This window comes from Dyadobacter luticola (assembly GCF_005860805.1).
Classification (GTDB): domain Bacteria; phylum Bacteroidota; class Bacteroidia; order Cytophagales; family Spirosomataceae; genus Dyadobacter; species Dyadobacter luticola.
This window is the reverse complement of record NZ_VCEJ01000005.1, coordinates 115344-173014: the sequence shown is the minus strand read 5'-3', so window position 1 is coordinate 173014 and position 57671 is coordinate 115344. Positions and strand designations below refer to the sequence as shown.

The 57671-nt window shown below is 48.0% G+C and carries 45 protein-coding genes and 1 tRNA gene (2 of these 46 cut by a window edge); 17 read left to right on the top strand and 29 right to left on the bottom strand.

Annotated features, from left to right (window positions below; genetic code table 11):
- The 3 genes in view from FEN17_RS19750 to FEN17_RS19740 are tightly spaced (at most 45 nt apart) and all read left to right on the top strand, a layout consistent with a single transcriptional unit that may run on beyond the window.
- Positions 1-192, top strand: the 3' portion of a protein-coding gene (locus FEN17_RS19750) for a heavy-metal-associated domain-containing protein (RefSeq protein WP_138367120.1). The gene continues 150 nt to the left of window position 1, outside the view; 192 of the gene's 342 nt are visible here — the last part of the coding sequence; the start codon falls outside the window, past its left edge; its stop codon occupies positions 190-192.
- Positions 193-212: 20 nt separating this feature from the next.
- On the top strand, positions 213-1619 hold the full coding sequence (locus FEN17_RS19745) for a TonB-dependent receptor (RefSeq protein ID WP_229208905.1): 1407 nt from the start codon (positions 213-215) through the stop codon (positions 1617-1619).
- A gap of 45 nt (positions 1620-1664) precedes the next feature.
- Positions 1665-2408, top strand: a complete 744-nt coding sequence (locus FEN17_RS19740; RefSeq protein ID WP_138367119.1) for a class I SAM-dependent methyltransferase — start codon at positions 1665-1667, stop codon at positions 2406-2408.
- 80 nt (positions 2409-2488) lie between these two features.
- On the opposite strand, the gene FEN17_RS19735 is transcribed toward FEN17_RS19740, so the two are convergent.
- Together FEN17_RS19735 and FEN17_RS19730 are read right to left on the bottom strand one after the other, a co-directional pair.
- A complete protein-coding gene (locus tag FEN17_RS19735) occupies positions 2489-3871 on the bottom strand; it encodes an MBL fold metallo-hydrolase (protein ID WP_138367118.1) in 1383 nt (460 codons plus the stop codon).
- 35 nt (positions 3872-3906) lie between these two features.
- The gene (locus tag FEN17_RS19730) at positions 3907-5292 is read right to left on the bottom strand and encodes an MATE family efflux transporter (protein ID WP_138367117.1); all 1386 of its coding nucleotides are present in this window, start codon (positions 5290-5292) and stop codon (positions 3907-3909) included.
- Between the two features lie 292 nt (positions 5293-5584).
- Here FEN17_RS19730 and hflX point away from each other — a divergent pair, with 292 nt between their 5' ends.
- From hflX to FEN17_RS19705, 5 genes are all read left to right on the top strand, one after another.
- Positions 5585-6823 carry a GTPase HflX gene (gene hflX, locus FEN17_RS19725; protein ID WP_138367116.1) on the top strand — a complete coding sequence of 413 codons (1239 nt, stop codon included), beginning with the start codon at positions 5585-5587 and terminating at the stop codon, positions 6821-6823.
- 186 nt (positions 6824-7009) lie between these two features.
- Positions 7010-7081 (top strand) — tRNA-Arg (locus FEN17_RS19720).
- A gap of 179 nt (positions 7082-7260) precedes the next feature.
- Positions 7261-7608: a PadR family transcriptional regulator gene (locus FEN17_RS19715; RefSeq protein ID WP_138367115.1), complete on the top strand. Its 348-nt coding sequence runs from the start codon at positions 7261-7263 to the stop codon at positions 7606-7608.
- A 19-nt stretch (positions 7609-7627) separates the two neighbouring features.
- Entirely contained in the window at positions 7628-10297 is a 2670-nt protein-coding gene (locus FEN17_RS19710; RefSeq protein ID WP_138367114.1) for an FtsX-like permease family protein, read from the top strand.
- A gap of 54 nt (positions 10298-10351) precedes the next feature.
- Positions 10352-11548, top strand: a complete 1197-nt coding sequence (locus FEN17_RS19705) for a L,D-transpeptidase family protein (RefSeq protein ID WP_138367113.1) — start codon at positions 10352-10354, stop codon at positions 11546-11548.
- Here FEN17_RS19705 and FEN17_RS19700 read toward each other — a convergent pair.
- The 3 genes from FEN17_RS19700 to FEN17_RS19690 all read right to left on the bottom strand — a co-directional run bounded on the left by FEN17_RS19700 (position 11506) and on the right by FEN17_RS19690 (position 14507).
- The gene (locus FEN17_RS19700; RefSeq protein ID WP_138367112.1) at positions 11506-12303 is read right to left on the bottom strand and encodes a murein L,D-transpeptidase catalytic domain family protein; all 798 of its coding nucleotides are present in this window, start codon (positions 12301-12303) and stop codon (positions 11506-11508) included. The two genes, FEN17_RS19705 and FEN17_RS19700, sit on opposite strands and share 43 nt — an antisense overlap.
- Positions 12304-12473: 170 nt before the next feature.
- A complete protein-coding gene (locus tag FEN17_RS19695; RefSeq protein ID WP_138367111.1) occupies positions 12474-13331 on the bottom strand; it encodes a prephenate dehydrogenase in 858 nt (285 codons plus the stop codon).
- An 18-nt stretch (positions 13332-13349) separates the two neighbouring features.
- Complete coding sequence (locus FEN17_RS19690) at positions 13350-14507, bottom strand: pyridoxal phosphate-dependent aminotransferase (protein ID WP_138367876.1); 1158 nt, start codon at positions 14505-14507, stop codon at positions 13350-13352.
- A 149-nt stretch (positions 14508-14656) separates the two neighbouring features.
- Here FEN17_RS19690 and modA point away from each other — a divergent pair, with 149 nt between their 5' ends.
- The 5 genes from modA (at position 14657) to FEN17_RS19665 (ending at position 22164) form a co-directional block, all read left to right on the top strand.
- Positions 14657-15403, top strand: a complete 747-nt coding sequence (modA, locus tag FEN17_RS19685; RefSeq protein WP_229208904.1) for a molybdate ABC transporter substrate-binding protein — start codon at positions 14657-14659, stop codon at positions 15401-15403.
- 7 nt (positions 15404-15410) lie between these two features.
- Entirely contained in the window at positions 15411-16085 is a 675-nt protein-coding gene (gene modB, locus FEN17_RS19680) for a molybdate ABC transporter permease subunit (protein ID WP_138367109.1), read from the top strand.
- Positions 16066-16962: a sulfate/molybdate ABC transporter ATP-binding protein gene (locus tag FEN17_RS19675; RefSeq protein ID WP_229208903.1), complete on the top strand. Its 897-nt coding sequence runs from the start codon at positions 16066-16068 to the stop codon at positions 16960-16962. The genes modB and FEN17_RS19675 overlap by 20 nt, the downstream gene beginning before the upstream one ends.
- Before the next feature lie 68 nt (positions 16963-17030).
- Complete coding sequence (locus FEN17_RS19670; RefSeq protein ID WP_138367108.1) at positions 17031-17708, top strand: SGNH/GDSL hydrolase family protein; 678 nt, start codon at positions 17031-17033, stop codon at positions 17706-17708.
- A gap of 181 nt (positions 17709-17889) precedes the next feature.
- Positions 17890-22164 carry an FG-GAP-like repeat-containing protein gene (locus FEN17_RS19665; RefSeq protein ID WP_138367107.1) on the top strand — a complete coding sequence of 1425 codons (4275 nt, stop codon included), beginning with the start codon at positions 17890-17892 and terminating at the stop codon, positions 22162-22164.
- Positions 22165-22228: 64 nt separating this feature from the next.
- On the opposite strand, the gene FEN17_RS19660 is transcribed toward FEN17_RS19665, so the two are convergent.
- From FEN17_RS19660 to FEN17_RS19640, 5 genes are all read right to left on the bottom strand, one after another.
- The gene (locus FEN17_RS19660; RefSeq protein WP_138367106.1) at positions 22229-23128 is read right to left on the bottom strand and encodes a nucleotidyltransferase family protein; all 900 of its coding nucleotides are present in this window, start codon (positions 23126-23128) and stop codon (positions 22229-22231) included.
- 134 nt (positions 23129-23262) lie between these two features.
- Positions 23263-23589 (bottom strand): HesB/IscA family protein, encoded by a 327-nt coding sequence (locus FEN17_RS19655; RefSeq protein WP_138367105.1) that lies wholly within the window; start codon positions 23587-23589, stop codon positions 23263-23265.
- A gap of 84 nt (positions 23590-23673) precedes the next feature.
- On the bottom strand, positions 23674-24609 hold the full coding sequence (locus tag FEN17_RS19650) for a homoserine kinase (RefSeq protein WP_138367104.1): 936 nt from the start codon (positions 24607-24609) through the stop codon (positions 23674-23676).
- Positions 24610-24633: 24 nt separating this feature from the next.
- Positions 24634-27090, bottom strand: a complete 2457-nt coding sequence (gene thrA, locus FEN17_RS19645; RefSeq protein ID WP_138367103.1) for a bifunctional aspartate kinase/homoserine dehydrogenase I — start codon at positions 27088-27090, stop codon at positions 24634-24636.
- Positions 27091-27179: 89 nt separating this feature from the next.
- Positions 27180-27920 (bottom strand): hypothetical protein, encoded by a 741-nt coding sequence (locus FEN17_RS19640; protein WP_138367102.1) that lies wholly within the window; start codon positions 27918-27920, stop codon positions 27180-27182.
- 208 nt (positions 27921-28128) lie between these two features.
- Here FEN17_RS19640 and FEN17_RS19635 point away from each other — a divergent pair, with 208 nt between their 5' ends.
- Positions 28129-28380: a hypothetical protein gene (locus tag FEN17_RS19635; RefSeq protein ID WP_138367101.1), complete on the top strand. Its 252-nt coding sequence runs from the start codon at positions 28129-28131 to the stop codon at positions 28378-28380.
- On the opposite strand, the gene FEN17_RS19630 is transcribed toward FEN17_RS19635, so the two are convergent.
- Positions 28381-31335 carry an FAD-binding and (Fe-S)-binding domain-containing protein gene (locus tag FEN17_RS19630; RefSeq protein WP_138367100.1) on the bottom strand — a complete coding sequence of 985 codons (2955 nt, stop codon included), beginning with the start codon at positions 31333-31335 and terminating at the stop codon, positions 28381-28383. It abuts the gene before it with no gap.
- A gap of 203 nt (positions 31336-31538) precedes the next feature.
- On the opposite strand from FEN17_RS19630, the gene FEN17_RS19625 reads away from it, so the two are divergent.
- Positions 31539-32996, top strand: coding sequence for a TlpA family protein disulfide reductase (locus FEN17_RS19625; protein WP_138367099.1), 1458 nt, complete (start codon positions 31539-31541; stop codon positions 32994-32996).
- A 123-nt stretch (positions 32997-33119) separates the two neighbouring features.
- On the opposite strand, the gene FEN17_RS19620 is transcribed toward FEN17_RS19625, so the two are convergent.
- Together FEN17_RS19620 and FEN17_RS19615 are read right to left on the bottom strand one after the other, a co-directional pair.
- Positions 33120-34376: a sensor histidine kinase gene (locus FEN17_RS19620; RefSeq protein ID WP_138367098.1), complete on the bottom strand. Its 1257-nt coding sequence runs from the start codon at positions 34374-34376 to the stop codon at positions 33120-33122.
- The gene (locus FEN17_RS19615; RefSeq protein WP_138367097.1) at positions 34373-35050 is read right to left on the bottom strand and encodes a response regulator transcription factor; all 678 of its coding nucleotides are present in this window, start codon (positions 35048-35050) and stop codon (positions 34373-34375) included. The genes FEN17_RS19620 and FEN17_RS19615 overlap by 4 nt, the downstream gene beginning before the upstream one ends.
- 167 nt (positions 35051-35217) lie before the next feature.
- On the opposite strand from FEN17_RS19615, the gene FEN17_RS19610 reads away from it, so the two are divergent.
- Together FEN17_RS19610 and FEN17_RS19605 are read left to right on the top strand one after the other, a co-directional pair.
- Positions 35218-36648: a TolC family protein gene (locus FEN17_RS19610; protein WP_138367096.1), complete on the top strand. Its 1431-nt coding sequence runs from the start codon at positions 35218-35220 to the stop codon at positions 36646-36648.
- A gap of 17 nt (positions 36649-36665) precedes the next feature.
- On the top strand, positions 36666-41027 hold the full coding sequence (locus FEN17_RS19605) for an efflux RND transporter permease subunit (RefSeq protein ID WP_138367095.1): 4362 nt from the start codon (positions 36666-36668) through the stop codon (positions 41025-41027).
- Between the two features lie 53 nt (positions 41028-41080).
- Here FEN17_RS19605 and FEN17_RS19600 read toward each other — a convergent pair whose 3' ends face one another.
- From FEN17_RS19600 to FEN17_RS19525, 16 genes are all read right to left on the bottom strand, one after another.
- Positions 41081-41656, bottom strand: coding sequence for a DUF4136 domain-containing protein (locus FEN17_RS19600; RefSeq protein WP_138367094.1), 576 nt, complete (start codon positions 41654-41656; stop codon positions 41081-41083).
- A 126-nt stretch (positions 41657-41782) separates the two neighbouring features.
- The gene (locus FEN17_RS19595; protein WP_138367093.1) at positions 41783-42718 is read right to left on the bottom strand and encodes a glycoside hydrolase family 43 protein; all 936 of its coding nucleotides are present in this window, start codon (positions 42716-42718) and stop codon (positions 41783-41785) included.
- An 84-nt stretch (positions 42719-42802) separates the two neighbouring features.
- The gene (locus tag FEN17_RS19590; protein ID WP_138367092.1) at positions 42803-44170 is read right to left on the bottom strand and encodes a Gfo/Idh/MocA family protein; all 1368 of its coding nucleotides are present in this window, start codon (positions 44168-44170) and stop codon (positions 42803-42805) included.
- A 270-nt stretch (positions 44171-44440) separates the two neighbouring features.
- Positions 44441-45376 (bottom strand): sugar ABC transporter substrate-binding protein, encoded by a 936-nt coding sequence (locus FEN17_RS19585; protein ID WP_138367091.1) that lies wholly within the window; start codon positions 45374-45376, stop codon positions 44441-44443.
- A 56-nt stretch (positions 45377-45432) separates the two neighbouring features.
- Complete coding sequence (locus FEN17_RS19580) at positions 45433-46386, bottom strand: ABC transporter permease (protein ID WP_138367090.1); 954 nt, start codon at positions 46384-46386, stop codon at positions 45433-45435.
- Positions 46387-46410: 24 nt separating this feature from the next.
- Positions 46411-47913, bottom strand: coding sequence for a sugar ABC transporter ATP-binding protein (locus tag FEN17_RS19575; RefSeq protein WP_138367874.1), 1503 nt, complete (start codon positions 47911-47913; stop codon positions 46411-46413).
- Between the two features lie 165 nt (positions 47914-48078).
- The gene (locus FEN17_RS19570; protein ID WP_138367089.1) at positions 48079-49239 is read right to left on the bottom strand and encodes a Gfo/Idh/MocA family protein; all 1161 of its coding nucleotides are present in this window, start codon (positions 49237-49239) and stop codon (positions 48079-48081) included.
- A gap of 58 nt (positions 49240-49297) precedes the next feature.
- Positions 49298-50338 carry a sugar phosphate isomerase/epimerase family protein gene (locus tag FEN17_RS19565; RefSeq protein ID WP_138367088.1) on the bottom strand — a complete coding sequence of 347 codons (1041 nt, stop codon included), beginning with the start codon at positions 50336-50338 and terminating at the stop codon, positions 49298-49300.
- Between the two features lie 21 nt (positions 50339-50359).
- The gene (locus FEN17_RS19560) at positions 50360-51574 is read right to left on the bottom strand and encodes a class I mannose-6-phosphate isomerase (protein WP_138367087.1); all 1215 of its coding nucleotides are present in this window, start codon (positions 51572-51574) and stop codon (positions 50360-50362) included.
- A 46-nt stretch (positions 51575-51620) separates the two neighbouring features.
- Positions 51621-52688: an aldose 1-epimerase family protein gene (locus FEN17_RS19555; protein WP_138367086.1), complete on the bottom strand. Its 1068-nt coding sequence runs from the start codon at positions 52686-52688 to the stop codon at positions 51621-51623.
- A 238-nt stretch (positions 52689-52926) separates the two neighbouring features.
- A complete protein-coding gene (locus FEN17_RS19550; protein ID WP_138367085.1) occupies positions 52927-53730 on the bottom strand; it encodes an alpha/beta fold hydrolase in 804 nt (267 codons plus the stop codon).
- Between the two features lie 6 nt (positions 53731-53736).
- Entirely contained in the window at positions 53737-54564 is an 828-nt protein-coding gene (locus FEN17_RS19545; RefSeq protein WP_138367084.1) for a sugar phosphate isomerase/epimerase family protein, read from the bottom strand.
- Between the two features lie 24 nt (positions 54565-54588).
- The gene (locus tag FEN17_RS19540; protein ID WP_138367083.1) at positions 54589-55656 is read right to left on the bottom strand and encodes a ThuA domain-containing protein; all 1068 of its coding nucleotides are present in this window, start codon (positions 55654-55656) and stop codon (positions 54589-54591) included.
- A 24-nt stretch (positions 55657-55680) separates the two neighbouring features.
- Positions 55681-56532, bottom strand: coding sequence for a sugar phosphate isomerase/epimerase family protein (locus FEN17_RS19535; protein ID WP_138367082.1), 852 nt, complete (start codon positions 56530-56532; stop codon positions 55681-55683).
- Positions 56533-56588: 56 nt separating this feature from the next.
- Positions 56589-57314, bottom strand: coding sequence for a 3-keto-disaccharide hydrolase (locus tag FEN17_RS19530; RefSeq protein WP_229208966.1), 726 nt, complete (start codon positions 57312-57314; stop codon positions 56589-56591).
- 190 nt (positions 57315-57504) lie between these two features.
- On the bottom strand, positions 57505-57671 hold the 3' portion of the coding sequence (locus FEN17_RS19525) for a beta-1,2-mannosidase (RefSeq protein ID WP_138367080.1). The gene runs 979 nt beyond the window's last position; the window shows 167 of its 1146 coding nt (coding positions 980-1146); its start codon lies off the right edge, out of view; its stop codon occupies positions 57505-57507.

Sequence of the window (57671 nt, the reverse complement as noted above, 5' to 3'; positions counted from 1 at the left end):
GGTGTAAAGGAATCGAATCTGGATTTGAAAGATAAAGTCGTGACGGTTAAATACAACCCAAATAAAACGACTCCTGAGGCGATCAAGGCTACGATCATCAATACCGGCTACGATGCGAACGAGCTGATTGCCAATCAGAAAGCGCACGATAAACTGCCGGAATGTTGCAGGAAATCGGCGGCGAAGCATTAAAAAACAAATTACACTTCATCATGACATCATTTCTCCGGGCGGCCTTCGTGATCGCCCTTGCAACTGCATTCACCAAAGTTGCCGCGCAGCACGAGCATCATCCGGCACCTGCCAAAGATTCTGTCGATCATGAAATGCACCAAATGCCTCAAACAAAGGCAGCTGGTGAAGATATGCAGCACATGGATCACGGTAAAAGTCCTGCGCATACCGGCATGCACATGACGCATAGTTTTTCCCTAAGCCTTCCTATGACGCGAAACGGCTCAGGCACAGGCTGGCAGCCGGACGCGACGCCAATGTATGCTTATATGAAGCACGGCAAAAAGTGGAATTACATGCTGCATGGAAGTCTTTTTCTCCGATATACTTCGCAGAACTTCAATAACAAAAACCTGCTGGGAAGTTCTGCGAAAATCAGTGCGCCTAACTGGCTGATGGGCATGGCGCAAAGACAGGTCGGGAAAAATGGTTTGCTAAACATTCGGGCGATGGTTTCACTGGACAGGCTTACCGATGGCGGCGCGGGTTATCCCCTGTTGTTCCAATCCGGCGAGAGCTGGAAAGGCAGCCCGCTGGTCAATCGTCAGCACCCGCACGATCTGGTTTCTGAGCTGTCCGTCGCCTATACCCAAAGGATTAATGATCAAATAGACCTGACGGTTTATGCCGGTTACCCCGGCGAGCCTGCCCTGGGGCCGACCGCTTTTATGCATCGGATGTCGGCATTCAATAATCCGGATGCGGTTTTGGGACATCACTGGCAGGACGCAACCCACATTACTTTTGGCGTTGTGACTGCGGGCGTCAGATATGGAAAATTCAAGCTGGAAGGTTCATCTTTTACGGGTCGCGAGCCTGATGAAAACCGCTTTAATTTTGACAAAATGCGCTTTGATTCATACAGTTACCGCCTGCTGTTCAATCCTTCCGCCAACTGGGCGATGCAGGTTTCAAGGGGTTTTATCAAAAGTCCGGAGCGTTTGCGGCCTGATGAAAATGTGAACCGGACTACGGCTTCCGTGCAACATTCGGCACAGCTGGGTGGAAAAAATAAATGGATTTCCTCCACGCTTGCCTGGGGACTGAACAATTCAGGCGACCATCACAAGGAAAATTCGGTGCTGCTCGAATCCAATTTACAGCTTGACAAATGGTCAGTTTACGGCCGGTATGAGTGGGTCCAGAAAAGTGTTGAGGAACTGGGTCTCAGGTTTATAGACGTGATCGTTGAAGATCCGTTCCGGATATCCCAGTTTTCGCTGGGGTTGAACAGGCAGCTGCTAACATTCAAAAACACCATTTTACAGGCTGGCGGGCAGGTTGGGATTTACGCGATCGACGATCTCCTGAAATCCGAGTATGGCAAAACGCCGCTTTCCGGCCAGGTGTATCTGCGCATAACTCCGGGGCTGATGAAGATGTAGCGACGGGTTTTCACTATTTTTGCGGCTCATTTAACGCACCCGATTTTGGCCTGGTACCATTCTTATTTTAAAGGACTTCCGCAGCGCGCCTGGAAATTGCACCAGGATGAAGAGTACACGGATTATGAGGTTGATTTTCTGGCGGATGTGCTGGAAATCGGGGAAGGAAGCAAAGTCCTGGATGTTTTGTCGGGGTATGGGCGGCATGCGATCCCGCTTTCGGAGACTGGCTGTGCAGTGACCTGCATTGATATTTCGTCAGAATATTGTGAAGAACTGAGCAATGCTGCTGATTCAGAGAATCTGAACATTGATGTGATTTGCGCGGATATACTGGGTTATAACCTGCCGGAAAATGCTTTCGACGCGGCATATTGCTTTGGGAATAGTTTCAGTTTTTTTCCAAGGAAGGAGATGCAGCAGTTTATTAATCAAGTAGCAAATGCTTTAAAACCAGGCGGTTATTTCGCGATTCATACAGAAAATCTGGCGGAAAGTATCTTGCCCAACTTCCAGACGAGAAACTGGATGCCCGTAAAAGATGACATTACGTACCTCGCCGAAAACGATTACCGGCCGGAGGAAGGGTATATTGAAGCGGAGCAGACATTTATTTCGGGCAGTGAAAAAGTCACGCATCAGGTACGCCAGCACATTTACACGCTTTCCGAGATTACTTATATGTTCGAATGTGCAGGCTTGCAGGTGACGGGCACATTTGCAAACCTTGAAGCCGATCCTTTTTCGCTGGGCGACGAGCAGTTGTATTTGATTTCGAAGAAGTTATAGTCAGGGGTTATAGGTAAGCCTTCTGCCATAAAACTATCGCAGATCTGCGCGAGACTAGTTATCTTAAATATTTGCTAAACCTAAGAAACCGGCACCGCAGTCTTCGAAACAGCTCCAAATCCTCCGTCGATATTCACGACATCATCAATGCCGCGTGATTTTAGGATGGAGGCGGCGATCATGGAGCGGTAGCCGCCGGCGCATTGGATGTAGAGGGTTTTGTCTTTTGGAAATTCGGGCATCAGGTCGTTGATGTAGTCGAGGGGCAGGTTTTTGGCTCCTTGAATGTGACCGGTTTCGAATTCTGTGGCTTTTCGGACGTCGATGACTTCCAGTTGACCAGATTTGAATCTCTCTGCAAAAGCCTCTGCACTTACAGATTCGACCTGATCTATTTCTTTGCCAGCCTTTTCCCAGGTTTCGAAACCGCCATTTAAAAAACCGATCGTATGATCATAGCCGACGCGGGCGAGCCTTGTGATGACTTCTTCTTCTTTTCCGGGATCGGTAATAATCAGCAAGTTTTGTTTCAAATCCGGAATTAGCGCCCCGACCCACGGAGCGAAACTGCCATCCATGCCAATGTTGATAGAATTAGGAATAAAGCCTTTTGCAAAGTCTGAGGCCTTTCGCGTATCGAGCAGCAAAGCACCAGAATTATTGGCTTTCGCCTCAAATGCTTCCGCCGAGAGCGCCTGATCGCCGCGTTCCAGCACGTCGTCGATGCTTTCATAACCGTCGCGGTTCATTTTTACATTTTCGGGGAAATATTGCGGGGGCTCGGTCAAACCCTCGGTGACTTCTTTCACAAATTCTTCCTTGGTCATATCCGCTCGTAAAGCGTAATTGAAAAGCTTCTGATTACCCAGCGTATCGGAAGTTTCCTTACTCATATTTTTACCGCAGGCCGAGCCCGCACCGTGCGCCGGATAAACGATCACATTATCAGGCAGCGTCATAATTTTCGACCGTAAACTGTCATATAACATTCCAGCCAGGTCTTCCATTGTCAGGTCACATTTCTGTGCCAGATCAGGCCGGCCGACGTCGCCGATGAACAAAGTATCCCCGCTAAAAAGCGCATTCGGCTTACCATCGGAATCGACCAGCAGATAGCTCGTCGATTCCAATGTATGCCCCGGCGTATGCAGCGCCTTGATTTTAATATTTCCCAACTGAAATTCCTCGCCATCCGTAGCTATGTGCGCCTTAAAACCGGTTTTCGCATTCGGGCCGTAAATGATCTCCGCGCCGGTTTTTTCGGACAAATCCAAATGCCCGGACACAAAATCCGCATGAAAATGGGTTTCAAACACATACTTAATCTTCGCCCCGATCTTCGCCGCCTTCTGAATGTAAGGTTCCACCTCCCGCAAAGGATCAATCACCGCCGCCTCGCCTTCAGAAACAATAAAATAAGCCCCTTGCGCCAGGCAGCCGGTATAAATTTGTTCGATTTTCATGGTTGTAAAGTTAGAAAAGTTGAGGGAATTGCCTCTCACACCTTCACTGCCTTCCACCCGCCAGCCCTGAACCGCCAGATTCCCAGCAACGCCAGTGCCGATTCGGCAATCGGGACGGCGGCAAAAACGCCTATCGGGCCTAGTTCCAGTATTACTGCCAGTAAATATGCTGACGGAATCTGGATTGTCCAGAAACAGATCAGGTTCAGGACCGTCGGCGTTTTGGTATCTCCTGCACCATTCAGCGATTGGATCACCACCATCCCATAGGCGTAAAATCCATAACCCATGCACAGTACACGCAGCGCGGTTTTGCCGGTTTCGACCACTTTTGGAATGCTGCTAAACCAGCTGATAATACTTTCGGCGCCGATGAACATGAATACGGATAAGCCAAGCAGGAAAATCAAATTATAACTGGCACATTTCCAGACGGATGCTTCTGCTCTTTCCGGTTTTCCGGCGCCGAGGTTTTGTCCAACCAATGTTGCTGCGGCATTGGCTAATCCCCAGGCCGGCAGTAAGGTGAACATAATGACCCGGATGGCGATGGTGTAACCTGCCACGACATCGCTGCCGAAGCCTGACAAGATACGCGTCAGGAAAATCCAGCTCGCGGAGCCGATCAGGAATTGTACGGTCCCGCCGGTCGCTACCTTCACGATACTGCGGATGGTTTCGGAATCCGGGCGAAGATCTTCCCAAGCAAGCGCGAGCATTTTGTTTACTTTGGTCAAGGAAAACAACTGATAACCAACGCCTATCGAACGCCCGATGGCCGTGGCTACTGCCGCGCCCGTCACGCCCAGTTCAGGAAAAGGGCCTACGCCGAAAATCAGAAGCGGTCCCAAAACCATGTTGAAACCATTGGCGATCATCAGCGAACGCATGGCAGTAGCCGCCGATCCAGCACCACGCAATGCACCGCTCAGCGAGTAGAGTAAAACCACCACCGGACTGCTCAAAAACTGGATCCTTGCAAAGTTGGATCCGGTTTTAATCACACTGTCATCTGCACCCATCAACCTGAGAATGTCGCTGGCAAATGTTACGCCGATCACCGCGATGACGGACGAAATCAGAAGTGAGATCAAAATGACCTGACCGATCGCGGTCTTGGCCTGGGTGTGATTGCCCTCGCCGATCCGGCGGGCGACAGTTGCCGTAGCCGCAGTGCTCAAACCAATTGCTACTGAGTACATTAAGGTAATCACCGACTCGGTCAGCCCGACGGTCGCGACGGCTTCCGTACTTACTTTTGAAACAAAAAATATGTCGACAACCGCAAAGAGCGATTCCATGACCATTTCGAGGATCATGGGTACTGATAGTAAAAATATGGCACGATTGATGCTGCCTTCGGTAAAACTTTCTTCGGAACCGCGCACGGCCTGACGAAGCAGTGTAAACCACTTTTTCATGGGATATGATATTGAAAATTGTATAAAAGGAAATTGCGCAACCCGTAACTGGATTGCTAAAAAGGAACTAATAAGATGACCCGGAAGGTCGTCGGACTAAGCTTGTAGTCCGAGGTGAGAGAGCAGCATCGGCTTTTGAAATTTCCGCAAATATACAAAAGCAGTCTTTTAAGAATCAAACAAAAAAATGGTTTTATTAAAAGTAAATGTAATTTCACAAATTGGTGCGGTGAACTTTTGAGTTTTCTAAACCGTTGCCACTCTACCATTTTGGTACATTAACAAGCATTGCATGATTGATAAGAAAAAACTGTATTCTACCGCTGCGCAGCCTGAAAAAGCGGTTTTAGTGGCTGTAAGTACCCAAAAACAACCTATTGAAAAAACGAAGGAATACCTCGACGAGCTGGCATTCCTGGCGACTACGCTCGGCGTGGAAACGGTAAAAACATTTACCCAAAACCTTGAACGCGCCGATATACGCACTTATACCGGAAAAGGAAAACTGGACGAAATCCTGACATTCGTCACCGCCGAGCCGGTGGATATGATTATTTATGATGATGATCTTACGCCTTCGCAGGTGCGGAACCTGGAAGCAACATTTAAGGATATCAAGGTCATTGACCGGAGCTTGCTGATCCTGGCGATTTTCGCGATGCGGGCACAAACTGCGCAGGCGAAATTGCAGGTGGAGCTCGCGCAGTACCAATATATGTACCCTCGGTTGACGCGTTTATGGACGCACTTAAGTCGTCAGTCTGGTGCTGGCGTGGGGATGCGCGGACCGGGTGAGACGGAACTTGAAACGGATAGAAGGATCGTAAAAGACCGGATTGCTTTTTTGAAAGAGAAACTTGAAAAAGTTGATAAACAAAGCGTTACACGCCGGAAAGAGCGTGACCGGCTGGTGCGGGTGGCTATCGTCGGTTATACCAATGTAGGCAAATCGACCTTGATGCGCGGACTTTCAAAAGCGGATGTTTTTGCGGAAAACAAACTTTTCGCTACGGTGGATTCTACAGTGCGGAAGGTAAACATGGAAAACATTCCGTTTTTGCTGACCGATACTGTCGGGTTTATCCGGAAATTGCCGACTACATTGATTGAATCTTTCAAATCAACATTGGACGAGGTACGCGAGGCAGATATTCTGATGCACGTCGTAGATATTTCGCACGCGTCGTTTGAGGAGCACTTGGACGTGGTAAATAAAACTTTGGAGGAAATCGGTGCGGCAAATAAACCGACCATACTGGTTTTCAATAAGATTGATTTATACAAACCAGCATTCAATACCACAGACGACGAAGAGAACGAAGATCTTTCAACGCAGGAAAGCACATTGGATCAATTGAAAAAAAGCTACATCGCCGACAAAGCGGATCACGTGGTATTTATTTCGGCCGAGAAAAAGGAAAATATCGAAGAGCTGCGCAACACGCTGTTTTCGCTGGTGAAGGAAAAACATTTCTCTATCTATCCGAATTGGCTTGATCTGGGCTATACGGCAGTGCAAACCGAGGAATAGAGTTGTATTTCAGGCGATTTTTTGCCAGTTTTGCACCCCGATTCGACTGCGTAGTTCAACGGATAGAGCGGATCGCCGCCCGATAGGCGTTTCCTAAACTCTGGATATGGCCGGGGGCGCGTTCGACGGGGTGCCGGTGCGCTTCGATTCTCGTCGCGGTCACAATTAATTATGAATATCCTCTTAGACTGCGTAGTTCAACGGATAGAATAGGAGTTTCCTAAACTCTAGATATGGGTTCGATTCCCGTCGCGGTCACCTGAGCCAGGCTTAATGCCTGGCTTTTTTGTTTGCCTAACTCTCTCCTACCCGGACACGCATGTTCGCTTTTGAACGATCATTTTTACTAAAAACCCTCTAAAAATTCCAAAAATGAAGATTAACAATTTGGCAGGATTATTTTACATACGGAAATAGATGAAATAAATCTGCTTTTTATGAGACGGAGTGATCTTGGGGAATTTGAAGAACTTGTGCTGCTAGCAGTAGCGGCTATGGCACCGAAAGCTTACTCGGTGCTGATTGCGGAAGAGCTGGAAAAAGAGACGGGCTATCCGGTCAGTACGGGGGCAGTGCACGCGGCTTTGCAGCGCCTCGAACAAAAGGGATATCTCAGCTCTTACCTCGGCGAGGCGACCCAGGAGCGCGGCGGCCGGCGAAAGCGGCTTTTTACCATTACTACATTTGGCGGAAAGACATTGAATGAAGTCCGCATGCTGCGTAACAACCTGTGGGACCGCATTGAACCTGACACTCTAGCCAAAATCGGCCTTCATTTTTCCTGAACCATAACCTTCCCCGATCATGAAATATAACAATCCGCTTCCCCCGAAATGGCTGGATAACATTGCCGCCAGAATCTGTGCCCCGCATTTGCGTGAAGAACTTATCGGCGATTTGAACGAGCGTTTTGCCTTACGCTCCGAACGTTTCGGGCGACAAAAGGCGCTTAGATTCTATTTGCGGGAAGTCACCTCCCTACTCCGGCCCTCGATCATGAAAAGAAAACCTTCACAATACGCTTCCACGCCATTTTTCAATGTTGAAATGATCCGGAATTATTTCAAAATCGGCACGCGCGTGCTAAGAAAGAACAAAGGTTACTCTTCCATCCACCTCACTGGCCTCGCAATCGGCCTTTGGGCGTGCATGATGGTGGCGACGGTGGTGATCGACAGCTTGTCGTACGACCGGCAGTGGACGCGCGGAAATGACATTTACCGCATTGTATCAGTAGATAAAAAAGCGGATGGACTGGAAGAGCGTATGTCTTCTTCCAACGCGGCATTGGCGCCAGAGCTTCAAAAACTGTATGGAGAAGTAGAATCCTGGTCAGAATTCTCGACCACCGAGCGGCATTTTAAATTAAATGAAAAAGATACCGACGGCATGAAAACGGAGGTACTAAGAATGGACACTGCGGCCTGGAAAATGCTTAACACTCAGGTGCTGGCAGGAAGTCCCAAACGTTTTACACCTGGCACGAACAACATTATCGTCTCAAAATCTTTTGCGGAAAAGTTCTATCCTGGTCAGGATCTTGTCGGGAAAATCATTTACGATATGCCCGCCTACTCGGCCAAACCCAATACTTATCTGGTGACCGGCCTGATAAAAGATCTGCCTTATAACAGTCATTTGAGGGCAGATGTAATCTGGGTGCGGCAAAACAAGCCTGAAACTTTCTCCCCGGAAGGATTTGCTACGTTTTCCCAAAACTATATCATGCTGAGGCGAGGTACAGATGTAAAGAATTTTACTTCGAAAGTGAATAAGTGGCACCAGAATCTCAGCAAATCCTATGCATCCAAAACGGTAGTATTTCAGCCGATGAAGGACATTTACCTGCATTCGGATTTTGCACTGAATCAGCATGTCCGCGGCGACGCGCAGACGATTTACATTTTCTCCGGCGTGGCGGCGCTGTTACTGTTTATCGCCTGTGTCAACTTTGTGAACCTGAGCACCGCGAGGGCATTTGCGCGGCTAAAAGAAGCCGGGGTAAGGCGGATACTCAGCGGCTCTCGCGGCCAGCTTGTCCTGCAATTTCTCACAGAGACATTGATCCTATTCGGCGCGTCGGTGGTGGTCGCAACATTCTTTTACTATTTCACACTCCAATCCGTGGAGAATTTTCTTGGTCACCGGTTAGTTCAAACATTTATCACCAATCCGGAAATGGCTTTTTATGCATCGCTGATGATTATTCTCACCGCCATTTTCACCGGAATTTATCCCGCCTGGCTTATTTCAGGTTTCAAGCCTGCCAATACTTTGCGTGGTACCATCACTGCCACTTTCGGCCAGAATAGTCTGCGAAAAAGTCTCGTCGTGGTGCAGTTTTCTATTTCAATTGTGGTGTTACTGGCGACGATCGTGGTCTGGAAACAGCTTAATCTGATGAAAAATAAGGATCTGGGCTATGATAAAAGGCATTTACTCAGCATTGATTTTATTTCCTGGGATGGAAAAGCCAGTGCATTTAAAAATGCCTTGTTAGAAAATCCAGCGGTTGTCAGCGCATCTATCACACATTGGCTTCCTGGGCAGGGCGGCGGTTTTATGACGCGCGAAATACCAGATCCAGCAGGCGGAAAAGGACGTGTAAAAGTCTGGTACATTGCCGGAGATTTAGATTTACCAAAAACGATGGGCCTGAAACTGGCGGACGGACGCTTGTTCAGCAGCCAGTTATCCTCAGACGCAATCAATGCGGATTCATTGCAAAAAGCGGATTTCATGAAATTTGAAGAGGCTGCTATGCTGCAACCTTCCATCCTGACCCGATCCGCCGCCAAGAAATTGGGTATCAAACATTTGAACGAGCGCATCAAGGAAGCGAACACGGTACCGATCGGCATTATCAAGGATTTTCACAACGAATCCTTGTACGAGCCCGTTAAACCGACATTGATCGTGGCGCACCGCTCACCGGAATATGGCGGAATGCTGATCCGGGTAGTACCGGGAACTGAAAAGCAGGTGACTAACACCCTTCACCAGCTTTGGAAACAGTTTTTTCCTTCCAAACTGCTGGAAATCGGTAACATCGAAGACACATTGAACAAGCAGTACGAAGCGGAAAACCGGATGCATCAACTTTTCCTATTTTTCAGCGGATTAACAATGTTCCTTTCCGCACTGGGCATTTTCGGGCTGGTGGTGCAGGCGGCAGAGCAGCGCGCCAAGGAAGTTGGGATACGCAAAGTTTTGGGGGCCTCGGTTGCCGGAATCATTGCATTGTTGTCAAAAGATTTTCTGCGGCTGGTTACCATCGCTATTTTGCTCGCTTCTCCCCTCGCGTGGTTCAGTTTGAGCAAATGGCTGGAACATTATCCTTATCGCACGAATATTGACTGGTGGATTTTTGCGGTAACGGGACTTGGAGCGCTGACCATTACATTGCTAACAATCAGTTTTCAGGCGGTACGGGCTGCGTTGGCCGACCCGGTGAAGGCGCTGCGAAATGAGTAGGAAATGATTGGCATAACAATTGTATAAATGCTTTGGAAACAAAACAGATTACAAATGCAAATGCTCTCAGGTCTGGGCCGCACCAGATACATTCCTCTCCTCATCCTCTTTACACTCGCACTGCTGCAATCCTGCCGGAAAAATCCGAAAGAAATGTCCTCTCAGGAGCTGACGGAGGAATTGAGCAAGAAAAAAAATTATGAAAAGCTGATTGAATTTGCCAATAGTGCAGGCATCAACACGACGAAATTTGCCTACACAGGCGATGTAGCGCCTGCATTTGCGCTCTTGGAAGAAGCTGGCTTCGGGCATAAGCCGAATATCAGATATACCCAGAAAGTCATCAAACCCGACACATCGCTTATCCGTGATGTAGCCGAGCAGATCGTAAGTGGCACGTCGGTGCACGATGCGATGGAGAAGCTGGAACCTGTTTTCCCGGTTTACCATAACCTCAAAGTTCACTACGCCCGTTTATTGAAAGAAAATAAAAAGGACAGCGCGGCTTACGTGGCCGAGGCATTAAATGCTTATCGCTGGATCCACCGTCAGGCCAAAGGTGCGCCCAGGTTTGTGATGGTCAACATCCGCGGTGCATATCTGAATGCGATGGACTCTGCCGGGAAAAATATTCTATCGATGCGTACTGTGGTTGGTAAAATCAACACCCCTACGCCGACAATCGATACTTATGCTACCAGCATTGTGACGCATCCCTACTGGAATGTGCCTAAAAGCATTGCTATTAAGGAAATTTTCCCAAAAGCCGCCAAAGACCCTGAGTATCTGACCAGAAACCGGATTGCGGTGATCGATAAGGAAGGTCAGGAACTGGATACCGAAGAATTGAACTGGGATGAACTCACGGCGGAGACATTTCCCTACCGTTTCAGGCAGGATACCGGTGGGGATAACTCACTGGGTTTGTTAAAAGTGGAAATTAAAAATCCGCTCGCGATTTATCTGCATGATACCAATGCACGCTATCTTTTTGCGTCCAACCAGCGTTGGAGAAGTCACGGTTGCGTACGGGTGCAGAAACCGACCGACCTGGCGAATTATATGGCGGGCACTACATTGCTGAACAGCGATTTCATGACCGAACCGGATTCCGTGCGGACGCCGCCGAAATGGCACAAGCTGAAAGTTCGTATTCCTGTCTTCCTGTTTTACTTACCGGCAGACTGCAATGAAAAAGGCGATCTGCTTTATTTTCCCGATGTGTATAAACGGGGCGCACCAAGGGTTTGATTTTCGTCTTTTGAAGAAAAAAGACCGGACAGAAGTGGCGATGATTTAAAATATTTCTGGTCGGAAGAATATATGAACAGTCCTGCACCATTATAAAGCATGCTGATCAATTCTTTGCAGTCGCTTACGGAAACTGCGGGACAACCCTGGCTTCTGCCAAGCCTTCCGGTGTTTTTGATAAAGTTTTCGCTCACATAATCGGCTCCGTGCATCACGATTGCGCGCTCATACGCCCGGTCGTTGATGCCTTTTTCAAGACCTTCCAGACGCAGCGAAAGTCCGTGTTTTCCCTGGTAAGTCCCCATGGTTTTATAAAAACCCAGACTGGATTGAAAAGAGGAATTATTGTTGGAAAAATGCTCTGCAAACTCATTTCCCGAGTTTCGGCCATGAGCCACATAAGTATTCATCAAGACTTTTCTTTTGATCAGATCGATCACGTAAAGCCTTTTGTTTTTGGATGATTGGGTAAAATCCGCAATCGCCATGACCGGGTTTGAAAACTTCATTTTCTGGAACCCGCACCAGGCATAGTAGAATGCTTTTTCGGATAAACCTTGCTTTTTGAGGTTCAGGGAATCATATAACGACGCCCATTCAGGTCTCGAAACAGAGTCCGGGGACGTTAATGTCAGTGTGGATTTTGTACTGGTTTTGGAATCAGAAAAATTGAAAAAGGGATTGATCTGCTGTACACCGATAGAAACACTAAGCGCAATAACTACCGCAACAAGCACCGCCTGAGCCTTGGTCATTTTTGATTGTTTAAGTGGAAAAACTGGTTCTTACAGGTAGAGTAGACTACAAAGAGATTCATTTTGAGAGACGGTAGGTTAACAGACTCCGTAAAAAGAATGGTTCCGGAAATGTAAAAATTCGGTTACAACTAACTTACAATCAATAATTTATATTATATTAAAAATTGCTATTTCTTTTCGATACCCGCCAGAATTCGCCCGATTTCGTTGGCTCGTGACATGAAGTTCAGGCTGGTATCAATGTCCTGGTTATCGATAGCCTCTTTGAATTTTTTCAGCAGCTCAATGTAGTCACCAAGGGCTTTGGAGACATTAATTTTATTTTGGTCGAAAATCGGCGCCCACATTTGCGGAGAACTTTTGGCGAGGCGCACCGTGGAAGAAAAACCGGTACTTGCCATATCAAAAATCGCGCGCTCGTCTTGTTCTTTATCTAAAACCGTGAGTCCCAGCGCAAAAGAACTAATGTGGCTGAGGTGCGAGACATAAGCCAAATGCAGATCGTGCTCGACGGGCTTCATATAATGTATTTTCATCCCGGCGTCGCGAAGGAATGTTTCTACCAGCGCCAGCGAATCCGCATTGCTTTTTTCTTTGTCGCAAATAATGACATTTTTTCCAGGCAACAATTCTTTGAATGCTGCCCCCGGGCCTGAATTTTCGGTACCGGCCATCGGATGCACCGCCACAAACTGTCCGCGTTTGGGATGGGTGTCGGCCAGGCTGCAAATCAATTCTTTGGTCGAACCCAGGTCCATGATTGTGCGGCCGTCCGGCAAATGATCAAGCATGTAAGGCAGCAAGCCGGTGATCGCGTCGACGGGTGTTGCCAGCACATTCAATTCTGAAATTTGCAGGGCAATGTCGAGCGTAACGATTTCATCCACGATACCTTTCGCCAAAGCAACCTTCTGATTAACAGAAGAATTATCAACCCCGACAAATTTAAGGTTCGGATATTTTTCCCGCAGCGACAAGGCGAACGAGCCGCCCAGCAACCCTATCCCGATGATACTTATAATCATTTCAAAAAAAGCTAAATGTTACTGGCTGATCCTTTTTACCGCTTCCCAAATGCGTTCTTTGGGCATACAAAGCGAAAGCCGGATATAGCGCTGGCCTTTCGGACCAAAAATAAAACCGGGCGCGATAAATACATGCTTTTCAATTAAAGTACTGTTAACCAGCGCCTCCGCGGATTCGGTCGTCTCCGGCAATTTTCCCCAGAGAAACATGCCTTCCTGCTTTTTGTCCCAGGTGCAGCCCAATGCATCGAGCATTGCCTCGGCAGCTTCCAGTCGGCCCTGGTACACGGCATTTCGCTCGGCGTGCCACTCGTCTGAATTCTGCAAAGCAGCCACAGCAGCTTCCTGCATCGCCCAAAACATGCCGGAATCCACATTACTTTTAATCGTCAGCACCGCGCTGATATATTCCTTTGCAGCCGCCAGCCAGCCCAACCGCCAGCCTGCCATATTATGCGACTTACTCATCGAATTCAGCTCAATCGCTACCTCTTTCGCACCCTCGATTGACAGTAGGCTGATCGGCTCTTTCTTGTTCAAGACCAGACTGTAAGGATTATCATGACAAAGCAGAATGCGGTGTTTTTTTGCAAATGCGACAGCTTCTTCAAAAAGCTGCAAAGTCGCCGGGGCACCAGTCGGCATGTGTGGATAGTTGAGCCACATGATTTTTGTCTTGGGCGTCACCAATGTTTCCATTGCATTCCAATCAGGCTGCCAGCCTTCATTTTCACGCAGCGGATATTCTTTTACAACTGCACCAACCATTTGACTTACAGCTCGGTAAGCCGGATAGCCCAGCTCTGGAACCAGCACTTCGTCCTCAGGATCAAGAAAAGTGAGTGAAATATGCGTAATACCCTCTTTGGAGCCCAGCAGAGGAAGGATTTCCGAGGCCGGATCGAGTTTTACCCCATAAGTATGCTCATAGAACTTCGCGATTGCATTACGGAACGCCGGGGTACCTGTATAAGGTTGATAACCATGCGCTTGCGGCTTTTGCGCTGCTTCCGACAGCGCGGTCAATGTTTCCTCCGAAGGCATCATATCCGGGTTTCCAATCCCGAGATTGATTACATCGTGGCCTTCTGCAATCAGCTTGCGCACCTCAGCCAGCTTCACCGAAAAGTAGTATTCCGAAGTCTGTTTGGTGCGACGGGCAGTCTCTATAATCATCAATTCTAATGGAGCTATCAGCTTTTAGCGGTTAGCTATCAGCTTTTTTCGGTCAGTTCCGAAACGGGGCGCAATTTACGATAATTTCCCAAGCGGACATTTTGGAAGTGCGTGAAACAAATCCATTTCGTTTAAATTGCACCATGAACATGCGATGGTTATCTCTCCTACTTTTCCTCTTTTTCGCTGGTTGCGACAAGCCTTCCGACAAGATTATCATCGCTACCGCGGCCAATGTGCAGTATGTGATGAAGGAAATCCAGCAGGAATTCGAGAAAGAATCGGGCAAAAAAATCCAGATCGTCGTCGGCTCTTCCGGCAAGCTCACCACCCAGATCCGTGAAGGGGCACCGTTTGACGTGTTTGTGTCGGCTGATGTAAAATATCCGCAGGAAATCTTTGAAAAAGGCGGTGGTGCAGAAAAGCCGAAGGTATATGCATTGGGAACATTGGTACTCTGGTCAAAAGATATCGCCGAAAATGATCTGACAACAGATGTTTTGACTACGGAAAAAGTGAAGAAAATCGCTGTGCCCAATCCAAAAGTCGCCCCTTACGGCGAAGCAGCGATCCAGGTTTTAGCAGCAAAAAATCTTTTAAAAACCATCGAGAAAAAGCTGGTCTACGGCGAAAGCATCGCTCAAACCGCCCAGTACATTACTTCCGGCTCCGCAGAAGCAGGCTTCAATGCATTGTCCATTGTTTTGTCTGATGAAATGAAAGGCAAGGGACATTACGTGATCATTGATTCAACCTTATATAAACCTATACAGCAAGCTGCTATCCTTTTAAAACACAGTGACGATTCTCCTAAAAAAGCAGGCAGTGAAGCCTTTTACCAATTCTTATATTCTCAAAAGGCGAAAGCGATTTTCAGGAAATATGGGTATAAGTAGTTAAAAAATGGACTTCCAACCCCTCTTACTCACATTCAAACTTGCCACCATCACCTCACTGATTTTGCTGGTGGTGTCGCTTCCGATTGCCTACTGGCTGGCTTTTGCGAAGTTCAAAGGCCGTGGAGTTGTGGAAGCGATCATTGGAATGCCGCTGGTTTTGCCGCCTTCGGTGATCGGGTTTTATTTGCTTCTGGCGTTTAGCCCTTCATACTGGTTCGGGAATTTTATTGAAAGCATATTTGGTCTGCGGCTTGTTTTTTCATTTTCGGGGCTGGTGATTGCTTCGGTTTTGTACAGTTTGCCTTTTATGGTTTATCCGATCCGCGCGGGTTTGCAATCGTTGCCTGCGTCACTGCGAGAGGCTTCTTATACTTTGGGTAAAAATGAGTGGGATACGTTTTTTAAAGTGCTTTTACCAAATTGTAAACCGGCTCTCCTTACTGCTTTTGTGCTCACATTTGCGCATACGGTGGGGGAATTTGGGGTGGTGCTGATGATCGGCGGGAACATTCCAGGTGTGACCAAAGTAGCTTCCGTGGCCATTTACAATGAAGTGGAAGCATTGAACTACCCGGCTGCCAACCAATATGCGATGGTGCTCTTTGCCGTAACATTCCTTATTTTGCTGGTCGTCTATTCCGTCAACAACAGCCTGCTTCGTGTCCGACAATCTTCTTGACCTGCACATCCGGCACTCGCTCCACACCGCCAGCGGCACATTGCCGATGGAAGTTTCGCTTGGTCTTGGCGCGGGAAGTATACTTGCATTGACAGGACCTTCCGGCGCAGGAAAAACGACCTTACTACGGCAAATCGCAGGTTTGGCAAAACCGGAATTCGGCCGGATTACATTCAAAAACAGTATCTGGCTGGACACGGAGAAAACTCTAAATCTACCCACCCAGCAGCGTAACATTGGTTTTGTTTTCCAGGATTACGCGCTATTTCCAAATATGTCGGTGCGGGAAAATCTGGCTTTTGCACTATCCAAAAATGACAATACTGAGATTGTTGATGAATTATTAGCAGAAACAGAACTTACTCAGCTCGCCAGCCGAAGACCTTTTCAACTTTCCGGCGGCCAGCAGCAGCGGGTAGCTTTGACGCGGGCGTTAGTCCGAAAACCTGACCTTTTGCTGCTCGACGAACCGTTTACGGCATTAGATTATCAAATGCGATATCAACTGCAAAATCTGCTGCTCCGGTTTCAGCAACATTACCATTTCACCGCAATCCTGGTCACGCATGATATGGGCGAAATTTTCAGGCTGGCGCAAAAAGTGGCGGTCATGGAAAATGGCAAGCTGGTCAATGTTGGATCTCCGGCGGAAGTTTTTCTGGGAAAAGCTACTCCCGAAAGTCAATTTGATATTTATGGAGAAGTGTTAAGTGTTGAAAAACAAAATGATGGATTGCTTGTACATGTATTGATCAATCATAAAATCTCAATTTTAAACCTGCCCCTGGAAATGCTGGATCAATTATCGCCTGGTAAAAAATTCCTGCTTCAACATAACCTTGGCGCACCTGACATTCGCCTGTTTGATGCAGATTAAGGCTTTATCCGACAAGGGTAAGTTTATTGCGTGCGCGTCTTTTCCAACTAAAAACCTTTACCATTTTTATGAAGTCACTTTTCAAAATAGTACAGTTTGCATTTTTCCTGTTGCCCCTGATCGCCATGCGGGCCGACAAACCGCTCCGCGTGATTTTCTTCGGCGATTCTATCACCCAGGCCGGCGTCGGCCCGACGGGTTACATTACCCAAATGGGCGAAATGTTGAAGGCCAAAGGCCAGGACAGCCAATACGAGCTGATCGGCGCGGGCATCGGCGGCAACAAAGTATATGACCTTTACCTCCGCCTGGAAGACGACGTACTATCCAAAAAACCGGATGTAGTCTTTATTTATGTGGGAATCAATGATGTATGGCACAAAGCTTCGTCGGGAACAGGCACAGACGCCGACAAATACGTGAAATTCTACGAAGCCCTGATCAAGAAAATGAAGGCGCAAAACATTCGTGTAATTGTCTGTACACCAACCGTCATCGGCGAAAGAAATGACAATTCAAATTCACAAGACGGCGACCTGAACCAATATTCAAAACTCATCCGCGAAATCGCCACCCGCAACAATGTTGAACTCTGCGACCTTCGCAAGTATTTTGTCGATTATCTGGCCCAAAACAATCCTGAAAATAAAGAGAAAGGCATCCTGACCAGCGACCGGGTGCATTTGACGGACGCAGGTAATAAGTTTCTGGCGGAGAAGATGATGGATGCGTTGGTGAAGAAGTGATAGTTACGCTTTCCGTAATACTTTTGAACAAAAAAAGACTGCTGTAAGAGCAGTCTTTTTTTGTTTCAGAATCAGATAATTACCTTAAAATAAATCACGCTTACCGTAAAATAGACGCTTTTGTTAGGCAGCGGGTTGCGGACAATCTTTGATAAAAGTCCCCATCAAAACTGCCACAACTATGCAAATACGTTACCAGGTTCTGTATTTATTATGCCTGATCATCGTCGCAGCCAGCCCACTCCGCGAGGAACAAAAATCGAAAGTTTCGGCCTCAGCCCAATACACTGTTACCGCACTACCTCATTTTCCGAAAATCGGCAAATCTGCCAGGCCTGAGCTGGAAGCAATGCCGGAAAATACCATGGCGATGATCCGGCAAGATATTGCCCGGCAAGAGTACCACATTTCACCGGGTAAGGAAAAAGGAATGTTGCAAAGCCCGAACAGAAAGCAAAATCTGAGGGCATATTACAAACCGGGAGAGCTGATTATCGAGAACCGGGTTGCTTCCATCGGGTCGCATTTCAAGCTGCAATTGACCACAGAGGGCATCTTTGCGGATGGCAAAAAGATTTTCGAAACCAATGCAAATGCAATTTCCGAAAATAATGGAAACACGCTTCGCATAAAACATCAGGGCTTTACCGAAGAGTATGTAAATAATGAAGCAGGTATCCGCCAGAATTTCATTGTCGACAAGGCCCCAAAAAACACAAAGAAATTGCAGGTCAGACTTTTAGCAAAAGGCCTTAAAGTAAAAAGTACGGGTCATAACGAACTTCAATTTACATCATACAACAACCTGCTGACTTATAACGATCTCAAATGCTGGGATGCAGATGGAAAATCCCTGACAGCCTCGCTGGCTTATACTGATGGAAACATCGGGATTGAAGTGGATGTCCGGGAAGCGAAGTTTCCGGTAACCATAGATCCCATTGTAACAAACGGAAGTCCCGGAAATGCGAACACGATCTTAAAAGAAAACCAGTCTTTCAGCTATTTTGGAAATTCCGTTTCCACTGCCGGTGATGTAAATGGAGATGGTTACAGCGACTTAATGATAGGCGCGCCCAGTTTCGATAATGGACAAAATATTGAAGGCGCTGCCTTTCTTTATACTGGTTCTGCTAATGGTATCAACAGCGTGAAGTCGGTAAAATTGCAGACAGATCAGCCTAATACTGGTTATGGCGTGGTAGCGAATGCAGGCGACGTAAATGGGGACGGGTACAGCGACATCATGGTGGGCGCGCCATTTTACAATAATGGTCAGGTCAATGAAGGTGCGGTGTTTGTTTACCTGGGTTCATCCAATGGCCTTACCAATGCCCCGTCCGTTATTCTGGAATCCAACCAGGCCTCAGCGCAGTTTGGATACAATCATACCATAGCTACGGCAGGCGATATCAATGCGGACGGATTCAGCGATATCGTCGTGGGGTCGCCACTTTATTCAAATGGCGAGGCCGAAGAAGGCGCAGCATTCATTTATTATGGATCGGCCTCGGGAATTACAGCTGCGAATTTTTCGGTTGTCCAGAGTAATCATACAGGTGAAAACATGGGCGGCTCGGTAGCCAGCGCGGGTGATGTAAACGGGGATGGTTTTGGTGATATCGTCCTTGCTCCCGGTAATCTTTCTGCGAACCCTCAACCCAACAATGCTTCCGCATATATTTATCTTGGTTCTTCTTCGGGAATCGGCCAGAGCCCTGGTTCGGTACTCACTGATTATATCCCTGCAATGGGCTCCCTGGCCGCTGGTACCGGTGATGTAAATGGAGATGGTTACAGTGACATTGTACTCGGCGACAGAAAATACAGCCAGGGATTACAGGACAGGGGCGCGCTGCTTGTTTACCATGGATCGGCCAAAGGTATCGGAAATGCGTATGCAGCGATCATCACCGGCGATCAAAAATCGGGAGAGCTGGGGACCTCAATGAGCTGTGCGGGAGACGTAAATGGCGACGGTTATAGCGATGTTCTTGCCGTAGCCAGTTTGTACGATAAGGGGCAGAACGATGAAGGAGTGGCGTTTCTGTATCTTGGCGCCGCCAGCGGCCTGAATACCACTGCAAGTTCCACATTCGAAGCTAATGTTGCCGATGCAAAACTTGAAGGAGCGACGAGCGCAGGGGATGTGAATGGTGACGGTTTCAGCGATGTGCTGATCGGGTCGACACATCATAACTTCGGCACGCTCGAAGAAGGGGCCGCGTTCCTGTTTCATGGCTCCGCTTCTGGTATTTCCGCCCAATATACTTCCGGCTTTTCCGGCGACCAATATCAGGGTGAGGTTGGCTTCTCAGTGAGCAGCGCCGGAGACATTAATGGTGATGGCTATTCGGATGTCGTTGTAGGTGCCCCTAATTTTGACAATGGAGAAAGTGACGAAGGCATAGTGCGTGTTTATTATGGGTCCGGTTCGGGTATTAATTTTAATAGTTTTTCATTGATTGAAAGTAACCAGGCCGGTGCGCATCTGGGTATTTCGGCGGCCTCTGCCGGCGATGTGAATGGGGATGGTTTAAGCGACCTGATCGTCGGAGCGTTACGCTATTCAAACGGGCAAGTTGGTGAAGGAGCGTTTTTTATCTATCATGGTCAGGTTTCAGGTATTGTAACATCGCCAAATACCATCGGGGAAGGCAATGAAGCCGAATTACAAATGGGCTTTTCAGTTGCTAGTGCCGGGGATGTTAACGGAGATGGTTACAGCGATGTGATTGTCGGCACTCTTATGGGTAAGGCGATAGTATATTATGGATCGGCAACCGGGATCAAGGTTGCTCTCCCTTCTAATCTTCAGGGCACAATCAACAATGGCTATCTCGGAAAATCAGTGGCCGGGATCGGTGATTTTAACGGTGACGGGTTTGCGGATGTAAGCACAACTGTTGAAATCTACAATGCTGGTGCCGATCCTACCGGAATTGCCCTGATCTATTTTGGTAAAAAGGCCGGGATCGAATTGACGCCATCTATCAAATTAAATTCATTCAATTTCGTGTGTCAGTCAGTTGCGGGGGCGGGCGATGTAAATGGCGACGGGCTGTCGGACGTCCTGGTGGGTGTTCCACAATTTACAAGCGGGCAAATTCATGAAGGCGCTGCACTTATTTTTTATGGTAGTAAATCATTAGGCGACTTCGACCCGTCCCTTAATATCGAAAGTAACCAGACCAGCGCGAATATGGGCTATACCGTCGCATCAGCTGGAGACGTAAATGGCGATGGTTACAGTGACATTCTTATCGGATCGCCGTATTTCGATAACGATCAAAATAATGAAGGCGCGGTCGATCTCTATTATGGGTCACAAAATGGCATCCTCAATACCGTCGAGGCGCATATTGAAGGAAATCAAACAAGCTCGTCATTTGGAAACGCCATTGCCTGCGCTGGCGACGTCAATGCCGATGGATATAGCGATATTATCCTGGGAGCCCCCTTCTATGACGCCGATTTCATTGATGCGGGCGCTGCTTTTCTCTATTACGGAAACAATGCAGGCTTGAGAAATAATCTGCGGCTTTACAATTCCGATCTCAATTCGATTGTCGATCACAATAATGTTACAGACAAAAATTTCGGTATCGGCCTTTTTGAAAAGTCCTTTCTCGGCCGGAATAAGGGCAAGCTCGTCTGGGAAATCCGAAAAGAGGGTGAAGGCTTTTCTCATAGTAGCCCTATGACCAATAGTACCCAATTTACAGACCAGCAGCCAGGATTTGCTGATTTGGGCACAAGCGGTAACGAAATAAAAAGTCTGGTTGCCAAGTCAGACGGAGTCGCTACAAAAGTTCGCGCGCGCGTCAAATACGATCCGGTACTGGCTGCTACCGGGCAGGTTTACGGCCCTTGGCGATACCTTTCGGCATACAGTTCTGGCGGAAGTTTTTACCAATCCACCCCACTTCCCGTCACCCTCGTCAGCTTCACTGCCGAGAAATACGAGAATAACGTCAATCTCGCATGGGTTACCGCCAATGAAGAAAATAGCGAAAGTTTTGAGATACAGCGGAGCAATGATGGAAAAGCGTGGCAGGCAATCGGAAATCTTGCAGCAAAAGTGAACAGTGTCAAGGAAGAACATTACACTTTCACCGATTCGACCGCCAGGCCAGGACAAAACTTTTATCGCCTTAAAATGATTGACCTGGATCAAACATATACATTTAGCCGGGTTCGCTCGGTGAATATGGCGGGGATTATGGAGAACATGATTAATCTTTTCCCAAATCCAACCACGGACAAACTGAAATTACAAGCTGATCAATTGAAAGTTACCAGTTTGAAGATTATTAGCGCTGCTGGAAACATCGTTTTGGAATCTGTAAACCCAGGCGAAGAAGTTGATGTAAAGCAGCTCAAATCTGGCGTGTACGTAGTGTTAATGGAATTGGAGGATGGGACGTCGGTTTCTAAGAGTGTAGTCAAAAAATAATTGTGTATAGCTGACAAAACCAAAACGGGCGACCCAAATGGATTGCCCGTTTTTTGTTTTAATGTTAGTCCCAAAGCTTCTTGGGATAATCCCCCAGCACATGCAGCGCCGCAAGCGAAGCCTGCACCGCAGGTTTGTCCTCAGGATAAGTCACTCCAAACCAGTCTGATGATGTCTTAAAAACCAGGCAGTCGCCGAGGCCGCTTTTGATAATATGTGTCATCACCGTCGGAATGTAGAATTCCGCTTTGGGCGTGTTGATGTTGGCTCTTGAATAAGAATCGAACAAATCTTTCGTAATAGGGAACATGCCCGGTTTGAAGCCCCAGAAATTCATGGAAACCGGCGTCTCGGGCGAGAGTTCGGTTTTGATCCCTTCTTCTTCGAAATAAATATGTCCATTTTCAGGAAAGATCTTCGTCCTTTCCACCACCGATTCCAGGTTGTGATCTGCTCTTTCTACGCAAATACCCCTCGATACTGTCCCATTTTCAGACAAGGTACGTTTCAACTCGTAACCAATCATGGCGTGCTGGTTGGGGTTCATGTCATTTTGCAGGAAAGATGACATGGTTTCGAAAGCATCCAATCCGTAAAAATCATCCGCATTGATCACCGCGAAAGGTGTGTCGGTTTGTTCCCAGGCGCATAACGTGGCATGGCCTGTGCCCCAGGGTTTGGTGCGCTCCACGGTTCCCAGATCCTCCGGGACGTAGGATTGGATTCCCTGGATTGCAAAGTCGTAGTCGATTTTACCAGCCAGTTTCGGCGCGAAGATGGCTTCGGCGCTATCCTTGATTTCCTGGCGGACGATAAAAACGACCTTACCAAAACCGCTGCGGATGGCGTCAAAAAGGGAATAATCTATGATGGTTTCTCCGTTGGGGCCAAACTGGTCGAGTTGCTTGATACCCCCGTAGCGACTGCCGATGCCGGCTGCCAGGATCAAAAGAGTTGGTTTCATTCAAATAGTTTTTAAGAGAAAATATCGCTGTGTGCAGCGATATGTGCATCGGCAAAATAAACCCATTCAGCACGATAAAAAAAACGCGCTCCGGGTTTCAGAGCGCGTTTAATAAAAATAAAATATTTAAATATCTATACCGCAAAGCTTTCGCCGCATCCGCAGGTACGGGTCGCATTGGGGTTGATAAATTGAAATCCTTTTCCGTTCAGGCCATCTGAAAAATCGAGCGTCGTACCGGCCAGGTAAAGCAGGCTTTTCTTATCCACGATGATTTTCACGCCTTTATCTTCAAAAACCATATCATTAGGCTTGGAATCGGAATTGAATTCGAGGTTATATGTTAATCCTGAACAACCTCCGCCCAAAACACCCACACGGATCTGATAATCATCCACAAACCCGTCGGCCTGACGAAGTTCCACAATCTTATTTTTGGCGGTATCGCTTACAGTAACCATGATCTTTTATTTTGTATTCAAAACAATTAACATTCGCACACTTCCTGAAAGTTCACCGGAAATTTCAAAAATCTAACCTTAACATTAATCGGTCAAAATCATCGCCCCACCTTGGTTGATCGCCGAAACATGGATCGCCGATTCAATGCCAGCCTGCGCAAACCGCGCCCGCATCGCAGTTGCAGCATTATTCGCATTTTCCAAACCTCTCGACAAAGCAAACATTGACGGTCCGGAACCTGAAATACTGCACCCCAAAGCACCATTTGAAAGCGCCGCCTGCTTCACTTCTTTAAAATCCGGGATCAAAATAGACCTCACCGGTTCAATAATTACATCCACCATCGAGCGGCTTATCAGGTCGTAATCCGATTTCATTAAACCCGCTACCAGCCCGGCCACATTGCCCATTTGAGCGATTGTATTTTTAAGCGAAACCTCATTTTTCAGGATAAATCGGGCATCTTTTGTATTGATCTCAATGTCTGGATGCACCAATGTGCAGTAGAGATCATCGGGCACCGGAATCGTAAAAATATCCAGCGGGTTGTAGCTGCGGATCACAACAAACCCGCCCAAAAGCGACGGCCCAACATTATCCGCATGCGCCGAACCGGAAGCGATACGCTCGCCTTCCATCGCAAAAGGCAGTAATTCCTGACGCGTAAAAGGCTGGCCCAGCATTTCATTGATCGCCATCACACCCGCCACCGCACTTGCCGCACTGGATCCCATTCCGCTTCCCAAAGGCATATTTTTATGCAAAACCACCTCGCAGCCAAAATCTTTAATGCCCAAATGTTTCAGCATGTGCAGCATGACGCCAGTCACCGAGTTCTTCTCCGCGCTTCTGGGCAACCGACCTTCATCACCAATAATGTCTGCAATCACAATCCCCGGCTCATCGCACCGCCGCAATTCCACCACATCCCCCGGCTCCTTAATCGCAAACCCGAAAATATCAAACCCACACGCCACATTAGCCACCGTAGCCGGCGCAAAAGCTTTAACTGAATTCACTGTAAATCGTTTGGTTGGAGGTTTCTAACCCAAATAGCTACTAATACTCATAATGTCCGCAAACACCCCTGAAGCCGTCACTTCCGCCCCGGCACCCGGCCCTTTGATCACCAGCGGGCGGTCCTTGTATCTCTCCGTGGTGAAGGAAACAATGTTATCGCTGCCGGATAGTGTGTAAAATGGATGCTGGGCGTCTACTGTTTTTAGTTCGATGGTTGCTTTTCCGTTTTCTAATGTCGCGATGTAGCGGAGCTTTTCACCGTTTGCTTCGGCTGCCGCCTGGTTATCGGCGAAATATTGGTTGGAGATTTCCAGCTCTTTAAAAAATGCGTCGACGGTTGGCGCATTCAGGCAGTTGCCGGGCAGGATTTGCGAGATCACGATTTCTTCCGGTTCCAGCGGCACGCCTACTTCTCTTGCCAGGATCAGGATTTTACGTCCTACGTCTGCCCCGCTCAAATCGTCACGCGGGTCGGGTTCGGTAAAACCTTTGGCTTTCGCCTCCTTCACTACGTCTACAAAACGGTTTTCGGAATTGAAATTATTAAAGATATAAGACAATGTTCCTGAGAGGATTGCCTCGATTTTCAGGAATTTATCGCCGCTCGACATTAAGCCTTGGATCGTATTAATGATCGGCAAACCAGCGCCCACATTGGTTTCATATAAGAACTTAACACCACGCTGCAAAGCCGTGCGCTGCAAGGAAAGATACTCGGAGTAAGAGCCGGAATTCGCCACTTTGTTGGGCGTCACGACAGAAATACTGGCATCGAGGAGCATGTGATAATATTGCACAATGTCCTTGTCGGAAGTGCAATCCACGAATACACTGTTTGGCAAATTGAGCTCAATCATGCGCTGCACGAAGGCCGGCAAATTGGTTTTCACGCCCTCATCCATCACCCGGTCGCGCCAGTTTTCGGGCTTGATGCCGTCCGGATCGAGGAACATTTTCTTGGTATTGGAAAGGCCGGCAATGTTGAGGTTCAGGAGCTTTTCTTCGCGTAGGTATTTTGTTTGATTTCTGATTTGCTCCAATAATGTGCCGCCAATCAATCCTACACCCACAATAAACAAATTGAGCGAGCGGGTTTCTGATTGGAAAAATACGCCGTGGATCGAGTTGAGGGCTTTTGACAAATCACTTTTCGCGATTACCACGGAAATGTTCAGCTCCGAAGAACCCTGCGCTGTGGCAACTACATTAATGCCATTTTTACCCAAAACCGAAAACAGCTTGCCGGAAACGCCGGTGCTCTTTTTCATGCCTTCACCCACAATCGCAATAATCGACAGGTTTTTTTCAATCGAAATGCTGTCTATATGCCCGAGGCTGATCTCGATTGCAAACTCTTTTTCCAGAACTTCCGTCGCCCGCTGGGCATTTTTCGGGTCGATGGAAAAGCAGATCGAATGTTCGGAAGAGGCCTGCGAAATAAGGATGACGCTGATCGCATTATTGGAAAGTGCCGTAAACAAGCGTCCGGAGATACCTGCCACGCCGATCATCCCGCTGCCCTGAATGTTAACCAAAGCAATTTCATCAATCGACGAAATCCCGGTGATCGCATAGTCCTTACCGTTCGCAGCTTTCTGAACATACGTACCTTCAAAATCCACATTGAATGTATTGAGGACTTTCAGGGTAATGTTCTTCGCAAATGCTGGCTGCAAGCTCGGCGGATAAATCACTTTCGCACCGAAATGCGACAATTCCATCGCCTCGGCGTAAGAAATCGAAGGTATCGTAAATGCATTCGCCACTTTTCTTGGATCGGCAGTCATCATGCCATCCACATCCGTCCAGATTTCGATAGACTCTGCTTCCAGCGCTGCACCCAATATGGATGCTGTATAATCAGATCCGCCACGGCCCAAAGTTGTCGTAACTCCCTCAGCAGTAGACGCAATAAAACCCGTCACGCATTGCAGCGCGGAGGTTTTGGCAAAATATTCTAAAATCTGGTGATTGGTAATTTCAAAATTGACATCGCCCATCCCGTAAGTAGCATTGGTATGGATGATCTGGCGGGCGTCGCAAAACTCGGCATTGATGCCTTTACTTTTCAAAATTTCGGTGATCACCATTGTAGACAGCCTTTCCCCGAAACTCATGATGAGGTCTAATGTTCTCTCAGACAGTTCTTTAATCCAGGAAACGCCACGTAGTATATCTTCCAGCTCATTGAAAAGCCCACGTACTGCGGCAAATGTACTGCTCTGATTTTTGACAGGAATCAAACCTCTGACGACCGCAAAATGTCGCTCCTCGACGCCTTTAAGAAAATCAATATAGTCCGTATTCCCGGCAACGGCCATTTTACCGATCTCGATCAGCCTGTTCGTGACGCCGCCCATCGCGGAAAAAACGACCGCAAAACGCTCGTTTTTTGCCAGATTTCCTTCAATAATATTGATTACCGTCTTAATGCTGTCAACCGAACCGACAGAAGTGCCGCCAAATTTCAGAACCTTCATTGAATGCTATTTCGAATACGCAGTTTGGATTGGCCCAAAACCACCGTTTTGAACCGGCTGCAAATATAGCAATTCAAACGCCGGTTGTCTCAAAACGCCAATCCAAAACCTGCACCGGCGTTTACCACGCCCACAAAGCGTTTTTCGTGGATCCGGTCATTGTATTTATAAGTACCCCGCGTAACCTCCACCGAAACATCCTTGATCTCCGCCTCGGCACCAATCATATCCGCACCGATCTGGAAAAACAAAGCGCCCGCCAGCGGCAGCCGCAAACTTAGTCCGCCGGCCAGGCCAAATGCTGATGTAGAAGCAGGTATCAGGTTCACATTCAAGGTTTCACCGCCTGATTTAGAAGTGCCGACGAGGTTGACGGATGGGGAATTTGCCCAGATTTTTCCCGCCTGCGCATGCAGCTCGATCTGTACCCGTTTGAAATTGATATACAAAGCCGGCCCAAGCATCACTGCATTCAGTTTCCATCTCGAAACCCTTGACTGCCAGTTATATGTATCATTCAAAAGCTCTGCGTAAGTATCGGCTTTTTCGAGGATCGGGGCGGAATTGGTGTTGTTAATGTTCATACTTCCCGAGGCGCGCAAACCCAACCATCGGAAAACGCGGAAGTCGTAATTGGCCTGGCCGAAGTAGCCCGAGCCGGTTAATCCTGCAAAAGGGTCGTCGAGTTTCTCACGGGCAAGCTCCCCTACCGGCAAGCTGTACCCTCCTGCGACGGAGAAAAAACTTCTTGTATTCTGAGCTTGTGATTGAATGGAAAATGCTAAAAATGATAATAATAGAAGTGCCTTTTTTGTGGAGTTGAGTTGCATGAAGGTGGCTATAAGTTAGAGGTACGCAGCATTTCGAAATCAAATTTCAACAATGCTAACATCAATTATATCGGTTTTATTACATTTTCCGTAAATCACTTTGTTTGGGGAAATTTTATCAACACAATGTCATATTCTGTCCTGAAAACGGCTGTTTTTAGTATTGGTATAAAAATGGTAGATGTGAGAGAAACTAAATCAATGAACCATGAACAGGCAAGAAACAGATAAACAAGCCAGGGCAACCAAAAACACCGGAAACGTTTGGAAATGGATTCTCGGTGTAGGCGTCGTTTTGATGCTGGTAGCTTTCTGGGGAGGCTTTTTCAATCACAACGAAAAATTCAGTGAGTCCGAAAATGCTTCTCAGAGCACCAGTGCAGCCGATTCGGTAGCCGATACCACTGCCCAGCAAATCTCGACGGATACTATTAATAAAGACGTCAGGGAAAATCAATAGCTACTTTAATAATGCATTCCATAAGATCTCAACCGGATGTAACGCTTTACGTCCGGTTCCATCTTTAATCTGATGCCGACAGCTGGTCCCGGCCGCCGCAACGATCACTTCCTCAGGCTGTTGCCGAACTGTTGGAAACAAAACCAGCTCCCCGATTTGCATTGAAACTTCATAGTGTTCCTCTTCATAACCAAAAGAGCCTGCCATACCACAGCAGCCAGAAGGTATGAGTTGCACTTTGTAATTTTCGGGCAGGGACAACGCTTTTTTTGAGGCAGTTAATGTTGACAATGCTTTCTGATGACAATGACCATGCAGCTTAATGAGCTGCTCTTTTTTTGTAAAAACACTTTTATCAATCCGTTTTACATCAATTTCCCGGGCGATGAATTCTTCAAAAAGTAACGCATTTTCCGAAATCTTCCTGGCGTCTTCGCGCTGATTTTCAGGGACTAAATCAACATACTCGTCCCGGAATGAAAGTATTGCAGAAGGCTCTATTCCTACCAGCGGCGTTTCGTAGGTGATTTTATCTTTCAACAAACGTACATTCTCAGCCGCCAGTTTCTGTGCTTCCTTTACAAAACCTTTGGACAAATAAGACCGTCCCGACTCGTGATGCTCGGGGATAACTACCTCATAACCTAATGTTTCCAGAAGTTGCACCGCCTTTTTGCCGACCTCCACATCATTATAATTGGTAAACTCGTCGCAGAAGAGATATACTTTTTTTGTAAAGGTGTTTTTGGAAGACTTCTTATGCTTGTCCCACCACTGTTGCAATGTCTGGCTATGCAAAAGCGGCATGGAGCGCTCCGGGTGAAAACCGACCATTTTATTGGCGACTTTCCTTAATGCCGGTGTACCAAAAACGCCATTAAAAGCCCAGGGCGCGAAGGAGGCCAATTTCATTTGTTTGGAAAAATTTGCGATCAGTTTGCTGCGAAGCGGTATTCCATGTGTCTCATAATATTGCTGCGTAAACTCCGCCTTCATTTTCCCGATATCCACGCTCGACGGACATTCCGATTTGCAGCCTTTGCAGGAAAGACAGAGATCCAAAACTTCCTTCACCATTTCCTGGCTTGCCGAAATGTGCTCTTTTTTGTCGGCAGGCGTCAGATATTGCCTGAGAATGTTGGCGCGCGCGCGGGTGGTATCCCGCTCTCTTCGGGTTGCCATATAGCTCGGGCACATGGTGCCGCCGGTCAATTCGGTTTTGCGACAATCGCCTGAGCCACTACATTTTTCTGCCAGGCGCAACATGCCTTCCTGCGCTGAAAAATCGAAAATGGTCTGGATTTCCGGCTGGGTTTTATCCTGCTGGTACCGCAGAAACTCGTTCATCGGCGGGGTATCTACAATCTTGTTCGCGTTGAAAATTCCATCCGGGTCCCAGATTCGTTTCACCTGCCTGAACATTTCGTAAACCTCCTCGCCCATCATGAACGGGATAAACTCGCCCCTCAACCGGCCGTCGCCATGCTCACCTGATAATGCACCATTATATTTTTTGACCAAAACCGCCGTGTCCGCCAGCACTTTACGGAAAAGCTGTTTGCCTTCTTCGGTTTTCAGATTGATCATCGGCTCCACGTGCAACTCGCCCGCGCCAGCGTGTGCATAATAAGATGCGTGCAGGTTGTGACTGCGCAAAAGTGTTTCCAGCTCGGCAATATATTCCGGCAGATCTTCCACGGCTACGGCGCAATCTTCGATCAAATTGACCGGCTGCGTGTCGCCCGGCAGGTTTCTGATCAGTCCCAATCCCGCTTTCCGGATATCCCATGCTTTGTTCGCATCGTCACCAAAAAGTAGCGGATATGCATATCCCAGACTTTCTGATTTAAGCTGCGCTACCAAAGCATTTGCTTGATTTTGAACCTCTTCCACATTCAATCCCCAGAATTCAACCATGAGCAAAGCCTCCGGGTCGCCTTCCATGAAAAAACGGTTTTGAGAATACACAGTATGATTTCTGGTAAAATCCATGATGTACTTATCCACCAGCTCAGAAGCCTTAGGATCAAACTGCATTGCGACGCGGTTGGCGTGCAATGCTTCGGCCACAGAATGGGTGTGAACGCAGACTACGCCGACAGCCGCCGGCGGAACGTCCACCAGCGCCAGTTTCGCCTCTGTTACAAAACATAATGTTCCCTCCGAGCCGGCAATCAGGTTACAAAGATTGATTTCGCCATTTTCGAAATTCCTGACCAGCGCATCCAGCGCATAACCCGAATTTCGGCGGGTTACGGTCGGTTTTGGAAATTGCTTTTTAATTAAATCCTGATCGATCGGATTAGAAATCAGCCCGAACATTCCCGCCAGCACCGATTGTTCGCGCTGACCTTTGGCTTGTTTTTCGCGCAGTTTTGCTGTGTATCCCGCAATGTTATCCTTCTTAAAAACTGCTTCCATACCATCAGAAAGCAATGTTTTCACTTCCAGCAGATGGTCCCGCGTGGTGCCCCAGGTGATAGAATGCAGCCCGCAAGAGTTATTCCCGATCATCCCGCCGATCATCGCGCGGCTGGCCGTAGATGTTTCGGGACCAAAAAGTAAGTTGTATTGTGCCAAATGTTTGTTCAAATCGTCCCGGATCACCCCCGGCTGCACCCGCACCCACTTTTCTTCGGCATTGACTTCCAGTATTTTGCCGAAATGTTTGGAGATATCCACTACAATTCCCTTCCCGACAACCTGCCCCGCCAGCGAAGTCCCGGCTGCCCTGGGAATCAATGTGGTTTTATGATTTCTGGCAAATTCGATCAGCTTTTGAATGTCGGCGGTATTGCGCGGTAATGCCACGGCCAGCGGCATTTCCTGATAAACCGAGGCGTCGGTCGCGTAGATTGACTTTTGTGCCCGGTGTAAGGTAGAGTCGTCAAAGTACAACTCTCCTTCAAACTGCGCACGCAAAGCATTGAACTGGAATTGGGAAACAGGATTCATGGTGTCTAGGAAAATGACGGGCTAATTTAGGGGACAAAAATCACTTATGCGCGCCAATTTGATTTTTGCTGAAATTGAATCAAAAGATGTTTTTCCAGTTGAAATCGGCGTACATCCGACAGCCGGGAAAGCTGCGGGCATTACGTATATTGGCACAGTTTTTACACACCAACATTCAAAAGAACTGTTACAAAACCGTAATTATGAAAAAATTCAATATACTGATCCTCACACTTATCAGTTGCTACACTTTTGCGCAGAACACCGCGACAATCACCCTTACCGCTTCCAAACAAGGGCCTACTACCGCCACAATAGTCCAGGAGGATGTTCATTTCCACCCCAACCTGGGCATTGGGTTGGCGGATGTTGAACTGAAACCCGTCGTATCTGTCAATTTTAATGAGAAGGTTTCTGAAAAATCCGTTATCCAGCTCACTGAACCTAAAATGATGCGGCTGCAATATGGCGGCGGGGCAGTCAACAAAACCTGGATGCTTTTTCTGCAACCCGGCGACGACCTCACAATTACATTTTCTGAAAATGCAGACGTGACTTTCGCCGGAACGAATGCCAATTACCAGACATTCCTGAAAAATTATTTTCTGGAAAATCAGTACCAATACCTGCCTGTTTTTGGTTACAAACCTTCACAAATAGATAACAAAAGTGTTGTGCAGCAGAGCGATAGCCTCAAAAAAGTCCGGATGGAAGCTTTTGAAAAATTTAAAACGGCTAATCCTGCGGTACCTGCATTTGAAGCTTACGTAAATGCCACCGCCATCACCGAACCCGCATTGACCCGCCGCGCGATCCAGGAAAAAATCATGCGTCGTAATCGCGTCGTCATGTTGGATCCGGCACAGCGTAAAGAGTTGGAAGACGCTACATTAGCCGATTTCAAAATCCTGCCAGATGAAGCATTGTTGAGCCAGGCCTATCGCGACGAGCTGCGTAACTGGGCACTGATTCCATCGACCCGGAAATTTCCGCTGCAATCCCAAAGCCGGTATGAAATCAGCCCGGAGGCTTTGAAAGATGTATATGCATCAAGCAAGGAAAAACTCGCCAACTACCCCAAACAAAAAGAATATCTGCTCACTTACTGGCTCAACTACGCCGCGACCGCCATCCCGAGCGTGGAAACCAGCAAAACATTACTGGCCGATTACAAAACAACATTTCCGCAATCACCTTACAGCGAGTACATTGCCAAGCTGATCGCTGTAAAAGAATCTTTGCAGGCCGGTACAGCCGTGCCCGATATTACGCTGCTCAATACCGACAGTTCGGCTGTGAGCGTCAGCTCTTTGCAAGGTAAGCCGGTGTGTATGGTGTTCTCTTTCACCATAGGACAACACGAGCCAGGATTGAAGGTTTTGGAAGATAAATACGGGGATAAGGTGAGCTTTGTGTACGTTTCAGTTGCCACCGGCATTCCGCTTTCGACCTGGAAACAATACGCCAAAGACCGCCCGAATGCAAAACATTTGTGGGCTTCGGATGAAAATATTGAGATTTTGAAGGAGAAATACGCCATCGATATTCGCTACCCTTACCTGGTGATCGATAAAGCCGCCAAAGTTGCAAACCGCTGGGTACCACAGGAATTTCCTGATAATAAAGCCCTGGAAACCGAATTGCAAAAAGTTTCTCAATAAGCTGGTTCGAAGCTCCGCTTCGTACCTAATATTTGTAGGCCTCCGGCCGGTCTTGGTATGCGCGATCGGCCAGAGGCCTACGAATATTTCGTCACGAAGCACAGCTTCGCGCCAACGTTTGCGTTAGCTGATGCGGATGGTGTGCAGGGTTTCGATGTTTTGATAGGTAATCTGCAAACCTGCGATGTCACAGATCTGCTTCACGATAGCCAGCCCAAGTCCAAGCGATTCTGAGCCTGAGGATTCTTTTTTAAATCTTTCAAAAAGCCGCTCTGGGTCGGCGGTTAAATGTGCGCCTGTGTTGCTGATAGTGAGATAATCATTCCCCGATTCAACGTTGAGACTGCCTCCCGCGTAATTATGCCGGATTGCATTGCTAAGCAGGTTTGACAGAAGAATGTCAGCCAATGTCGGCGACATTACGCTGAGAAAACTTCCTTCCGATTTTACTTCAACATGGATATTCTTGTGGCTGAGAATATCCTCAAAATCTCGCAACTTATCCTGCACCAGCGCTGTCAAATCCAGCTCTTCCTGCTCCGTAAATTGCTGATTTTCAATTTTAGCCAGTAATAAAAGTCCCTGATTTAGCCGCGACATTCTCCGCGCAGCGTGGTAAATTTCTTCGATCCAGTAAGTCTGCTCCTGGCCTAAATCCTTTTTCTGGATGAATTGCTCTACCCTAGCATTGATCAGCGCGAGTGGGGTCTGGATTTCGTGGGAGGCATTTTCGGTGAATTCGCGCAGACTTTTATAGTCGTGCTGCATTTTAGAGGCCATTTTTTCCATCACATCTCCCAGTTCATTGAACTCCGTGATTTCGCTGCCGGCCATTTCCAGCTTGTCGTTTTTGGTCCAGTCGAAATGCTTGATGCGGGAAAGTGATTCGTAAAATGGCTGCCACAAATCGCCCGACATACGTCTGTGAAAGAGGTACATACTGATCATCAAAAGCCCCAGAAAGGTGATCATCGCCGCCGAAATCGCCTCGATGAGCTTATAGGATTCGATCATCGATTTCCTGATCGCCACTTTGTATGGACTCCCGCCGATCAATGTGTAAAAAGTCAGTTGCCGGAAAGGATCGACACTTTCTTCGTATCGGTTGCGGATCAGTGTGTCCGTGAATGTCACTTCGTTTTTGAAATTCCCGAGCACAGGTACCACTTCAATCTTATTTTCAACAAAATAGGAATTGTTTGTCCAGGTATCATTCGTCCGCACATAGGTTTCGAAATCCCTTTTTTCTACGCGCAGGCGACTTTCTACCTCATCATAAATCATGAATTTGATGATCCAGTAAAAAGCGATGCCGACCGCCAGGTAGATAAAAAGCGAGGTAAAAAGATAGATCCGGCTTGTTTTTTCGAGCAGTTTCAAGGCGCGGCGAATTTATAACCTATACCATAAATAGACTGAATGTAGTCGTTTCCACCTTTTTCCAGAATTTTCCGCCGCAGGTTTTTAATGTGCGAATACACCATATCCAGCGAATCTGACGAATCCATGTGATCGCCCCACAAATGTTCTGCAATGGATTCCTTTGTGAGCGCGACGTCAATGTTGGAAAGAAAATATAGCAAAAGGTCATACTCTTTTCGGGACAGCACACATTCTTTTTGACCCACAAAAACCCGCCGTGCCTGCAACTGCACGCGGATTTCCTTCCAGACCATATCATTATTTCCCCCAAAATTCCGCCTGCGGATCAGCGACTTAACCCGCGCATTCAGCTCCGACAAATGAAAAGGTTTGGTCATATAATCATCCGAACCAATTTCCAATCCTTTGATCTTGTCCTCCAAGGTGTTACGTGCCGAAATAATAATGATACCGGTAGCAGCCGCAATCTTTTTCAATGTCTGGACAATGTTAAAGCCATCACCATCGGGCAATGTCAGGTCCACAATCGTGCAGTCATATTGGTATAAACTGATTTTCTCATCGGCTTGCCAGAAAGTACTTGCCACCTCGCACACAAAACCTTCTCGCGAGAGGTAGTCCACAATGCTCTCCGCTAATCCTTTCTCGTCCTCGACAACCAGTATTTTCATTTCAAATCAAAAAGATACTTGCCAAAAGTAGCCCCGGAAATTGGAAACATTTAGGAAGATAAGAATTTATCGTACAGCACTTTGCCAGCCCGCTCTTTCCCAAATGTTTCCAGAATTGCCGTCTAATTTCGACTGAAAATAAAATTTCAGGATTTATTCATCACTCCATGTTTCTTTCCTTAAAACCCCAATCCCCGATCCGACAAAAGTATTTCATCAGCATCCGGAATGCACTGTTAATCACAGGTTTCCTGATCATTCCAAAACTTTCACACGCGCAAACGGAGAAACTCCGGTTGCAGGAAGTGCTGGAAGAAGGCAGGCAGAATTTTCCTTTTTTAAAATCTAAAAAAGCGGAAGTCAGAAGCGCGGAGAACCGCATTAAGTCAGCCAAAACCGATTATCTACCTACACTGGTGGTGCAGGACCAATATACATTCTCGACCAATAACAGCGTTGCCGGCGCATTCTGGCCCAATGAAGGCAGCGCGATTTCCCCGTCGGGCGGTATCCGGCCGGAGAACATTTACACCGGCGTTTTTGGAAGTTTCACCACTGCATTGGTCGACTGGCGGGTTTTCAATTTTGGAAAAGTAAAAGCGAATGTAAATGCTGCGAAAGCGGATTTAAGCAGAAGCCAGGCTGATTATGAAAATGAGCTTTTCCAGCACCAGGTACGGATTGCAGATGCTTATCTGGTTTTATTAATTAATCAAAAACTCGTAGAAGCTCAGCGGCAGAATTTGCAGAGAGCATTGGTTTTCAAGCAGGTAACGGATGCCGCGGTCAGTTCAGGCATGCGACCGGGCGTGGATAGTTCGCTTGCAGCAGCCGAATATGCCAAGGCAAAGTTGTCACTTCTGGAAAGTCAGCGCGCAGAAAAATCGCAGGGCCTGAGATTGTCGGAACTGACTGGCCAGCTGCGGGATAGCGTGCAGATCGACACGATGGGTTTTTACTCGCAACTGCCAGTTACTGACAGTCAAAATGAATCATTTCTTAAAAATCCTGCGCTGCTTTTTTCGCAGTCGCTCATTGACGCTTCGAATGCAAGAAGCCTGGCGGTGAAAAGAGCTTACCTGCCCTCAGTTTCAATTTTGGGTGCAGGCTGGGGACGTGGTTCTGGGGTTTCCAATAAAGACGATTCTTTCCGGACCGACTTCGGAAGCGGGGTTAAGTTTCAGGTTTACAATTATTTATTTGGCATTTCTACCAGGTGGAACCTGACCAACATTATTAAAGTCCGGAATGACTACAAGGCCGAGCAGTTCCAGGTGGAGCGTTTTAAAGAGCTTTATCAAACACAAAAACTGCAACTCGACCGCCAATCCAAAGATGCGGAAATGCAGCTGCAACTTTCGCTGGAACAGGCGCGGCTGACGCCCGTACAGCTCACCGCAGCCCGGCGCGCATTCAACCAGGCGGAAGCCCGGTACCAGAGCGGCCTTACCGATTTATTCACTTTGGCCCAGAGCGTCAATGCTTTAAATCGTGCAGAAGTAGATCGTTTCGTCACAAACGGGAATGTCTGGCGCGCGCTCCTCATGAAAGCCGCCGCCGCCGGTGACCTTTCCATTTTCCTCAACCAGGTCAAATAGTCCTTAACTGAAATATTATGTACCAACTCATTCGAACCGCGCTGCGTCAGCCAATTTCGATCGTCGTCGTAGTCATAGGTATCCTCTTTTTTTCCATTCTTTCGATCCGCAGCATTCCGGTGGATATTTTTCCAAACCTGGATTTGCCGACTATTTACGTCGTCCAGCCTTACGGAGGTATGGCGCCCGACCAGATGGACGGCTTCATCGCCACCCGCTACCAGGACCACTTTTTGTATGTTTCGGGAATCCGGGACGTGGATGTGAAGACCATTCAGGGGTTATCCCTCATTAAACTATCATTTTATCCCGGCACCGATATGGCGCAGGCGGCGGCGGAAGTTGCCAACAATGTGTCCCGGGCGAAGGCGTATATGCCTGAGGGAACCGTGCCGCCGCAAGTCGTACGTTTCGATGCCAGCTCGGTACCGATCGGGCAAATGGTTTTTGAAAGTTCTTCCAGATCATTGAACGAAATCCAGGATTTTGCGTCGTCGCGCGTCCGCCCGATGTTCAGCAGAATCGAAGGCGTTTCCAGTCCGCCGCCTTTCGGGGGTAACCAGCGCACCATCGTCATCCGCGTCGATCCCGAGCGTATCCGCAGCTATCATTTGACGCCGGAAGAGATCATTAAATCCATCGTCACCAACAACCAGCCTTCGCCTGCGGGTAACATTCGGATGGGTGACCGGACCTTGATGACGCCGGTTAACTCGCTGATCGGCAAGCCGGAAGACTTTCTCAACATTCCAATCCGCGTCGGCGCAGGGCCAACTGTTTTTATCCGCGATGTGGGTACGGTGGAAGATGGCGCCGATGTGACGGTGAGTTATGCGCTGATCAATGGCCGCCGCGCGGTGTACATTCCGGTGGTGAAAAAATCCGATGCTTCGACATTGGATGTGGTCAACAACATTCGCGCCGCCTTGCCGCAACTGCGCAATGCGGTGCCGGAAGATGTGAAGATTTCTTATGAATTCGACCAGTCGGTATATGTGACCAACTCGCTCAAAAGTCTGATCACGGAAGGTATCCTCGGCGCGCTGCTGACGGGTTTGATGGTACTGCTTTTCCTCCGCGACTGGCGCAGCGTGATCATTGTAATCGTGACGATCCCGATCTCAATTCTGTCAGCGGTGATCCTGATGAATTTGTTTGGACAAACCATTAACATTATGACCCTGAGCGGATTGGCGCTGGCGATCGGAGTTTTAGTGGATCAGGCGACCGTGACAATTGAAAATATTCATCAGCATCAGGAAATGGGTAAACCCAAAGAGCAAGCGATTTGGGACGCGTGTAAGGAAATTGCTTTCCCCGAATTTTTGATCCTGCTGGCGATCCTGGCGGTTTTTGCACCATCATTTGTCATGAGTGGGATTCCAAGATCCATGTTTTTGCCGCTTTCGCTGGCGGTGGGTTTTGCGATGATCGCGTCATTTTTATTATCTCAAACATTGGTACCCGTACTTGCCAACTGGCTGCTGAAAGATCATCCCAAACACGAAGCGCCAACATTGGCCCTGGATAACCGGGAAATCCACGACGTGATCGATGAGGGTGCGCACCCAACATTACCGCCGACCGGTTTTGAAAAATTCAAACAACGCTATCTTGGTTTTCTTGGCGGAATTATGAACCGGGGAAAACTGGTGGTGCCGGTTTACCTGGTGGGCGCAGTAGCATTGATCGTCGGTGGTTTCTTGCTAATCGGAACCGACATTCTACCAAAAGCAAATAGTCACCAGTTTCAAATGCGGCTGCGGGTACCTGACGGTACGCGGGTGGAGCGGACGGAGAAAGCAACATTGAAGGTTTTGGATTTGATTAAAAAAGAAGTGGGTCCCGAGCATGTGGAAATATCTTCGGCCTATGTAGGCACGGTACCTTCCAGCTATGGCACTTCCAATATTTTCGTGTTCAACAGCGGCCCGCATGAGGCAGTTTTACAGGTTTCGCTGCACGAAGATTTTCCGGTGCGTATGGATGCATTGAAAGAACAGCTCCGGGCAAAAATCGGGAAGGAAATTCCTTCTCTAAAAATCTCATTTGAACCGATCGAGCTGGTTGATAAAATCATGAGCCAGGGCGCATCCACGCCTATCGAGGTAAGTGTGGCGGCAAAAGACGTGGAAGAAGCAGGCCGGTTTGCCAAAAAAATTGAGAAGGAGATGAAGGATATTGCGTTTCTGCGTGATGTACAGATCGCGCAGCCTCTTTCCTACCCGGTTTTAGATGTAAAAATAGATCGCGAAAGAGCAGGACAACTCGGCATTACCTCTACGCAGGTCGCGCGTTCAATGGTGGCCGCCACTTCTTCCAGTCGCTTTACAGATAAAAATCTCTGGTTGGACGACGCGAAAGGACTTGCCTATCAGGTACAGGTTCAAATCCCGGAATATCAGATGACATCGATTGAAGACATTGGAACGATACCTTTGAAAACCGGCGTAAGTAACCCGCTGCTGGCGGATGTAGCCACATTTTCAGAAAAAACCGTCCCCGGCGAATACGACCGCGCTGGCCCGAACAGACTGGTGACAGTCACTGCCAACATTCATAAAAAAGACCTCGGCGCCGCTACAAAAGCAGTTCAGACTGCGATCAAAAATGCCGGCGAGCCACCACGCGGAGTGATCGTAGAATTGAAGGGTCAATCTGATCTTTTAACTGAAACATTGAGCAGTTTGCAAACCGGCTTAATGATCGCCGTCGTGATCATGTTCCTGCTACTTTCGGCCACTTATCAGTCTTTCAAACTTTCGCTGGTGGTACTTTCCACCATTCCGGCAGTGGTTGTTGGCTCAATTGGTCTGCTGCTTTTGACGGGCGCTACGTTGAACCTGCAATCTTATATGGGCTTGATTATGTCCGTCGGAGTGTCGGTAGCGAATGCGATTTTGATGGTGACCAATGCTGAAAATCTGCGTCTGGAACTGCAAGATGCCCGAAAAGCGGTGCTCCTCGCAGCGGGAAGCCGGATCCGGCCGATCCTGATGACGAGTATCGCGATGATCGCCGGTATGGTGCCGATGGCCTCGGGTCTGGGAGAAGGCGGCGACCAGATCGCGCCGCTCGGCCAGGCGGTAATCGGGGGATTAATCGCCTCCACATTGGCCTCGCTGCTGATTTTGCCTGCTGTATTTACGATGGTCCAGCGCAAAGCCTCGGTACTGTCCGTTTCCCTCGATCCCGAAGATCCTGAAAGCAATTTTTTCCGTAAAAAACTCCAAACATCCATTTCCATGAACACCCTGAAATCCCTTTTCATCATTCTTTCGGTAGGCGTTGGAATGAGTGCATGCAGCAGCGAAGCCGAAACCAAAGATTCGCACGAGAAAAAAGCCCCAGAAAAAGCACCGGCGGTAGAGCTGGCGACCGTAAAAAGTATGAAGCCTGCCAAACAGATCGCGCTGCCGGGAGAATTGAAGCCCTGGAATAAAGTGAGCATTCATCCGAAGGTGAAGGGTTTTGTCAAAACGGTTAATGTTGACCGGGGCAGCATTGTTCGGAAAGGTCAGGTGCTGGCGGTGCTGGAAGCGCCCGAAGTTATGTCGGAACTGAGCCAGGCGAAAGCTCAGGTCATCGCGGCGGAGGCTTCTCTCAACGAAATCACGACCCGCTACCAAACCAGCACGCAAACTTACAACCGCCTGATGCGCACGAATAAAACCGAAGGCGCCGTTTCGCTGAACGAATTGGATATCGCGAAATCAAAATCCCTGACCGATAGTTCAGCGGTGGCGATGGCAAGGGGCAATGTGCAGGCTGCGAAATCATATATGGAAACCAAGTCGGAACTGGCACGCTATCTGACAGTTACTGCTCCTTTCGACGGGATTATCACGGAAAGAAACATTAGTCCGGGCGCATTGGTCGGGCCGGGAGAAAGTAATGCCAAGCCGCTATTTATTTTGGAAGATAACACCCGCCTGCGACTGACCCTGGCAATTCCTGAGAACCTGTCCAGCGCCGTACCCAATAAAGGTGAAATCAGCTTTACCGTTTCGGCCAGTCCTGAGAAAATCTACAAAGCGGTTTACGCCAGAAGTTCTAGAACATTATCCGAAGAAAACCGGGCGATGATCACGGAATTTGATTTTAACAACCGCGGAAATGAACTGAAAGCCGGCATGTACGCCCAGGTCCAGCTAAACACTGAGCGATCCGGCAAAACCTTATTCGTGCCCACTACGGCTGTTGTAAATTCCAGTGAAAAGGTATTTGTGATCCGGGATGTGAACAAAAAAGCGCAGTGGGTGCCTGTAAAAAGAGGTACAGTTGTGGATACACTGGTTGAAGTTTTCGGGGATTTGCATGAAGGGGATGCGATTGTGAAGAAGGCGTCGGAGGAGTTCCGGGACGGGGAGGGCTTGTAGAAATCAAAGGCGCGAAGTTGAACTTCGCGCCTTTGTTAATTGATTCAGACTTCTTACTTCCTGCTATACGTATCCTGCGTCGCTTCGGGGAAAGTTCTCAGGATATCCGCCATTGTGTTTTTTACCATAGTTTCGCGGTCGTCTTTTTTGGTTGGGGCTTTTACGCGGCCTGAGGCCCAGCCCTGCCAGATCATTTTATCGCTGTTTTTCTGGTAAATGTTCAGGATAAAGCGGCTTTCCTGGTAATTATAGGTCGAAACATTGTTTCCGCCGCCGTACCACCACATATAAGGTGAGTACATATTGTTGGAACGAACTTGCTGACGGTCTTTTACATCGGTCATAAACCTCACGATGATCTCAGGATTTTGGGTATCCATTTTATAACCTTTGGCCTGCATTACCTCAACTACCGCATCGCCCAACCTCCTGCGGTTCAGTTCACTACCCAGCAGCGGATCCTGGTCAATGTTATGCTCGGCTTCCACTTTAAAAGTTTTGAACTGCTTCAAGTTAACCGATGAATCGTAATCATAACTCACCTGAAGTGCCTGGCTGCACGCCATGATCAGGACTCCCGCCACAACCGCCAAACTGACGGGTTTTATCAACTTCACTATGCTTTTCATTTGTTTTGAACGTTTAGTTATAACATTTATCTGACAGTTTCCGAGGGCAATTGGTTTAAATTATTCGGAAAACAACTATTAAACTACTAAACAAATATTGTTGGTATATCGCTCCGAAAATTTCAGTTATTGCGCCGTTGAAAGCTTGTCGAAAATGCCCTGCGATACTTTAAAAACCGTTCCATGCCTAATGCCGTCCGGGAATTTTACCTGATCCGAAACATCCTCCCACTTTTCCATATCCTTTGACCTGACTGCGCCATACTGATGATCGCGGTATTTATCAAAATAAACATAAACCCAGCCATCGATGTCTACCGCCGTCGGCCCCTCCGCCCAGTAATTCCTCGTGATTGGCGCTGAAACATCGACAGGATAAGGCCCAGCAGCATTTTTCGATTTGGTAATTCTAATGTTCTTTTCCGGCGGACTTGGATTCTCGTTTTTCAGGAACATATAATACCACGCATTTTTCTTCAAAATGGTGGCATCGATGACGCTAAAATTTGGATTAAAGAACATTTTGGTTTCACTGAATTTCTTAAAATCCGGCGTGGTGACATAATAGATCCGGTGGTTTAATCCCTTCTCGCCTTCCGACTCCGCTACATTGGAATGTCTTCCCGGAATAGTCGTGGCCCAGTAAATGATGAAATTCTTTTTCAGATCATCATAAAAAACCTCCGGCGCCCAACTATTTTTTGCATCCGGCTCATGCTCCATGACGGGAACTGCCTTTTGCGCCGACCAGTTGATCAGGTCTTTTGAAGAAGTATAACCGATGATCTTGTCATGCCAGCCGGTTGTGAAAACCATGTGAAAAGTGCCGTCAGGCCCCTGGATAATGCACGGGTCGCGCATGAGCTTGTCTTTTCCGGTAGTTGGTGTCAGGAAAGATTTCCCATTTTTCAGCGCCTGCCATTTCAGTCCGTCCTTGCTATACGCAAAATGCAGCCCGTCCTGACCGTTATCGACGAAGTAGGAAAACAGGTAAACATTACCTTGTCCCGAGGCAGAAAAGCTCAGAAAAAAACAAAAAAGGAGTTGTTGAAATTGCTTCATGATTTTAAACAAATACGCGCCCGGGGGTTTCCGGACGCGATTCACTGGGATTTATACGGGGACCACAAGCTTTTAAATCAGGATCTAAACCTTTTTATAGTCGGGATGTTTGTAGGGAGAGCGGTAAGACCTGGCCAGAAGCGCATTAGCTTCTCTGTCCCCGACAATTTCGCGCTTTACCGGATCATAAACAATAGGTCGGCCGGTTTTCATGGAAAGATTTGCCATGATACAACTTGCCGTCGAAATGTGGCCTTCTTCGATGTCAGCTACCGGGCGGCTATTTTTATCGATTGCACTCAAAAAATCGAGCATGTGCAGGCGGGTAGCCGGGGCAGCATTTAGCTCTATATCCTTCTCTTTCAGGTCTTCCGGATATTTTTCTTTTTCAAAGACCACATCCTTGTGAATTTTCTCTCCCTTACCCTGCGGGATAAAATCATAGGCCATGGTACTGGCCCAAAGCGTTCCTTTTTCGCCGTAAAGCGTAAATGACCACGGATAATCCGGATTGTTCGGCGTGCCCCAGGTGCGGTGCTGCCATACGCAGTTTAGTTCAGGATATTCAAAAATGGCGCTCTGCGTGTCCGAAATGTTCGACTTACCCTCTTTTTGTACATAAATACCTCCGGTAGAACTAATTTTTGTCGGCCAGCCGAGTTTCAGCATCCATCGCACCGTGTCGAACATGTGCACGCACATATCGCCTGTGATTCCGTTTCCATATTCCATAAAAGTCCGCCACCAGCGCACGTGCGGAATGCCGTCGTAAGGCCGCAGCGGCGCGGGACCAGTCCAGCTTTCATAATCCAGAAAGTCCGGAACTGCGGTGACGGGCGGGTTACCATTATTTCTCATGTGATAATAGCAGCACATCTCGACGTGCGAAATCTTGCCCAGCAAGCCTGCATCCACAATGTTCTTTTTCGCGTCGATCAAATGCGGTGTGCTTTTTCTTTGCGTGCCTACCTGTACCACTTTTTTATATTTGCGGGCTGCGGCTACCATTGCCTCACCTTCCATCACGTCCACGCTGATCGGTTTTTGAACATACACATGCGCCCCAGCCTTCACCGCGTCGATCATTTGCAACGCATGCCAGTGATCGGGTGTACCAATGAGCACAATGTCCATCTGGTTTTCCGAAAGCATTTTTTGGTAATCGCCATAAAGCTTGGGCACCTTACCCGATTTCTGCCGCTGACTTACCAGCTTTCCGGCTTCATTCAACTGATTTTTATCCACATCGCAAAGCGCAATCACCTCCACCGGCGCCACCTGAATCAACCGGAACAAATCACTTTTCCCATACCAACCGGTACCAATCAGGCCTACTTTCCATACTTTATCGGGATATATCAAGTCCATGCCCTGCGCCCCGAAACTCGAAAGCGCCAGCGCAGCCGTAGCCCCATGAAGAAAGCTGCGGCGGTTAATGTTGAAATTGTTCATTTTAGGAAAAAGCCGGTTGGTTTTAAAATAAAAAAGCGCCCTGATAACAGGACGCTTATAAAAAGGAAATTTTTAGCTGTGTTTACTATTGCCAATCACCCGATTCAAAACGCTGACCAGCTGCTTCTATGTTCAGGCGGCCAATTTTAACCTGATATCCATCTCTGCCAGCAGTTCCAACAAATGCTGTGTCAACTGATTTTTAAAATCTGCAAATTGTTCGATGGCCAGTAAATCAGGGATTCCTTGTGCCTCATTGCTGCGATCACTTTACTTCAAAAACTCCCCAACATTCTCCTTCGTCACCAACTGAAAAGGAATCAGCACCTCTTTATCAAATGCCTCCTTTTTAGCAGCTTTCACCGCAGTTTCGATTGCCTTACTACCCTGCTCTTTTGCATTTTGGAAAACCGTGGCATCCAGTGAGCCTTTTTTAACTGCCTGCAATGCATCCGGGATGGCATCGACGCTCACGACCAATACTTTATTTTTCAAACCCGCAGCTTCCAGGGCCTTCACGGCGCCCATGCCCATTTCGTCGTTTTGAGCAAAAATGGCATTGATCTGGTTGCCGTAAGATTGAATCCAGTTTTCTGTGAGCGACATTGCTTTGGCCCGGTCCCACTCGCCGGTTTGTTCAGCGAAAAGTTTCAGGCCGGGGTTTGCTTTCAGGATTTCCTTCGCACCGTTGTCTCTTTTCAATTGTGCTGCTTGTCCCATGAAACCGTGCATCATCAAGATATTTCCTTTTCCGCCCAGCTTTTCGGCAATGTATTTCATGGCGATGCGGGCAGATTCCGTATCGTCCGAGCCTACGAATGCGGTCGGTTTCGCGCTGGTTTCAGAGTTGACATTGATGATCGGGATTTTGGCGTCCATCGCCAGTTTGACAGCCGGTGAGCTGGCTTCCACTTCGCAGGGGTTCATGATGATCGCGTCCACGCCTTGCGCGATGAAGCTTTCCACTTGTTCCACCTGTTTTAAGGCTGAACGTTCTGCGTCGACTGTGATCAGTTCCACATTCAGTTCTTTGGCTTTGGCTTCCATTTCGTCGGCCACATTCACGATGAACTCGTTTTGCATGCTCAGCATCGTCGCGCCGATCAGCAGCTTTTTATCCGAACCGTCTTTTGATTCATCGTTTTTAGATTTATTGCAGCCAAGCAAAAGCGCACCTGCCAGTAAAACGTTAAGTGATATTTTCATAAATGATATTTAAAAAACTGGCGAATGATGCCTGTCAAACTTTATTAAAAGTTGTTTTATTCCCTGCCCTTTTTTCCCGCACTATCCAGCACCACCGCGCCGATAATGATCACGCCCATCACCACCTGCTGATAATAAGATGTCACATTCAACAGATCCAGACTATTGCTAATCACGCCAATCAGCAGCGCGCCGATCAAGGTACCGGTCATGGTACCCGTCCCGCCAGAGGTACTTGTTCCGCCGATAATCGCTGCGGCGATTGCGTCCAGCTCAAATCCTGCGCCTGCATTGGGCTGTCCGGTGGTAATTCGTGAGGTTAGCAAAATTCCTCCCAATGCAGAAAGTAGCCCGCAGATCGTATAAACCCACATTTTCACCTTGGTCACATGGATCCCCGAAGCCCGAGCCGCCGGTTCGTTGCCGCCTACTGCATACATATATCTTCCCAAAATCGTCTTGTTCAGAATCACTGCGCAGACGGCGAAAGCAAGGACCAGGATAATGATTGGAAACGGAATTCCAAGAATATTTCCGCCTCCAATGAAGTTAAATGAATCGGATAAATTGGAAATCGGTCGGCCTTTGCTGAGAATGAGCGCTAATCCCCGGCCGATGGTCATCGTTCCGAGGGTTACGATGAAAGGCGGGACTTTGCTTTTGGTGATAACCAGTCCGTTAAATCCTCCCAGAACCAATCCAGCGCCTAAGCCAGCCAGTATCGGAACCGCCAGCGGATAAGTATCAGGATGCGCGAACATGGCCGCTACCACGCCTGTCACTGCCACCATCGAGCCCAGCGAAAGGTCAATTCCACCGGTAATGATCACAAAAGTAACCCCGAATGCAAGCAGCGCATTGATGGAAACCTGCGTACCGATGATCATTAAATTGGAAACTGTGAAAAATCGTGGGGTACTGAAAGCGAGGACGATACAGATCAGCAGAAATGCAAAAAAGATCCCATAGCGGGTCAGACTGTTATACGGGGGATTTACTCTTATTTCCATAAATGAGGTATATCTGCTTCGTGATCAAGCCACTGCGTATTTCATGATCAATTCCTGGGTCGCTTCTTTTTTAGACAGCAGTGCGGTTTGTTTTCCTTTTGATAAAACCAGGATCCGGTCGCTCATACCCAAAATTTCGGGTAATTCGGATGAAATCATGATCACTGCAATGCCACTTTCAGCCAGTTTCCGGATCAGTTTATATATTTCAAATTTCGCCCCGACGTCCACGCCGCGGGTCGGCTCGTCGAGGATAATGATGTTGGGAGAAGCCAGCAGCACTTTGCCGATCACAACTTTTTGCTGATTGCCCCCGCTCAAATTAATTACTTTCTGTTCCGCGCCCGAAGTCTTGATTTTCAGGTCAGCGATCATCTGGTCCGTGGTGTACAGCTCGCTTTCTTCGTTAATAAAAAGTCCATTTTTGTGTTTTGGCAAACTCGCCAATGTAATATTATCCTTCACCGACATTTGCGGAATAAATCCCAGCGCCTTACGGTCTTCACTCACATACCCGACGCCCTGCCGCAAAGCATTCAACGGCGAGTCAATTTGCTTTTTTTCTCCTGAAACGTAGATTTCCCCGCTATCCGGTTTATCCAAACCAAAAATCACCCGCGCAATCTCCGTCCTCCCCGCCCCCATCAATCCGGCTATCCCTAAGACCTCCCCTGCTTTTACCTGAAAACTAATATTTGAAAAAGCTCCTTTTCTTGATAAGTCTTTCACTGCCAGCAACTCTTCACCAAAATCATTCGCCGACTCAGGGAACATTTGGTCAATTTCTCTCCCCACCATCATCGCGATCAGCGAATTTTTGTCCAGCTCGACAGCTGTTTTCGTACCAATGTATTTACCATCCCTGAAAACCGTGATCCGATCCGAAATCTCAAAGATCTCGTCCATTTTGTGAGAGATATAAATGATGCTGACACCACTTTCGCGCAGACTTCGGATAATGCTGAAAAGTGTCGCGACTTCCTTGTCCGAAATCGCAGAAGTGGGCTCGTCCATGATTACCACTTTGGCATTATTTGAAATCGCTTTGGCAATTTCCACCATCTGCATCTGGGCCACGCTCAGGTGTTTCATTTTTGCTTCCGGCGCAATGTTCACGCCGAGCTTTTCCATCAGCTCGCCCGCTTGCTGATTCATGTTAAAATCATTCAGCCAGCCTGAAAACAACCCACTTTTACCAGACACCTCTTTTTCTCTGCCTAAAAAAATATTCTGCGCCACCGTCAGCTCAGGAATGATGAGTATTTCCTGGTGGATCATGGAAATGCCACTTCTGAGCGTTTTGCTCACATTCGTATGTTTGTAGTTTTGTCCCTTAAATGTAATTTCCCCAGAATCCGGCGTCAGCAAGCCGATCAGGGTTTTCATGAAAGTCGACTTCCCTGCCCCATTTTCGCCCATCAAAGCATGTACCTCTCCCCTTTTCAGATCAAACTGAATGTTATCCAGCGCTTTCACACCGGAAAAGGATTTGGATAGGTTAGTGACAGTCAGGATGGAATCGGACATACCATGTTTTTCAAAAAAGGCCTTGGCATATCCTTTCAGAATCAGCCAAAGCCTTTTTTCCATTTTCTTATTTTTTCATTTTCCGTCGGCTTAAGCCGACGGCAAGGGATGCGGCATCAGCCAGATTGGATTGGGCTGTGGCACGTGCCGATGGCAATCCAATGCCTATCCTTCCCAAACTACTCCTGTATCTTTCCACGCTTTCGCTGCTGCGGAATCCAGCACTGCTTCGCAAACCTTTTGCGTCTCATAAGCATCCCGGAATGTGGGCTGGCAAGGTTTGCCGGTTTGCAGACTTTCGAAGAAATCGGCCACCTGGTGGATGAATGAATGTTCGTAACCAATGCTGGTTCCGGGAATCCACCATCTTTTCATATAAGGCTGGTCGCCGTCCGTTACCAGGACCGATCTCCATCCGCGGACAATCGACTCGTCGCTGTGATCGAAATATTCCAGACGGTTCAGATCGTGCAAGTCCCACTTGATAGAAGCGTGCTCGCCGTTGATTTCAAAAGTATAAAGCGCTTTGTGACCGCGGGCATAACGTGTTGATTCAAAGAGACCTAATGATCCGTTATCAAAATGACAGTGGAAAATACAGGCATCGTCGATACCTACCTTTTGCACCTGCCCACTTTCCGAGTGAACACGTTCTTTGATGAATGTTTCAGTCACGGCAGATACATCTTTGATACCACCATTGATCCACATCGCGGTATCAATGCAGTGCGCCAAAAGGTCACCGGTCACGCCGGAACCAGCTGCGTCCACATCCAGACGCCAGGTAGCAGTACCTCCTTGCGGAACGTCCGGGTTGATTGTCCAGTCCTGCAAAAAGTTGGCACGATAGTGAAAAATACGTCCCAGCTTACCGGAATCGACGATTTGTTTCGCCAATGTTACCGCCGGTACGCGGCGATAGTTGTACCAAACTGTATTTTGGACACCCGCTTTTTCGATGGCATCGACCATGGTTTTAGCCTCGGCCAAGGTACGCGCAAGCGGTTTTTCGCAAAGGATCATTTTGCCCGCCTCCGCTGCTGCTATGGCGATTTCGGCGTGCGTATCATTCGCGGTACAAATATCCACAGCGTCTACATCGTCGCGGGCGATTACTTTTTTCCAGTCCGTTTCATACGACTCGTAGCCCCATTGCTCTGCAAAAGCCTTTACTTTTTCTGCGTTCCGGGAACATGCCACTTTTAGTACCGGTGTATATTCCAGTTCCGGAAAAAAGTTTGCAATTCTGTTATATCCATTGGAATGCGTACGGCCCATCAATCCGGTGCCAATGAGCGCAATTCTGATTTCTTTTTTCTCTGCCATAATTTCTATTATCTCAATTTCCGTCGGCTTAATCCGACGGCAAAAGGGTTTGATGATTTTATGATTCCTGGTACCAGCCGTGCGCTTTACGAACATTTACGAGCGCGCGCAGAATGTCATTCCAGGTTTGCTGGTTGTACATCACGTCGTTCGGGAACATACAGCCGTCCCAGCAAATGTGACGGAAGGCTTTGGTAATGTTGCCATTTTCGTCCCTCATCCAGTAGCCCGCATCGTGTACGATATCCAGCCTGCCGTTTGGATCGGTAGCCAGACAGTGGCGACCGGTTTTATCATGAGAACCAGTTCCATGAACTGTTCCGTCGTTCTGCGCAACGTGAAAATCAAATGTCCATGGACGAAGCGCCGCAGTCATGGTTTTCAATCCTTCATCCAAAGCAGCACGGTCATCCCACTGAAAATCAACCGGTAATACGCGGTGCTCAGGAGCATTGTACCCCAGCAGATAAAGGAATGTATGCGACATATCGGCCTGGAAACCCATATTCGGGCGGTCCACAGCTTCCAATGTTTCCAGCATGGTTTTCCAGCTGTGCATCGCACCCCAGCAAATTTCGCCTTCTGCAGCAATCCTCTCGCCGTAGTCAGCAGCGACATCACAGGCTCTTCTGAATGTCTCAGCAATCTGTTTCGTATTTCCGGCTGGATCGGCAGACCATGCTTCTGGCGAAGATGCCGAGTCAACACGGATCACGCCACCTTCGCGGATGCCCAGCTCACGCAGTTTTTGACCAAAAACACAAGCCTGACGTACCTGCTCGATGAATTCGTCGCGCGCCTCCTGGGTGCCCATCGCAGAGCCGGCCCAAATGTTGGCAACCAGACTTCCTACTTCCAGGTTATACCCGCGCAGCTTGTCGGCCAAACGTGCCGGACCGTCGGCATCGGCCATATAAATTCCGACGTGCGGTTCAAAAAGGCCTAAATCGATACCGTCGAACCGAACACCGTCCACCTCAGCAGCAGCGGTTTTTTCGAGCATAGTATCAAAAGCAATAATTGGTTCAGAATCAGAACCTTTCCCCACAATCCCAGGCCAGGTGGCATTGTGAAGTTTGGGATAATTATTTTCAGGCATGGTTTAAGAATTTATTTGGGTTTAAAGAACAAGGTCAGGGTTACCCGGACCAAAATGTTTCAAAATCACGATCGGGTCTGTTTTAGATGGATTGCTGATCACAACACCTTCCACAGCCGCTTTTTCAGTTACAAAAAACTCATCATTTGTCAATTGTCCGTAGCGGATCAATGCAGGCGTTTCAATGTCCCACTCGCCCAGTTTTCCATGGCCCTGCATCACGATCATTCCGTAGGCGCCACCGTCTTTGATTGTTACGGTTTGCCCAGGGAACACGGTCAATTCTTTGGCACTGTAAGCTTCGTTCTTGTAGCAAATCCAGTTTTCACTATATCCTTCCGCTTCCATCTCGGCAACACCTTTCACCGGTTTCGGACGCATGAAATGTTTCTCCATCAAATTAGGATTGACATTCAAATCCCAATCGATTACTTCCATCAACAAGTCGTAATCACCAATTCTGTCTGGTGGGGTACCTTTCCAAAGCAGCTCCTCTGGAATAACGGCCTCGTTCACAAGCGATTGGTACATCGCAAAAATGTCCGATGCTTTCTGCGGCTCATAAGTACATAAGCTACCGGGCGCGTGCAACATGCCTGGAGGCACATCCCAGCCCGTTCCCGGTTCCAGACGAAATGCCTGAGAGTAGTTCGTAATTTTGTTATCACCCTTGGTGAAATTCATCAGACACTCCTTGATCTGCTCTTTGGAAGTACCGGGAGCAATTCCAATGAATGTATAAGGAAAATCGCCGCCGTGGTTGTTGAGTTGAGGCGGGAAATAGTATGCTTCCGGCTTTCCGTTCTGGCCCACCATGGCAGCGTGCTCGTCTCTGTGGTGGATATGGTGTGGCAGCGGGCCCATATTATCAAAAAACTTGGAATACATTGGCCAGCTTTTGTATTGATCCCAAAGTCTGTCACCAATAATTTCACCTTTCAGCTCTTCCACCGCATCCCGCAATGTCACTTTTTGAACCCCTGATTCGTCTTCCAGAACAATCTGACTCAAACCTTCATTCTCGCCTGTCAGTGGCCCGTTCTCCGCGGGAGTAGTGGAAGATAACCAGCGCTCATCGATACCGCCACGCTCTCCACCCAGTATATAATAATCGTCCGGGTGCAATTTGATCCTGCGGCCTGGAACGCAGAATGAACGCGGCACCCACGTAGGTGCCAAACGCAAAATCCCTTTTCCCTGCTCTAATGCCTTCTCAGCTATACTTGAAAGTCCCATTGTTGGTTTAAAAATTGGTTTAGTATTAGTTGTTATTTTTTAGCTATTAAATAAAAGCTTCTTCAATCTCTTCTTTATCAGTCAAAATATTCAATTCCAAATCATAAGATTTAACTTCTTCCGGCTCGATGAAAATCAATGTCCCATCCTTCCGCGCCTTCGCTTGCCCAGACAGCGGATGCGTACTTGGCTCCAAGCCCGTCACATATTCCCCTTTCCCCCAATGCTGCCAGTTAGCCATCCAGGGAAGCTGCTCTTTCTTAAATTTCAATGCAACCGCGAACCCGATTTTCGGATTGTGTATCCCGCAAATGCTATCGCCAAAAATATCCGATTCAATGTCCACCAATGCTACTTCCTCTCCGCTTCCCAAATGATCATCGAGCGGCGCAGGGCATTTTTTGAATTCATTTCCTTCTTTAAAAATCTTAGCATTTTCATCGCCATGACGCGGGTACCACTTGCCTTTCCAGAGAATGTCCGCCCCCTCATCAGCCAGCGGCCAGCCGAAATTGAAATGGTACAATAGCATATGCGGCGCCGGAGTATTGGCCTTATTGATCACCTCATCATGAATGCGGATTCCGGGCTGACCCAATGTCGCGGAAATTGTCCTTTTCAATTCGAAGCTCGGGCCGAAAGGTTTTGTCTCGCGCACAATGCCGGTAATGCTCATGTCGAGTTTCCCAGCCCTTAAATCCGGCTGAATGATGGACACCACTTCCGCAGGCGAGTTACTGATCAACCCATGCAATCCCCTATCCCCAAACTCATCCGACTCCGGTCCGCCTGCGTGCGAAAGTCCGCAGGTTGTAAGCAATCCCCCGCCGAATGTTCTCAGCCAATCAATGCCTTTATCCGAAAATGGCTGCGGGTAAGTAATGCCTCCATGACTAATCCACGCAAGACTATGCTGATTGTAAAACGCCTCCGCAATGTCCATCGCCCGGTCAATCACAATCTTAATCCTCAAACCCGCGCCGGTGTTCAGCCAGGCAATGCGAGTCCCCCGTCCCGCACCATTATCTAGCACCGAAGTTTCAATCCCGCCCAATTGAATGTGGTTGGATACTTTCTTTTTCCAGTCGGGGTTTATTGAATCAGCACTCTCCATTATTTATTTTTTACAAATGTTTTGTAATCTCCATTTGGTCACCTGAGCCTATTTGACGTTGTCACCCTGAGCGGACCGGGCCGCCGGGCGGTCGAAGGGCTGCTACTGGCTCGGCAGAGTGCAAGAAGGCGTTGCGCCAAGCCAGTGACGTCCTTCGACTCCGCTCAGGATGACGTCATTAATTTCAGGATGACGTCATTAATCTCGCTCATGTTGACAAGGTGCTAGCATACTAAATTTATAAATGCTGCAACCACTCCCTTACCCTTCCATTAAAATCCCCCGTATCCTCAAAGTGAAACGCATGCCCCAATTTCTCATATAAAAACAACTCCGCCCCCGGGATACCGTTCGCCACTTCTTCCGCCATCCAAACCGGCGTGAAAATGTCTTCGCGACCGCCGATGACCAATGTTGGTTTGTTAATTTTTCCAAGATCCGGCAATGCATTATGGTTGATACAAGCCGCCGCCTGACCTTCCAATCCATGCAAGGGCTGTGGAAACGGATTTACCGCATCCTGCTTCCTTCCTAATTCCAGTTCCTCATGTTTTTCAGCATTATCCCACGATGATTTTGAAAAAATCAAAAGCTGTATGTACAGGCTGAATTCCTCGGGCCGGAAACGCGCTTTGCTACTCATAATGTGCTGGAAAAGCGATTTTGCGTAGTGATCGCATCTCGCCCAGGGACACATTAATACCAATGATTTTACTTTATTCGGGTGGCGGATCGCGAGTTGCTGTGCGATGGTACTTCCCATCGAGCATCCCACAACACTCACATTTTCCAAACCCAGAGAGTCCAGCAGCCCGGCATAATCATCGGCCATTTGCTCTGAGGAGTACGCGCCGGCTGGCTTATCCGTTTGGCCTACGCCCCGGTTGTCTCCCATGATGCAGCGGAAATGCTGCTTCCAGTCGGCTACATGCACATTCCACACCGAGCCGGCTGCGGTGATGCCCATGATCAAAAGCAGTGGCTCGCCGGAGCCGCGCTCTTCATAGTACATGTTGATCCCGTTTGTTTTGATCGTCGGCATAGGAACTTATTTCAACGCCGGGATTAAATCCTGCTGAATCCAATTGCCATCATGCAATGTCACAAAATCCGGATCTTCCAATGCTTCCTCACCTTCATCTTCGCAAATGATCCAGCCGCTGTAATTGATATCTTTCAGCCACTGCGTCACGCCCAGCAGGTCTACTTTTCCCTTGCCCATCAAGGTAAATTCGGGCTCGCCGTTCCAGTCTTTATAATGTACGTGATTGATCAGCGACTGGTATTCCTTCATTTTCGCAAGCGGGTCCATGCCGCCGTTGATAATGTGGCCCACGTCGGGCGTCCAGCCGGTAACCGTCGAATCCAGCGATTCAAGTACGATTTTGTAATCTTCTTCGGTGCGGATGATCGAGGTATGCGGCGAATTCGGGTGGTAGCTACATGCCACACCTTTGTCTGCCGCTCTTCTGGAAACCGTATTCACAATGTTCACCAGACGTTTCTGACGCTCCGCCAGGTCATGCCGGCCGGTCGGGATTTGTACGGTGTTTAAAACCGCCCCCGGAAATCTTTGCAAAACTTTAATTGCATGATCGGCTACTTCGCGCTCGCGCTCGGTTTCTTCCTTTTCGTTCCAGTCCAGCGCGAGGGCCAGTGCGGCGAGCTCGATGCCTTGTTCTTTGAGTTTCGCTTCCAGCTTGTCCGGATCGATCAGGTCGCCCATCCAGGTAAAAATGGGTTGTATCCCTGTGAAACCGGCTTTTGAAATGATCTCGACCATGTGACCGAGGCGGCCCTGGTGCGTTTGTCCGTTGCCGCTCATAAACCAGGTGTAAACCTCTGAGCCAAAACGAAATGGAAGTTGTACCGACATCTATTTTTTAGTTTTTGAAAAAATCTATTTCATCTTCTTTTTAACAATCTCACCCGGCATAATCAGCGACTCAAAACCCGCCAGATCAGCCGGTTTCACATTCGCTTTATATCCATCAAAATTGAATGTTGTGGGCTTGTAAGGCCCCACAAATGCAATGTCATTATTGGGTTTGATTTCCTTTTCCATCCCCATTCCCCAAAACATGGCATTGATCACCATTCTTCGGAAACCTTCATTGAGAATATCTTCCGCCGCGCCGTGGGTGGTGGTGAATGCACGTCCCGGTTTACCCGAACCCACTTTGTAATCACGGATCCAGGCAACCGGCAGCAATTTCTTGGTTTTGTCGGGCTCCGAAGTGGCCGTCATACCATTCAAAACTTCGCCCCGCGCCAGTACCGTACCTTTCGGCTCGGCAGTATAACCTCCCGATTGCACCCACATATCCTTCACGCCGCGCATGATCGGGTGATTTTTTTCAGAAGGCTCAATGATAATTCTGGATGATTGTTTGTGGTTGGTACCATAATGTGACACCCAGGTTTCGCCCAGCACATATTCGCCGAAACCGTCCTTCCATTCCGTTTTCGGGCCTTTGTAGTCCCAGGAATAATGCTCCCATTTCGGATCATTTTTTATTTCAAAAGCATGGGTGGAAGTACGGAAAGCCACGATCGGGCCGCCTCTTTTAATATAGTCGTCGATATAATCCATTTCCTCGTCATTGAAATGGGCAAAGCGCATGAACATAACCAGCAGATCAGCTTTATCCAGGATACTAAGGCCCCTAAGATTGGAACCACCCGGTAAAATGTTTCCGGCAGAATCGAGTGCATACACCACCGTGCATGTGAAGCCGTACTTTTTGGCGAGGATTTTGGCCAGTGCAGGAAGTGATTCCTCCCCTCTGTATTCATGATCGGTCGCAATAAAAATAATGTTCTTGCCTACCCCCGGACCTTTATCACCTTTGTAAACGACACGATGCATGGAAGCATCAAAGTCTTGCGCACTTACATTTGCTGTTTTAAAACAGAAAATAAAAGCAACAATGCTGGTCAGCAGCAGCGATTTAAGGATTTTATGCATGGTTCAGGAATGTTTTTGTTTGGATCAAAGACCGTGTTTCATGCTCATTTCGCGGATGAATTTGTAGCCGTTTTCAGCAATGTCCCACGGTTCGTTAAACTCCCGCCAAACACCGATCGCGTTCGCAAAACCCGGATCATTTCTTGAAAAAGCCTCTATCGTCAGCCAGCCCTGGTAATTGATCGCCGCAAGTCCCGCAAATGCATCATCCCACTTTACCTGTCCGGTTCCCGGGGTACCGCGGTCGTTTTCGCTGATGTGTACGTGGGCTAAAACCGGCGCAATCGTTTGAAGCGCAGCTCCGTAACTTTTTTCTTCGATGTTGGAATGATGGGTATCAAACATCGCCCGCACATTCGGGTGATTGGCTGCCTTTACCAATTTCAAAAGCTGCTCCATCGTATTGCAGAGGTAGCATTCAAAACGGTTTAGCGCTTCCATCGCGAAAGTGATGTTGGCTTGCGCGGCATAGTCACCAGCGGCGCTGAGTACCTCGCCCGCCAGCGCATATTCCTGATCCTCAGCTGGGCGGTTTACAAAAATGGTATGTCCCGAGTGAAATGGTCCGCAGATAATCTTCGCATTCAGTTCGTGCGCACGGTCCACTGCCCATTTGATTTTATCCAAAGCCTTCTGGCGCACGTCCACCGACTCGCTGATCGGATTATCATCGTTTCCCAGTGTCATTACCGCGGTCGTTTCCAGGCCGAGGTCTTTGGTAAAATCTCCCATCCGCTGATAAGTGGCGGACTCCTGCGGGCCGAGGTAAAACTCAACACCGTCATAACCAATCCCTTTCAACCTTTCGATCACCGGAAACAAATCGTCCGAAACCGCTGCCGTCCAGGCAAGCACATTAAATCCAATTTTATTCATTATTGCTGGTTTTTAAAAAGCTGCCGGCGATTACCAATTAGCTTTTCTCAGAAAACTCAAAGTTGCTTGATGCGCAGGTCCTTGTATTCCACCTTCATAGGCGGGCCCACGTGGACCTGTACACCTAAAAGGCCTTTTTTAGCGCCATTTACCGTGTCATTGTCGGTAACATCGCTCATCAGGACGTCATTGATATAATGTTGAAGATGATTTCCCTTGATAACCAGGTGGAAAGTATTCCAATCCTCACTCTTGATCAGGGTTTTCAAAGAATCGGAGCTGCCGAGGGAGCCTACCACTTCAAAGCCGGTCCATGCATTGGCTTTAATGCCTGCACGAAGTGCCTCGGGTGTTTTTTCGCCAGTGTATGGTTTGATGACCGTTTTCTGGCCGCGGTAAGCCAAGGTGGTTCTTTTGCGCTCTTCGTAGTTTTGCCCGGTGTAGTTTACTTTTCCGTCAATATCGGCCTGGTAGCCTTTCAATGCAAAAGGAACATCGGTAAGCTGCTCGCTACGGTAATTAATGCCAGAATTTCCGTCTTTGGCGATTTTAAATGAACCTTTTAATTCAAAGTCCGCTGGCTCGCCGCCTTTCCAGATGATAAAAGAATTGGTTTTTAATAAGGTTTCCGGGGTGATCTCGCCTACCAGATTTCCATTTTCAACGCGCCAATATTTGGGGTCGCCGTCCCAGCCTTTTAATGTCTTGCCGTCGAAAATGGACACAAAACCTTTTTCTGATTTTTGAGCGATACTGTCGATCCGGGTGCCTAATGTCAGCATGGCGGCCAGGACAAATCCGGCCTTGATGAATCTGGAATTCATTGTATTTTTGGTTATTGGTTTAGTGACTTACGAGGTACATGTTACCCTTACCACAAGGGCTTTTTTCCGGCTTAATACTCTTAAAAAAGCAGAAAATAATATCCAAAAATTCCTAAAAATATCCGCGCGACTATCCTGTACTAACCTGCTACGGCAACGGATCACCGGAAGTTTTTTGCTTTGGATCATAAACCGCTACGCCAACCCGCGAATCTGCGCAGCCATAATACAGCAGCCACTTCTTTTTGAAATATACCATTCCTTCAATAAAAACAGTCCCTGCTACATACTGGCCGCTTTTTTCGAAGGATTCCA

Excerpts from the sequence above, each read along its gene's own strand:
- FEN17_RS19745 (WP_229208905.1), top strand. The coding sequence starts at position 213 with ATGACATCATTTCTCCGGGCGGCCTTCGTGATCGCCCTTGCAACTGCA.
- FEN17_RS19735 (WP_138367118.1), bottom strand. The coding sequence starts at position 3,871 with ATGAAAATCGAACAAATTTATACCGGCTGCCTGGCGCAAGGGGCTTAT.
- FEN17_RS19730 (WP_138367117.1), bottom strand. The coding sequence starts at position 5,292 with ATGAAAAAGTGGTTTACACTGCTTCGTCAGGCCGTGCGCGGTTCCGAA.
- hflX (WP_138367116.1), top strand. The coding sequence starts at position 5,585 with ATGATTGATAAGAAAAAACTGTATTCTACCGCTGCGCAGCCTGAAAAA.
- FEN17_RS19715 (WP_138367115.1), top strand. The coding sequence starts at position 7,261 with ATGAGACGGAGTGATCTTGGGGAATTTGAAGAACTTGTGCTGCTAGCA.
- FEN17_RS19710 (WP_138367114.1), top strand. The coding sequence starts at position 7,628 with ATGAAATATAACAATCCGCTTCCCCCGAAATGGCTGGATAACATTGCC.
- FEN17_RS19705 (WP_138367113.1), top strand. The coding sequence starts at position 10,352 with ATGCAAATGCTCTCAGGTCTGGGCCGCACCAGATACATTCCTCTCCTC.
- FEN17_RS19700 (WP_138367112.1), bottom strand. The coding sequence starts at position 12,303 with ATGACCAAGGCTCAGGCGGTGCTTGTTGCGGTAGTTATTGCGCTTAGT.
- FEN17_RS19695 (WP_138367111.1), bottom strand. The coding sequence starts at position 13,331 with ATGATTATAAGTATCATCGGGATAGGGTTGCTGGGCGGCTCGTTCGCC.
- FEN17_RS19690 (WP_138367876.1), bottom strand. The coding sequence starts at position 14,507 with ATGATTATAGAGACTGCCCGTCGCACCAAACAGACTTCGGAATACTAC.
- modA (WP_229208904.1), top strand. The coding sequence starts at position 14,657 with ATGCGATGGTTATCTCTCCTACTTTTCCTCTTTTTCGCTGGTTGCGAC.
- modB (WP_138367109.1), top strand. The coding sequence starts at position 15,411 with ATGGACTTCCAACCCCTCTTACTCACATTCAAACTTGCCACCATCACC.
- FEN17_RS19670 (WP_138367108.1), top strand. The coding sequence starts at position 17,031 with ATGAAGTCACTTTTCAAAATAGTACAGTTTGCATTTTTCCTGTTGCCC.
- FEN17_RS19665 (WP_138367107.1), top strand. The coding sequence starts at position 17,890 with ATGCAAATACGTTACCAGGTTCTGTATTTATTATGCCTGATCATCGTC.
- FEN17_RS19660 (WP_138367106.1), bottom strand. The coding sequence starts at position 23,128 with ATGAAACCAACTCTTTTGATCCTGGCAGCCGGCATCGGCAGTCGCTAC.
- FEN17_RS19655 (WP_138367105.1), bottom strand. The coding sequence starts at position 23,589 with ATGGTTACTGTAAGCGATACCGCCAAAAATAAGATTGTGGAACTTCGT.
- thrA (WP_138367103.1), bottom strand. The coding sequence starts at position 27,090 with ATGAAGGTTCTGAAATTTGGCGGCACTTCTGTCGGTTCGGTTGACAGC.
- FEN17_RS19640 (WP_138367102.1), bottom strand. The coding sequence starts at position 27,920 with ATGCAACTCAACTCCACAAAAAAGGCACTTCTATTATTATCATTTTTA.
- FEN17_RS19635 (WP_138367101.1), top strand. The coding sequence starts at position 28,129 with ATGAACAGGCAAGAAACAGATAAACAAGCCAGGGCAACCAAAAACACC.
- FEN17_RS19630 (WP_138367100.1), bottom strand. The coding sequence starts at position 31,335 with ATGAATCCTGTTTCCCAATTCCAGTTCAATGCTTTGCGTGCGCAGTTT.
- FEN17_RS19625 (WP_138367099.1), top strand. The coding sequence starts at position 31,539 with ATGAAAAAATTCAATATACTGATCCTCACACTTATCAGTTGCTACACT.
- FEN17_RS19615 (WP_138367097.1), bottom strand. The coding sequence starts at position 35,050 with ATGAAAATACTGGTTGTCGAGGACGAGAAAGGATTAGCGGAGAGCATT.
- FEN17_RS19610 (WP_138367096.1), top strand. The coding sequence starts at position 35,218 with ATGTTTCTTTCCTTAAAACCCCAATCCCCGATCCGACAAAAGTATTTC.
- FEN17_RS19605 (WP_138367095.1), top strand. The coding sequence starts at position 36,666 with ATGTACCAACTCATTCGAACCGCGCTGCGTCAGCCAATTTCGATCGTC.
- FEN17_RS19600 (WP_138367094.1), bottom strand. The coding sequence starts at position 41,656 with ATGAAAAGCATAGTGAAGTTGATAAAACCCGTCAGTTTGGCGGTTGTG.
- FEN17_RS19595 (WP_138367093.1), bottom strand. The coding sequence starts at position 42,718 with ATGAAGCAATTTCAACAACTCCTTTTTTGTTTTTTTCTGAGCTTTTCT.
- FEN17_RS19590 (WP_138367092.1), bottom strand. The coding sequence starts at position 44,170 with ATGAACAATTTCAACATTAACCGCCGCAGCTTTCTTCATGGGGCTACG.
- FEN17_RS19585 (WP_138367091.1), bottom strand. The coding sequence starts at position 45,376 with ATGAAAATATCACTTAACGTTTTACTGGCAGGTGCGCTTTTGCTTGGC.
- FEN17_RS19580 (WP_138367090.1), bottom strand. The coding sequence starts at position 46,386 with ATGGAAATAAGAGTAAATCCCCCGTATAACAGTCTGACCCGCTATGGG.
- FEN17_RS19575 (WP_138367874.1), bottom strand. The coding sequence starts at position 47,913 with ATGTCCGATTCCATCCTGACTGTCACTAACCTATCCAAATCCTTTTCC.
- FEN17_RS19570 (WP_138367089.1), bottom strand. The coding sequence starts at position 49,239 with ATGGCAGAGAAAAAAGAAATCAGAATTGCGCTCATTGGCACCGGATTG.
- FEN17_RS19565 (WP_138367088.1), bottom strand. The coding sequence starts at position 50,338 with ATGCCTGAAAATAATTATCCCAAACTTCACAATGCCACCTGGCCTGGG.
- FEN17_RS19560 (WP_138367087.1), bottom strand. The coding sequence starts at position 51,574 with ATGGGACTTTCAAGTATAGCTGAGAAGGCATTAGAGCAGGGAAAAGGG.
- FEN17_RS19555 (WP_138367086.1), bottom strand. The coding sequence starts at position 52,688 with ATGGAGAGTGCTGATTCAATAAACCCCGACTGGAAAAAGAAAGTATCC.
- FEN17_RS19550 (WP_138367085.1), bottom strand. The coding sequence starts at position 53,730 with ATGCCGACGATCAAAACAAACGGGATCAACATGTACTATGAAGAGCGC.
- FEN17_RS19545 (WP_138367084.1), bottom strand. The coding sequence starts at position 54,564 with ATGTCGGTACAACTTCCATTTCGTTTTGGCTCAGAGGTTTACACCTGG.
- FEN17_RS19540 (WP_138367083.1), bottom strand. The coding sequence starts at position 55,656 with ATGCATAAAATCCTTAAATCGCTGCTGCTGACCAGCATTGTTGCTTTT.
- FEN17_RS19535 (WP_138367082.1), bottom strand. The coding sequence starts at position 56,532 with ATGAATAAAATTGGATTTAATGTGCTTGCCTGGACGGCAGCGGTTTCG.
- FEN17_RS19530 (WP_229208966.1), bottom strand. The coding sequence starts at position 57,314 with ATGCTGACATTAGGCACCCGGATCGACAGTATCGCTCAAAAATCAGAA.